Source organism: Neobacillus bataviensis LMG 21833 (assembly GCF_000307875.1).
Classification (GTDB): Bacteria; Bacillota; Bacilli; order Bacillales; family Cytobacillaceae; genus Neobacillus; species Neobacillus bataviensis.
Genome location: NZ_AJLS01000141.1, coordinates 1 through 57671, shown reverse-complemented (window position 1 = coordinate 57671; position 57671 = coordinate 1). Strand labels below are relative to the sequence as shown.

At 39.9% G+C, this 57671-nt stretch carries 54 protein-coding genes, 2 pseudogenes and 1 riboswitch (1 of these 57 running past the window's edge); of the genes and pseudogenes, 37 read left to right on the top strand and 19 right to left on the bottom strand.

The genetic code is table 11. The annotated features are described in order from the left end of the window. The 5 genes from BABA_RS22480 to BABA_RS22460 all read left to right on the top strand — a co-directional run. A protein-coding gene (locus BABA_RS22480) for an alkaline phosphatase PhoX (RefSeq protein WP_007087555.1) crosses the window boundary here: on the top strand, positions 1–1309 show its 3' portion. 845 nt of this gene lie to the left of the window's left edge; the window shows 1309 of its 2154 coding nt (coding positions 846–2154); its start codon lies beyond the left edge, outside the window; the stop codon is at positions 1307–1309. A gap of 350 nt (positions 1310–1659) precedes the next feature. Continuing rightward, positions 1660–2292, top strand: coding sequence for an AmiS/UreI family transporter (locus BABA_RS22475; RefSeq protein ID WP_007087554.1), 633 nt, complete (start codon positions 1660–1662; stop codon positions 2290–2292). A 622-nt stretch (positions 2293–2914) separates the two neighbouring features. Next, positions 2915–3020: riboswitch (SAM riboswitch) on the top strand. Positions 3021–3113: 93 nt separating this feature from the next. Further along, entirely contained in the window at positions 3114–4127 is a 1014-nt protein-coding gene (locus BABA_RS22470; RefSeq protein WP_007087553.1) for a methionine ABC transporter ATP-binding protein, read from the top strand. Beyond that, positions 4117–4791 carry a methionine ABC transporter permease gene (locus tag BABA_RS22465; RefSeq protein WP_007087552.1) on the top strand — a complete coding sequence of 225 codons (675 nt, stop codon included), beginning with the start codon at positions 4117–4119 and terminating at the stop codon, positions 4789–4791. Before BABA_RS22470 ends, BABA_RS22465 begins: the two co-directional genes overlap by 11 nt. Before the next feature lie 17 nt (positions 4792–4808). Next, positions 4809–5639 (top strand): MetQ/NlpA family ABC transporter substrate-binding protein, encoded by an 831-nt coding sequence (locus BABA_RS22460; RefSeq protein WP_007087551.1) that lies wholly within the window; start codon positions 4809–4811, stop codon positions 5637–5639. 82 nt (positions 5640–5721) lie between these two features. On the opposite strand, the gene BABA_RS22455 is transcribed toward BABA_RS22460, so the two are convergent. The 4 genes from BABA_RS22455 to BABA_RS27420 all read right to left on the bottom strand — a co-directional run bounded on the left by BABA_RS22455 (position 5722) and on the right by BABA_RS27420 (position 7890). Next, entirely contained in the window at positions 5722–6354 is a 633-nt protein-coding gene (locus BABA_RS22455) for a GGDEF domain-containing protein (RefSeq protein ID WP_007087550.1), read from the bottom strand. 51 nt (positions 6355–6405) lie between these two features. Next, positions 6406–6690 carry an HD-GYP domain-containing protein gene (locus BABA_RS28210; protein WP_007087549.1) on the bottom strand — a complete coding sequence of 95 codons (285 nt, stop codon included), beginning with the start codon at positions 6688–6690 and terminating at the stop codon, positions 6406–6408. 302 nt (positions 6691–6992) lie between these two features. Further along, entirely contained in the window at positions 6993–7727 is a 735-nt protein-coding gene (locus BABA_RS22445) for a hypothetical protein (protein ID WP_007087548.1), read from the bottom strand. 1 nt (position 7728) lies between these two features. Next, complete coding sequence (locus BABA_RS27420; protein ID WP_157273247.1) at positions 7729–7890, bottom strand: hypothetical protein; 162 nt, start codon at positions 7888–7890, stop codon at positions 7729–7731. Between the two features lie 128 nt (positions 7891–8018). On the opposite strand from BABA_RS27420, the pseudogene BABA_RS28550 reads away from it, so the two are divergent. Both BABA_RS28550 and BABA_RS22440 read left to right on the top strand, forming a co-directional pair. Continuing rightward, positions 8019–8271 (top strand): annotated as a pseudogene (locus tag BABA_RS28550) (kynureninase/PvdN C-terminal domain-containing protein); the annotation flags it as partial. After that, complete coding sequence (locus BABA_RS22440) at positions 8249–8839, top strand: hypothetical protein (RefSeq protein WP_007087545.1); 591 nt, start codon at positions 8249–8251, stop codon at positions 8837–8839. The pseudogene BABA_RS28550 and the gene BABA_RS22440, both read left to right, overlap by 23 nt. Positions 8840–9004: 165 nt before the next feature. Here the strand turns inward: BABA_RS22440 and BABA_RS22435 are convergent, their stop codons facing one another. Beyond that, the gene (locus BABA_RS22435; protein WP_007087544.1) at positions 9005–9856 is read right to left on the bottom strand and encodes a TetR/AcrR family transcriptional regulator; all 852 of its coding nucleotides are present in this window, start codon (positions 9854–9856) and stop codon (positions 9005–9007) included. 100 nt (positions 9857–9956) lie between these two features. Between BABA_RS22435 and BABA_RS22430 the strand changes: the two genes are divergently transcribed. Beyond that, positions 9957–13043, top strand: coding sequence for an efflux RND transporter permease subunit (locus tag BABA_RS22430; protein WP_007087543.1), 3087 nt, complete (start codon positions 9957–9959; stop codon positions 13041–13043). Positions 13044–13394: 351 nt separating this feature from the next. Here BABA_RS22430 and BABA_RS22425 read toward each other — a convergent pair whose 3' ends face one another. Next, the gene (locus tag BABA_RS22425; RefSeq protein WP_007087542.1) at positions 13395–14585 is read right to left on the bottom strand and encodes a YibE/F family protein; all 1191 of its coding nucleotides are present in this window, start codon (positions 14583–14585) and stop codon (positions 13395–13397) included. Positions 14586–14844: 259 nt separating this feature from the next. Here BABA_RS22425 and BABA_RS22420 point away from each other — a divergent pair, with 259 nt between their 5' ends. The 3 genes from BABA_RS22420 to BABA_RS28545 all read left to right on the top strand — a co-directional run bounded on the left by BABA_RS22420 (position 14845) and on the right by BABA_RS28545 (position 18185). After that, positions 14845–16698, top strand: coding sequence for a purple acid phosphatase family protein (locus BABA_RS22420; protein WP_007087541.1), 1854 nt, complete (start codon positions 14845–14847; stop codon positions 16696–16698). 115 nt (positions 16699–16813) lie between these two features. Beyond that, positions 16814–17890, top strand: a complete 1077-nt coding sequence (locus tag BABA_RS22415; RefSeq protein WP_007087540.1) for a HupE/UreJ family protein — start codon at positions 16814–16816, stop codon at positions 17888–17890. A 124-nt stretch (positions 17891–18014) separates the two neighbouring features. Further along, complete coding sequence (locus tag BABA_RS28545) at positions 18015–18185, top strand: 4a-hydroxytetrahydrobiopterin dehydratase (protein WP_083865490.1); 171 nt, start codon at positions 18015–18017, stop codon at positions 18183–18185. 176 nt (positions 18186–18361) lie between these two features. Here the strand turns inward: BABA_RS28545 and BABA_RS22410 are convergent, their stop codons facing one another. From BABA_RS22410 to BABA_RS22400, 3 genes are read right to left on the bottom strand one after another with little or no spacing between them, the layout of a single operon-like run. Then, the gene (locus BABA_RS22410; protein ID WP_007087539.1) at positions 18362–19528 is read right to left on the bottom strand and encodes a Ger(x)C family spore germination protein; all 1167 of its coding nucleotides are present in this window, start codon (positions 19526–19528) and stop codon (positions 18362–18364) included. Then, positions 19528–21042, bottom strand: a complete 1515-nt coding sequence (locus BABA_RS22405) for a spore germination protein (RefSeq protein ID WP_007087538.1) — start codon at positions 21040–21042, stop codon at positions 19528–19530. The genes BABA_RS22410 and BABA_RS22405 overlap by 1 nt, the downstream gene beginning before the upstream one ends. Next, positions 21032–22108, bottom strand: coding sequence for a GerAB/ArcD/ProY family transporter (locus BABA_RS22400; protein ID WP_268870173.1), 1077 nt, complete (start codon positions 22106–22108; stop codon positions 21032–21034). The genes BABA_RS22405 and BABA_RS22400 overlap by 11 nt, the downstream gene beginning before the upstream one ends. A 408-nt stretch (positions 22109–22516) precedes the next feature. Between BABA_RS22400 and BABA_RS22395 the strand changes: the two genes are divergently transcribed. From BABA_RS22395 to BABA_RS22375, 6 genes are all read left to right on the top strand, one after another. Further along, entirely contained in the window at positions 22517–23458 is a 942-nt protein-coding gene (locus BABA_RS22395; RefSeq protein ID WP_007087536.1) for a patatin-like phospholipase family protein, read from the top strand. A 264-nt stretch (positions 23459–23722) separates the two neighbouring features. Next, positions 23723–27346 carry a bifunctional 2',3'-cyclic-nucleotide 2'-phosphodiesterase/3'-nucleotidase gene (locus BABA_RS22390; RefSeq protein ID WP_007087535.1) on the top strand — a complete coding sequence of 1208 codons (3624 nt, stop codon included), beginning with the start codon at positions 23723–23725 and terminating at the stop codon, positions 27344–27346. Between the two features lie 245 nt (positions 27347–27591). Further along, a complete protein-coding gene (locus BABA_RS22385) occupies positions 27592–28002 on the top strand; it encodes a hypothetical protein (protein WP_007087534.1) in 411 nt (136 codons plus the stop codon). Between the two features lie 82 nt (positions 28003–28084). After that, positions 28085–29092 carry a TIR domain-containing protein gene (locus BABA_RS22380; RefSeq protein ID WP_007087533.1) on the top strand — a complete coding sequence of 336 codons (1008 nt, stop codon included), beginning with the start codon at positions 28085–28087 and terminating at the stop codon, positions 29090–29092. Next, positions 29089–29259 (top strand): hypothetical protein, encoded by a 171-nt coding sequence (locus BABA_RS27415; protein WP_157273245.1) that lies wholly within the window; start codon positions 29089–29091, stop codon positions 29257–29259. The genes BABA_RS22380 and BABA_RS27415 overlap by 4 nt, the downstream gene beginning before the upstream one ends. 369 nt (positions 29260–29628) lie before the next feature. Next, complete coding sequence (locus BABA_RS22375; RefSeq protein WP_007087532.1) at positions 29629–30417, top strand: prohibitin family protein; 789 nt, start codon at positions 29629–29631, stop codon at positions 30415–30417. 47 nt (positions 30418–30464) lie between these two features. On the opposite strand, the gene BABA_RS22370 is transcribed toward BABA_RS22375, so the two are convergent. From BABA_RS22370 to BABA_RS22360, 3 genes are all read right to left on the bottom strand, one after another. Then, positions 30465–30920: a hypothetical protein gene (locus BABA_RS22370; protein ID WP_007087531.1), complete on the bottom strand. Its 456-nt coding sequence runs from the start codon at positions 30918–30920 to the stop codon at positions 30465–30467. 65 nt (positions 30921–30985) lie between these two features. Continuing rightward, the gene (locus BABA_RS22365) at positions 30986–31759 is read right to left on the bottom strand and encodes a hypothetical protein (RefSeq protein WP_007087530.1); all 774 of its coding nucleotides are present in this window, start codon (positions 31757–31759) and stop codon (positions 30986–30988) included. 63 nt (positions 31760–31822) lie between these two features. Continuing rightward, on the bottom strand, positions 31823–32266 hold the full coding sequence (locus BABA_RS22360) for a hypothetical protein (protein ID WP_007087529.1): 444 nt from the start codon (positions 32264–32266) through the stop codon (positions 31823–31825). A 396-nt stretch (positions 32267–32662) separates the two neighbouring features. Between BABA_RS22360 and BABA_RS22355 the strand changes: the two genes are divergently transcribed. The 4 genes from BABA_RS22355 to BABA_RS22340 all read left to right on the top strand — a co-directional run bounded on the left by BABA_RS22355 (position 32663) and on the right by BABA_RS22340 (position 35617). Continuing rightward, a complete protein-coding gene (locus tag BABA_RS22355) occupies positions 32663–33391 on the top strand; it encodes an amino acid ABC transporter ATP-binding protein (protein ID WP_007087528.1) in 729 nt (242 codons plus the stop codon). 18 nt (positions 33392–33409) lie between these two features. After that, positions 33410–34231: a transporter substrate-binding domain-containing protein gene (locus BABA_RS22350; protein ID WP_007087527.1), complete on the top strand. Its 822-nt coding sequence runs from the start codon at positions 33410–33412 to the stop codon at positions 34229–34231. Positions 34232–34300: 69 nt separating this feature from the next. Then, positions 34301–34954, top strand: a complete 654-nt coding sequence (locus BABA_RS22345; RefSeq protein WP_007087526.1) for an amino acid ABC transporter permease — start codon at positions 34301–34303, stop codon at positions 34952–34954. A gap of 12 nt (positions 34955–34966) precedes the next feature. Beyond that, entirely contained in the window at positions 34967–35617 is a 651-nt protein-coding gene (locus BABA_RS22340) for an amino acid ABC transporter permease (RefSeq protein ID WP_007087525.1), read from the top strand. A gap of 54 nt (positions 35618–35671) precedes the next feature. On the opposite strand, the gene BABA_RS22335 is transcribed toward BABA_RS22340, so the two are convergent. Further along, entirely contained in the window at positions 35672–36580 is a 909-nt protein-coding gene (locus tag BABA_RS22335) for a DMT family transporter (protein ID WP_007087524.1), read from the bottom strand. Between the two features lie 198 nt (positions 36581–36778). Between BABA_RS22335 and BABA_RS22330 the strand changes: the two genes are divergently transcribed. After that, on the top strand, positions 36779–37750 hold the full coding sequence (locus tag BABA_RS22330) for a 2-hydroxyacid dehydrogenase (RefSeq protein WP_007087523.1): 972 nt from the start codon (positions 36779–36781) through the stop codon (positions 37748–37750). Positions 37751–37793: 43 nt separating this feature from the next. Here the strand turns inward: BABA_RS22330 and BABA_RS22325 are convergent, their stop codons facing one another. The 4 genes from BABA_RS22325 to motA form a co-directional block, all read right to left on the bottom strand. Then, positions 37794–38291, bottom strand: coding sequence for a hypothetical protein (locus BABA_RS22325; protein WP_007087522.1), 498 nt, complete (start codon positions 38289–38291; stop codon positions 37794–37796). Next, complete coding sequence (locus BABA_RS22320) at positions 38291–38761, bottom strand: hypothetical protein (protein ID WP_007087521.1); 471 nt, start codon at positions 38759–38761, stop codon at positions 38291–38293. The genes BABA_RS22325 and BABA_RS22320 overlap by 1 nt, the downstream gene beginning before the upstream one ends. A gap of 129 nt (positions 38762–38890) precedes the next feature. Then, complete coding sequence (locus BABA_RS22315; RefSeq protein WP_007087520.1) at positions 38891–39610, bottom strand: OmpA family protein; 720 nt, start codon at positions 39608–39610, stop codon at positions 38891–38893. Further along, positions 39588–40379: a flagellar motor stator protein MotA gene (gene motA, locus BABA_RS22310; protein ID WP_007087519.1), complete on the bottom strand. Its 792-nt coding sequence runs from the start codon at positions 40377–40379 to the stop codon at positions 39588–39590. Before motA ends, BABA_RS22315 begins: the two co-directional genes overlap by 23 nt. A gap of 102 nt (positions 40380–40481) precedes the next feature. Between motA and BABA_RS22305 the strand changes: the two genes are divergently transcribed. The 4 genes from BABA_RS22305 to BABA_RS22290 are packed head-to-tail and all read left to right on the top strand — an operon-like array spanning position 40482 to position 43013. Beyond that, complete coding sequence (locus BABA_RS22305) at positions 40482–40925, top strand: YaaR family protein (RefSeq protein WP_007087518.1); 444 nt, start codon at positions 40482–40484, stop codon at positions 40923–40925. Between the two features lie 31 nt (positions 40926–40956). Further along, positions 40957–41370: a flagellar basal body-associated FliL family protein gene (locus tag BABA_RS22300; RefSeq protein ID WP_007087517.1), complete on the top strand. Its 414-nt coding sequence runs from the start codon at positions 40957–40959 to the stop codon at positions 41368–41370. 13 nt (positions 41371–41383) lie between these two features. After that, positions 41384–42229 (top strand): flagellar hook-basal body protein, encoded by an 846-nt coding sequence (locus BABA_RS22295; protein WP_007087516.1) that lies wholly within the window; start codon positions 41384–41386, stop codon positions 42227–42229. 13 nt (positions 42230–42242) lie between these two features. Then, on the top strand, positions 42243–43013 hold the full coding sequence (locus BABA_RS22290; protein WP_007087515.1) for a flagellar hook-basal body protein: 771 nt from the start codon (positions 42243–42245) through the stop codon (positions 43011–43013). Positions 43014–43042: 29 nt separating this feature from the next. Here the strand turns inward: BABA_RS22290 and BABA_RS22285 are convergent, their stop codons facing one another. Further along, entirely contained in the window at positions 43043–43483 is a 441-nt protein-coding gene (locus tag BABA_RS22285; RefSeq protein WP_007087514.1) for a PilZ domain-containing protein, read from the bottom strand. Between the two features lie 156 nt (positions 43484–43639). Between BABA_RS22285 and flgM the strand changes: the two genes are divergently transcribed. The 6 genes from flgM (at position 43640) to BABA_RS22255 (ending at position 52935) form a co-directional block, all read left to right on the top strand. Beyond that, the gene (flgM, locus tag BABA_RS22280) at positions 43640–43903 is read left to right on the top strand and encodes a flagellar biosynthesis anti-sigma factor FlgM (RefSeq protein WP_007087513.1); all 264 of its coding nucleotides are present in this window, start codon (positions 43640–43642) and stop codon (positions 43901–43903) included. Further along, entirely contained in the window at positions 43900–44376 is a 477-nt protein-coding gene (locus BABA_RS22275) for a flagellar protein FlgN (protein WP_007087512.1), read from the top strand. Before flgM ends, BABA_RS22275 begins: the two co-directional genes overlap by 4 nt. A gap of 34 nt (positions 44377–44410) precedes the next feature. Beyond that, a complete protein-coding gene (flgK, locus tag BABA_RS22270) occupies positions 44411–45859 on the top strand; it encodes a flagellar hook-associated protein FlgK (RefSeq protein WP_007087511.1) in 1449 nt (482 codons plus the stop codon). A 12-nt stretch (positions 45860–45871) separates the two neighbouring features. Next, positions 45872–46750, top strand: coding sequence for a flagellar hook-associated protein FlgL (flgL, locus tag BABA_RS22265; RefSeq protein WP_007087510.1), 879 nt, complete (start codon positions 45872–45874; stop codon positions 46748–46750). 426 nt (positions 46751–47176) lie between these two features. Beyond that, positions 47177–48784: a flagellin N-terminal helical domain-containing protein gene (locus tag BABA_RS28395; RefSeq protein WP_007087509.1), complete on the top strand. Its 1608-nt coding sequence runs from the start codon at positions 47177–47179 to the stop codon at positions 48782–48784. Positions 48785–48873: 89 nt separating this feature from the next. Beyond that, positions 48874–52935, top strand: a complete 4062-nt coding sequence (locus BABA_RS22255; RefSeq protein ID WP_007087508.1) for an OmpL47-type beta-barrel domain-containing protein — start codon at positions 48874–48876, stop codon at positions 52933–52935. Positions 52936–53010: 75 nt separating this feature from the next. Here the strand turns inward: BABA_RS22255 and BABA_RS22250 are convergent, their stop codons facing one another. Then, a complete protein-coding gene (locus BABA_RS22250; protein ID WP_007087507.1) occupies positions 53011–53682 on the bottom strand; it encodes a glucosaminidase domain-containing protein in 672 nt (223 codons plus the stop codon). A 106-nt stretch (positions 53683–53788) separates the two neighbouring features. On the opposite strand from BABA_RS22250, the gene BABA_RS22245 reads away from it, so the two are divergent. From BABA_RS22245 to fliN, 5 genes and pseudogenes are all read left to right on the top strand, one after another. Continuing rightward, a complete protein-coding gene (locus BABA_RS22245) occupies positions 53789–54844 on the top strand; it encodes a flagellar hook-length control protein FliK (protein WP_007087506.1) in 1056 nt (351 codons plus the stop codon). Positions 54845–54860: 16 nt separating this feature from the next. Next, positions 54861–55289 (top strand): flagellar hook capping FlgD N-terminal domain-containing protein, encoded by a 429-nt coding sequence (locus tag BABA_RS22240; protein WP_007087505.1) that lies wholly within the window; start codon positions 54861–54863, stop codon positions 55287–55289. A gap of 19 nt (positions 55290–55308) precedes the next feature. Next, positions 55309–56169 carry a flagellar hook-basal body complex protein gene (locus tag BABA_RS22235; RefSeq protein WP_007087504.1) on the top strand — a complete coding sequence of 287 codons (861 nt, stop codon included), beginning with the start codon at positions 55309–55311 and terminating at the stop codon, positions 56167–56169. Positions 56170–56265: 96 nt separating this feature from the next. Next, positions 56266–57189, top strand: a complete 924-nt coding sequence (fliM, locus tag BABA_RS22230) for a flagellar motor switch protein FliM (protein ID WP_007087503.1) — start codon at positions 56266–56268, stop codon at positions 57187–57189. A 106-nt stretch (positions 57190–57295) separates the two neighbouring features. Continuing rightward, a pseudogene (gene fliN, locus BABA_RS28195) lies at positions 57296–57550 on the top strand (flagellar motor switch protein FliN); the annotation flags it as partial. Positions 57551–57671: the final 121 nt, after the last annotated feature.

Here is a 57671-nt window from a genome sequence, read left to right as displayed (position 1 = left end):
AATGAAAATGATGCCGGACAACCGTACAGCCTACTTTGGTGACGACGGTGGAAACACAGGTTTGTTTATGTATGTAGCCGATAAAGCGGAAGATTTATCAGCTGGTACATTATACGCGGCTAAATTCTCACAAACCGGAACTGCAAATGGCGGTTCAGGAAATTTAGAATGGATTAAACTAGGGCATGCCAATGATAAGGAAATTAAAGCGATCATTGACAAGAAAATTAAATTCAGTGACATCTTTGAAACATCTGATGTGCCGCAAGAAGGCTTTAAAGCAATAAAACAATATTCTTATGGCAAAACAGAATATGTAAAACTTAAGCCAGGAATGGAAAAAGCGGCTGCATTCCTTGAATCCCGCCGCTATGCAGCGTACCTTGGTGCGACTACTGAATTCAACAAAATGGAAGGTGTCACCTATAACGCAAAAGATAACAAGGTGTACATCGCCATTTCCGACCAAAGTGGCGCTATGGAAAAAGATAGCACAGGTAAAGATCCTTCAGATGATATCCAATTACCAAAAATTAAGTCTGGTGTCACCTATGAATTAGATTTACGCGATGGTCAAAAAGATAATAGTGGCCGTGGCATTCAAAGTAAATATATAGCAACATCCATGTCAGGTTTACTTGCAGGTGAAGATCTTCCCGTTGCTGATGCTTATGGTAACACGGCAAATGTGGACAAGGTAGCTAATCCAGACAACTTAAGCTACTCTGAAGAAATGAGAACCCTATTTATTGGTGAAGATAGCAGCAAGCATACGAACAACTTTGTTTGGGCTTATAATGTCGATACGAAAGAGTTAACACGTGTTTTATCAAACCCTGCAGGAGCAGAATCTACTGGATTGTTTGCAGCAGATGATCGGAATGGTTTCTCTTATATTATGAGTAATTTCCAACATCCTGGCGATGAATTAGATGCTAAAACCATTACAGCCATTAATAAGGAAGAGTTAAAGAATGCAATGGAGCGAGAAATCGGTATTAATAAGACAGGCGGTGTTGGCTATATCTCTGGTCTGCCATCATTTACAAATATGCCTGATTTCACTGCACCGGCAGCTCCATCTGTTAAGAAAGTAAGCTCTAAGTCTTCTACGCTTACTGGAAAAGCTGAAGCCGGCTCGACTGTCTATATGTATAATGGAGAAGCATTTGGAGGCAAAACGGTTGCAGATGCAAAAGGAAAGTTCAATATGGAAATCAGCACGCAGAAAAAAGGCTCCACATTAACGATTTATGCAGTGGACCAAGCGGGAAATAAGGGACTAGCAGTTTCCGTTAAAGTGGATTAGGAACTACTATTTTACAAACCTGTACAGTTCACAGCTGATTTAAACAGGAAATCATCGTTCGTGAATAAAGCCTTCATTCCCTTCAGAAAGTGGAATGAAGGCTTTATTAATTATGACAATTTAAATCTTATAGGACGATTTTGGTGAAAATGGAAATAATTTAATTTTACATTTTTTCAAATGTGACTTAACATATGTTCATGGCGTGTGCTATAGTTACTTTGAAAAATAAAACTTAGATGAAACAAGTGCGTTGATCATCGATATTATAAAATTTTGTTTGAAAGGGCAATTTCTTTTCTTCATCGAGAAGAGAAACTGCCTTTTCCTTTTTAAAGGAGTGGACTGTTGTGAGCTTTGTGGGTTTATTTCTTTCAGGTGCCGTCTTATTTTTAAACAGTCTTATGTTGTTAGGGAAGGCAGATGGGAAGAGCGTTGGGGTTTTTAATATTTTCGTAGGAAGCATTCAAATTATTATTCCATTTTATTTACTCATTGTTTCGGATCAAACCAATTGGGAACTTTATAATGATGCGGCCATTTTCTTATTTGGCTTAACTTTTTTATATTTTGGGATTACTGTATTGAAGGGATTTGAGGGCAACGGTCTCGGTTGGTACAGCCTGTGGGTTTCCATTATTGCAGTTGTTTATACCATTACATCTATTGTCCAATTTCATGATGTAGTGAATGCATTAACATGGGGAATGTGGTCGTTTTTGTGGTTTCTGTTCTTTTTATCCAATGCGCTTAAAAAGAAAATTGATCATTACCTTGGATTCGTTGCCTTCGTCCAATCATGGGTAACTCTAACAATCCCATCGCTGCTTTACTTTTTAGGTATCTGGAATACGCCACCTGTAGCACAAATTTGGACTTACGTTTTAATTCTATCTATCTTCTCTTTTGTTGCTGCCAGCATTTTTAAATTGAAAATCGCCTTCAAAAAGGGTGATGAAGCGAAAGAGATGCCAGCCGTTTAGGATGGCTATGGTGTCAGGCACCATCCAGAAAAATGGGTGGTACCTGGCACTTTTTTTCGTTTTGGGCTAGTATGGTTTATCCAGAGGGCTTTTTAATAAATACATTTTTCAAAGAAATGGAGAAGTAGACTTTATGAGAGGTTTATGAGGAAGACGGGGTGATTTTTTGGCAAAAAAAAACGCCCCAGCTCATTATTTCTTAGAGACAGGACGAATTGGTTCAACAAGATGAAACGGAATGTATTCATGGTTTTGTTCGATTTTTTCGATGATCGTTGCTACTAACTTTTTCATTTAAAATACCCCCTATTGATTTGATACTCTTATTATCAAGGAAAACGGGCGTATACACAATCTGGGTGAAAACGGCAACAATCCCATTGAAAACGACAACATTGGCAATGTAAGCGATAATCCCCCCCATTTTCTTACTAATTCACTGTTTTTCTCTGTTTTGGAGCAGGAGGTGAGGCGGGGGACGGTTCAAAAAAAGTTTAAAACCACTTTATTGATTGATACGATAGGAATGGAAGCGTTTTATCATGTCAGAATACTATTTTCAGATGATTGACAAAATAGAAATAGATTAGTAATATCTAAACTATCTTAATAAACTCAATTTAACTTATCGAGAGCGACCGAGGGACTAGGCCCTATGACGTCCGGCAACCCCCTGTATGGGAAGGTGCCAATTCCTGCAGAATGACTTTCATTCTGAAAGATAAGTCGAAATATTCTTTTTGTATTTCGATGCCCCTTTCAGTTGAAAGGGGCATTTTATTATTTTTCCAAAATAATGAAAATAAAAAAGAGGTCATCATATGATTGGAATTCAGAATCTTACAAAGACTTACAAAACGAAACATGGCACGGTAAAAGGTGTCGATGAAGTATCGTTAACGATTAAAAGAGGCGAAATTTACGGGATTGTCGGCTATTCCGGTGCTGGAAAAAGTTCGCTCTTGCGCTGTATCAATTTGTTAGAACGGCCTACTTCAGGCACTATTACCGTCGATGGTACTGACCTTACCTCATTAAAAGGCGAGGAACTGCGCCTAGCACGGTTAAAAATTGGCATGATCTTTCAACACTTTTATTTAATCAGTCAAAAAACAGTATTTGAGAATATTGCCTTTTCTTTGAAAGCTGCCAACTATCCGAAGGGCCAAATCAAAGAACGGGTCGAGGAGCTGCTTGCAACCGTTGGACTTGCAGAAAAAAGGGATGTGTATCCCGCGCAATTGAGCGGCGGGCAAAAACAACGGGTGGGAATCGCGCGGGCCTTAGCCAATAATCCGAAGGTGCTACTATGCGATGAGGCCACTTCCGCCCTGGATCCAACGACAACTAAGTCAATCTTGAATCTATTGAAAAAAATCAATAAAGAACTCAATATTACGATTGTCTTAATCACGCATGAAATGAATGTGGTTAAGGAAATTTGCCACCGGATGGCAATTATGCAAGAGGGACGGGTCATAGAAGAAGGCTCGGTTTACGACCTATTTGCCAGTCCTCGAGCCGAATTGACAAAGGAGTTTATTGAGAGTGTCGTTTCCTTTGACGTTCCGGAGGCGATTTTAAAAAATTGTGAGGGTCCAATCATTAAAGTGACGTTCAAGGGAAAAGTCGCAGGTGAAGGAGTCATTTCAGACATGCTCCAGCAATGTAACGTAAAAGGGAACTTCCTTCATGGTTCGATTGAATACATTCAAGAATTGCCGCTGGGAATCTTTATTATGGAACTGAAAGGACAGAAGGACGAGGTTAAACGAGCGCTTCAGTATATCGAAGACAGGGCAGCGCAAGTGGAGGTGTTACGTGATGGGCGTTGATTTCAATCATCTAATCGAGCTGATTCCCGATATCAATACCGCTTTTTTACAGACGATTTATATGATTGCTATTTCATTGGTGATTGCGATTGTCATCGGTTTGCCAGTGGGAATTCTCTTATACGTCACGGACAAAGGCTTGTTTTTACAAAATCGCTCTGTTCAAGTTATCATGGGATTTCTCGTCAATTTAATCCGCTCGATTCCGTTTATTATCCTGCTGGTTGCGTTAATACCGTTAACGAACCTTATCGTCGGAACAACGATTGGGCCATCGGCAGCGAGTGTTTCGCTATCTGTGGCCGCCATTCCATTCTTTGCCCGGATTGTCGAAACGGCGTTACGGGAGATTGATAAAGGCGTCATCGAAGCGGCGATTGCTGCAGGTGCAACACCATGGATGATCATTAAAGATGTCCTGCTCCTTGAAGCAAGGTCGGGGATTATTTCCGGGATTACCTTAACACTCATTAGTTTAATTGGCTTTTCAGCGATGGCCGGTACAGTTGGCGGCGGCGGAATTGGAGACTTAGCGATTCGCTTTGGTTACTATCGCTATGACAATACCATCATGATTGCCACTGTTGTTATATTAATTGTTTTAGTTCAGTTTGTTCAGCTTCTTGGGGATTTCGTCGCCAAAGCTGTTGATAAAAGAAAATAGGAAAGAAGGAAATGATGATGAAAAAATGGTTTTTAGCAATGGTTTTAGTTTTAGTCGTTGGGGCGTTAGCAGCTTGCGGCAGCAGTTCAGAAAGCAAAGACAAAGCAAGTGCCAAATCAAAGGATATTAAATTTGGGGCTACTGCGGGTCCTTATAGTGATATGTTGAAAAAAGCGATTGTACCTGGATTAGAGAAAAAGGGCTACAAAGTGGAAGTGGTCGAATTTAGTGACTATATTCAACCAGACAAAGCGCTAGATAATGGAGATATTCAAGCCAACCTCTTCCAAAACTCGATTTACCTTGAAAGTTTTGCGAAACAAAATAACTTGGATTTATCTGCTTTAATTTCGGTTCCAACAGCGCCAATGGGGATTTTTTCAAAAAAATATAAATCAATTGATGAAGTAAAGGATGGGGCAACGGTTACTCTTCCGAATGATCCGACGAATGCGGCCCGTGCGTTGAATACTCTCCGCGATGAAGGGTTGATTAAAATCAACGAAAAGGCCGATCCGATTACAGTATCAGAGAAGGATATTACGGAAAACAAGAAAAACTTGAAGTTCCAGCCGATTGAAGCTGGTCAGCTTCCTCGTTCTGTTGATAGTGCCGACTTAGCAGCAGTTCCTGGTAACTTCGCCTTGGCTGCAAAAATGGACTTACTTGACGCCATTGCACTTGAAAACATGCTCGATCCATACCGCAATATCGTTGCCATCAAAACAGAAAATAAAGATTCCCAACTGGCAAAAGATATTAAGGCCGTTGTCGAATCTTCTGACTTCGAAAAAGTCATCGACGACCAATTCAAAGGCTTCGGAAAACCAAGCTGGATGACAAAATAAAGCAGGGGACGGTTCTCTTGCTTCACACCAGGGGTCAGTCCTCCGCTGCGATAAAGCAGCAGGGGGGCTGACTCTTAAATTATTAAGCTTTTAGTCGAATTTTCATATTATACATTTTTTTATCCGCTACCGGTAATAAGGCATCAAGTGTTTTCCCTTCGGCAGGGTAAATAGCTGTGCCGACTGAAACGCTAATGTCTGAGTAGGAGGACGAAATTACTTTTAAATTAAGGTTAATACTTCCCAACAATTCGGTTGGATTCGCCTTTCCCGGAGAGAGGATAATGAATTCATCGCCGCCCCAGCGGGCAACAATATCAGTATTCAAGACAGCTTTTTCTAACTGACGGGCAATAATCATTAACAGTTGATCGCCTTCTTTGTGGCCAAATTGATCGTTAATTGTTTTAAAGTTATTAACGTCGATGAAGAGAATGCCAATCTCTTGACCCTTCCGATCCGCCCTTGCTTTTATTTTTAAAAAAATGTATTCTACAAATCTACGATTATAAATCCCGGTTAGCGCATCCTTTTCAGAAAAAAACTTTGCACGATCATACTGACGCCCGAACCACCATGCCAGCGCTAATAAAATGGGCAATCCTATATATTCCATCCTACTAATAAACCCATCTCGAAAGAAATAATAGGCAATATAAATAGAATTAATCCCCAATACCAAAAGGAATGTCACAATCCTGCCTTTGTATTTCATTTTTTTCATCCCTTTCAGTAGTTAAGATAATTTTCGCCTGAAGTCCCGAGTTTACGTCCTCGATAGCGAAGGCGGCCTTTTCCATTTCATTTTCGAAGAGGCTAAGGAAAACATCAGTAATTTCGGGATCAAATTGTGTGCCTTTATTTTTTTTATCTCTTCTAGTGTATGTTTCAAGTTAATAGCATTTCGATACACTCGATTTGATGTCATCGCATCGAACGTATCTGCAATCGCCATGATGCGTGCTGCTAATGGGATCTCGTTTCCCTTTAATCCCTTAGGATAACCCTTGCCATCATATCTTTCATGATGATATAAAACAAGATCCAGCACACCATTTTCGTTAAAGCTGGAAACGTGTTTTATGATTTAGTATCCAATGGTTGGATGCTTCTTTATGATGGAAAATTAAGACATAGCACAAAAGAATTTTACTATAAACAAAGGGGGAATCTACCAATAATAAATAAAAGTCGAAAAATTGACAAAAGTCGACTAATAAAAAATGAAGCAGGTGACGGTTCTGCTTCACTTTTTCTAACAATCCCTTCTCTATTCGAGAAGGGATTGTTTTATTTTGAGTGCTTACGGCTAGTTCGCCGAACGTATCTCTATGAAATATTTGGTGTGATCCGCTATCTTTTTTTTGTCATCGGCTTTTTCAAAAAGGAATCGAAACGGAATTTACAATAGGCGATGAGAAAAAACTCCGGCCAGGCCATGGCAATCAGGTATTGCAATAGGGCAAATGCTCCCAGCAATACGTATAATTCCAACAAACTATCGCCGTTGCTTGAAATCGATTTGATGATGGAGCCTCCAAAGATCGTGGCACCCGTCACAAACGACAGGCTAATATGCCCTTTTGATGTTTGAAAATCGTATAGTAATTTCCCTCCTTTTTGGAAGGCTCCTTGTTTCACTCTTCTCAGGGCTCTCAAGGTCGAAAGTACCAAATAAACCAGACCGCCGCCAATGAGGATAAAGCCAGTCGTCCACATATAGTCTGGTGCAAGGCGGTCTTCACATGCAAGAAAATAGACCTTATAAAAATCGAGTGAAAATTTTAAACCGAAAACAGGTAATAAAATGGCTTGGAACTTTTGAAACTTGTACCTATTTTTAGTAAATGTGAAAAAAATGGCTATCAAGAGGTTTACTAGTAATGCATAGATATCTATTCTAATAAATTGATTCCATGCATCGTTGATAAACATCATCGAATCGGCTCCCACAGCCACAACCAATGTGGAAACCGCGCTGATAAAAAAGGTGACCCAAAAAAAGGCAGAGATACCGTCAGGGCTTAAACGTCCAAAGGCAATGTTCTTCAGTTCATAGAAATCGGCTTCGTTACAATTTTTTAACATACTATTCTCCTGGATTCGCCGCTTTCGCTTTTTCAGCGGCCACCACCTTGGCTTTTGCTTTTTTTGCTTCTATTACACTATTTTTACTGCTGCGGATATCCGCTGCGAGATCATTTACCTTCCTCCCCTGAACGAGGGCCTTACTTAAATTAAATTCCACCATTTTTATCACCTCATCCCATTGTATTATTTCTAGCTGAATTTTTTGGGGGAATAACAAAAAATGAATCCTTTTACCTATAAGCAAAAGAAAAATGTCCTAAATGGTGTCAGGCACCATATACTATTTTCATTGGAAACCCGAGAGCGGATTCATGCCGCGGCGGACATGTGAGCCTCGAGCATAGTGAAGCAGCCAGAATTTGTAAATCCTTGAAGGCGAACGGCATTATTCCGGATTTTCGGGCACCTAACATCATTCGTCTTGCGCCAGTTGCTCTTTATACGTCCTACGTGGAATATGGGAGGTTGTTCAAATTCTGAAGAGGATTATCACTGAAAAACAATATGAGAATTATAAAATGAACGGGAGATTATCGCTTAAGACAAATGGTAACCCCCATATTGATGGGTTTTTAAATGGGAACTATGATACTGTTACGGTAGAAAGAGGTTCATCTATCGATAGATTTGGTAATAATGGAGGAGAGCAGTGGGTTTACCTATTTATTGATTATGAAAGAAATAGTGATGGACGGGAAATGGTTTTAGAAACGTTTCAAGAAGAAGTAGAGGCCGTTTCTTATTATTACCTCGTGACTTTGCAGTCTTACTACTTTAATGAATATGTTCTTCCTTATAAAAATTCGCTGTCTCAAATCGACCGACCTGGCTTTACAATCGATCAATTACAGCTTGCTTTAAGCTCTTTACAAGTCAATCACACAACGTATCATTTTTATGACGAGGAAGTTGTTCCGCATAGTATTCATTTAAAAAGAGTGAGCCCAACTGAGTGCAAGGTTCAATACATTGGGGAAAATAAACAAGTGGTATTCGAGACAATGAAGCTTGAAGACTGGGACGCATTTTCCACGATGTTTGATTATGTTTATTTTTTCTCTATTAGACCAAAAATGCAAACAGTTAGTAGCAAATCATCAGTTAGATAATGCCTTTTCCGATGAGGGATATGAGATGTTTTTATCGGAATAGTAAACAGGGGTTAAAGAGACAGTCAAACCAGGTGCGGGATTCCAAAGTAAAGCAGGGGACAGTTCTCCTGCTTTACTTTGGCTACTTGTTAATAGTCGAAATTTGTCAAAAGCAACCAACAATTACATTGGCTGTTCTTTATCTATCCAAGTATAAAAATATTGCCGAAGCAAGTAAGAGATCCATTTACAATGCGGGTGATTGCGAATGTTTTCGAGTAAGCCTTTCACGACCGCAGGCGGCTGCGAAGGCTCTAGCAACTCTTGCCGCAGCAATAGTAACGATTCCTTTTCAATGGACTCTTCCATTTCATCTATTTTTTGCTCGATTATTTTACCGAGCTGTTCCTTCGTTCCTTCTTCCTTCATCGGCTGTGTAAACATTTGGCTAAGCTCTTCTGTTACAAATGGAACCGTCATATGCCGCGCCAGCAAGGTTGTTTTTTCTACAAGCGACTCAGACAATACCTGTAAATCCAATGGCACATTATAGAAAACAAATAACTGCGAATACATATTCATGAAGCCTTTAATGCAATACATTAAATCATATTTTGTCGCTTTGACTTCATCGCCGTATAACCGTTCAATCATCAACAAAATGTTGTTTTCGAGTAATTTGTCGTAGTATTGCATTTTTAATATCAGGTCTTTATTAAATGTTTGCGACTGCTCTTTCATCAGAACTTTGGCAAAATCAGAATGCTTTTGAAAAGAATGATAGATAGCATAATAAAAGTCGTATAAAAGTTGACTGTCCTTTGCATTTTTGACTAGGTAGTCAATGTCCGCGATAATTTGCATCATAAATTGGTCAATTAAGGCGATAATCAATTCGTCCTTTGACTTGAAGGATAAGTAAAAAGCGCCTTTAGAAATCCCGCAATAATCGGTGATTTGTTGGACGGAAGTCGCTTCAAAACCCTGCTTTGCAAATAGCTCCAAAGCCTTTTCCATGATTAATTGTTTTTTCATTTTATTGAATCGCTCCTATAGTCTTTCAATTGACAAATGACTGATTGGTCATTATTATAAGGAATTGAGTGAACTAAGTCAATTTAGGGTAGGTGTAATAGTGAAAGGGTTAGTCAATTTTGTTTTGAAAAATAAATTAGCCGTCTGGCTGCTTACAATTATTATTACGGTATCTGGTATTTATTCAGGTACACGAATGAATATGGAGACGATTCCGAATATCTCGATTCCATACTTAATGGTCATGGATGTGTATCCAGGGGCCACTCCTGAAAAGGTAATGGAAGATGTATCCATGCCGATTGAAAAAGCGGTAGAAGGCCTTGATCACGTAAAAGCCGTCTATTCAAACTCCTATTCTAACATGTCGAGTATTCAAGTGGAATACGAGTACGGCATCGATATGGATGAGGCGAAACGGGAATTAAAATCGGCGCTAGATTCCTTGAAACTGCCGGAAGGAGCGCAAAAGCCGACAACAACGGCGATCAGCATGAACATGATGCCGGTTGTTGCCTTAAGTGTCAGCAGTTCAAAAGACGATATTGTCGAATTAACGTCAACAGTCGAGGAAAGCTTGCTTCCAAAAATCGAAAAAATCGAGGGTGTTGCGTCGGCAACGATTACCGGCCAGCATATTGAAGAAGTGGACCTTACGTATAACAAAGCGAAACTGGCTGAATTTGGTTTAACAGAAGATAAAGTGAAGCAAATGATTCAAGCAAGCAATATGGCTGTATCATTAGGACTTTACGAGTTTAAAGCAGGGGAACAGGCTGTCGCAATTGACGGCAAGTTCATGACCGCTGATGAATTAAAGAATATGCTGATTCCTATCACCCCATCAGCTGCCAATCCATCACCATTTGTAAAGCTTAGCGACATCGCTACCATTGATACAGTTGGTAAAGTACAATCCATCTCCCGCACAAACGGGAAAGATGCGATTGCCATTCAAATTGTCAAAGGCCAGCAGGCAAACACGGTCGATGTGGTAAATAAGGTGAAAAAGGTAGTCAAAGAAGAAAAAGCAAAAATCAGTGGTCTTGTCATAGATGTTACGCTTGACCAAGGAAAACCGATTGAAGAATCAGTGGCAACGATGATTGAAAAAGCAGTATTCGGTGGGTTAATTGCCGTCTTAATCATCCTGCTTTTCCTACGTGATTTTAAATCAACGATTATTTCGATCGTATCGATTCCAGTTTCAATTTTCATGGCATTACTGTTGCTAAACTGGATGAATATTACGTTGAATATTATGACGCTCGGGGCGATTACGGTTGCCATTGGCCGGGTCATCGATGATTCGATCGTCGTCGTCGAAAATATCTACCGAAGACTGCATTTAAAAGAAGAGAAATTAAATGGCCGCGCCCTTGTCCGTGAAGCGACGATTGAAATGTTTAAACCAATTATGTCCTCGACATTAGTAACGGTTGCGGTATTTGCGCCAATGATGTTTGTAGGCGGCATGGTCGGTGAACTGTTTGCGCCGTTCGCTCTAACAATGGCGTTTGCGCTTGGAGCGTCGCTACTTGTGGCAATTACAATTGTTCCGGCTCTATCGCACTTCTTATTTAGGAAAAAGTTATATGGTGAGAAAACAGCAAAACGGCATAAAGAGGCCGGAGAATTAGCAAAATGGTACAAATGGTTCCTTGAAAAGACCCTTAATCATAAAGTGATTTCTTCCATCCTTGCGATTATTTTATTAGGTGGAAGTTTGGCATTAACACCATTAATCGGCTTTAGCTTTATGGGCAGTGAAGAAGATAAAGTCATGTACTTAACGTACACTCCTAAAGCAGGTGAGCTTAAGGACGAAACATTGGACAACGTTCATGCTGTCGAAGAGAAGATGCTAAAACGGAAAGATATTCATATCGTTCAAGTATCTGTTACGGAAGCTGGCGATCAGATGTCAGCGATGATGGGCGGAGGCGGAGGCGGTGCCTTAATGTACCTCATCTTTGACCCAGACATGAAGGACTTCCCGAAAGAGAAAGAAAAGATTGAAAAGTATGTAACGAGCCTTGATCAATCAGGCAAATGGAAGAGCCAGAGCTTCGGTGCGATGTCGGGTTCGACCAATGAAGTCAGCTACACCCTTTACAGTGAAAATATAGACAAGCTAAATCAATCTGTGAAAAAAGTTGAGTCTGTGCTGAAGAAACATAAAGATTTAAAAGATGTGACTTCTAGTGCAGAGGATGCCTACGTGGAATATACTTTCCGTGTGGATCAAGCTAACTTGCTACAGTACGGGTTAACAACGGGCCAGCTTGTGATGATGTTAAGTCCGCAAAAAACGCAGGATGTATTAACGACGGTTGAAAAAGATGGCAGCTCTTTAGATGTCATCGTGCAGCAGGAACAAGCCGCACAGCCGGAATCGATTGATGACCTGTTAGCCAAACAAGTACCGACAGCACTTGGTACGACCATGCCGCTTTCAGAGCTTGTTACCGTGAAAAAGGGAACAACGTTAAATACGCTTGCACGTAGTAAAGGTGAATACTTCGCAACAGTGTCCGGAAAAATTAAGGGCGCTGATATTTCGAAAGTAACGTCTAAAGTTGGAAAAGAAGTAGATAAATTAGATTTACCTAAAGGTGTGACGGTCAGTGTTGCCGGGGTACAGGCAGATATGAATGAAACCTTTACACAGCTTGGTATTGCCATGGCAGCAGCGATTGCGATCGTGTACTTCATTCTTGTTGTCACATTCCGTGAAGGTGTCGCGCCGTTTGCCATCCTATTCTCGTTACCATTTGCCGTTATTGGATCATTTGTCGGTTTATTAATCGCCGGCGAAACCATTTCGGTATCAGTTATGATGGGGCTATTGATGTTAATCGGTATCGTCGTCACGAACGCCATCGTACTAGTAGACCGGATTATTCATATGGAACGTGACGGATTAAAGATGCGTGATGCGGTGCTAGAAGCAGGTGCAACACGTCTTCGTCCAATTCTAATGACAGCCATTGCTACGATAGGTGCGTTAATTCCGTTAGCACTTGGCGCAGGCGGTGGAGGAGGTTTAATCTCCAAAGGCCTAGCGATTACCGTAATCGGCGGATTAACAAGTTCGACATTATTAACATTAATCGTCGTACCGATTGTTTATGAAATCTTGTCGAAGATGTTTAAGAAGAATCGGAGAGAAATTGAAGAGAATTAATTTTAGAATAGACGATAGGCAGAGGGCAAAATGCTCTCTGCCTTTTTAGTGTTTACGAGTAAATCATGGAAAGTGACAAGTAAATTGCTAAAACAGGCGAGTAAAATAGAAAATTTGACGAGTAAATCTGATATTTTGACGAGTAAAGCTTTCAAAGTGACGAATGAGGGAGAGGATTCCTCCCAAAAGTAGAATCCATTTCCGTCGCAGTTTCCTCCAGAAGCAACGGGAAACATTTATTGCCATTACGTTGAAATTTATTAAGGCCGCTTGAATGGGAACAAGCGGCCTCTACAGCAAATTAATCAAATATTGGTTTAGAAATTTATTAGATAGAATTCCCGTTTTCGGCTAGAGGGAAGCAAGAGAACCGTCCCCTGTTTCATCCCTTGTTTCATCTTTTTTAAACTTTGGCATAATTCTTGAAGAAATATAGGCGACGATTGGTACGGTCAAGATCACCCCAATACTTCCGGATACCCCCTGAATTACCTCGATGGCTACGAAATCCATATTGATCAATTGATTAAAAGGTACATTATAGGCATAAATCAAGATGAGCGAAGTTAGGGAAGCACCTGTGAAGGCAAGAATTAAGGTATTGACCATCGTTCCCATCATGTCGCGGCCTACATTGATTCCAGAGATAAATAGCTCCCTCTTGCTTAGAGTAGGATTTGCTTCATACACTTCGTGAACAGAAGAGGCGATGGAAATCCCCACATCCATAATGGCTCCAAGAGAAGCGATAAGAATTCCGGCAAACAACAGACCTCTCACTTGCATGCCCGTTTCATTCGCGATGACAATTAAGGATTCAGATTCATTTGTATTGAAGCCAGTGACGTGAGCGAGCAAGCCGGCAGTACTAGAGATGATACCAGCAATGACGACCCCGAGCATTGTCCCTAGAATCGCTGACAATGATTTTGAACTCCAGCCATCAAGTAAAAACATGGTCACACAGGTTGTGAGCATAACAATCACGATAGAAGCAACGATCGGTGAATAACCTCTATAAAGCATGGGAATAAACAAATAGATCAGGCAGGCAAAAGTAAACACAAGTCCAACGGCGGACTTCAGCCCCTTTTTTCCGCCAATCGCACACAAGGCAGCAAGTAAAATGAAAATCATGGCTCCTAAAAGTGGCGCACGATAATAGCTGTAAACCGAAACCTGGTATGTATTTGGGCCTGCCGTATCAACGGTTGCGATAATTTTTAGCCCTGCTTTTCCGTGAACATTGTAAAGTGTGCTTAAATAGTTTTTCACCTTGTGAACCTCACCCTTATGTTCTCCAGAAAGAAGTTTAACCTCCAGATCTTGGGTGCCTCGGTATAACCCGCTAACCGTCGCATCCTTTTCTAAAGATTCACTGAGTACCCTAACAATCTCTGCCTTTTCATATTTTACATAAGATGTGCCGCCTTGCTCATTGAACGTAACCTCAGGGCTCCTATTAAAAAGAACCAAAATGGCCGAGAAAAGCAGGCCCACGACCACGATGAGGATCGCGCGGATTTTCATAGATTTTAGCATACGTTCCCTCCTAAAAAATTTCCGGATGAATTAGTTTGATTATAAGGAAATAGTGTTAAGGGAATGTAATTTATTAGTAAATTAATATTAAATTTATCAAAAGAGGATGAATATGCATAATTTACAGATAATTTACATAGATGGAATCTTTATTTACATGGAATTTATTTCTTCTTTACAAACATCACTTATGATAAAAGTGAGCCTTCCTATGAAACCGCGCGGGTGAGGGTAAAAAATTGAGGGAGTGTTTTTTTTGATGAGAAGAGGTTTTAATAAAAAAAGTGGGGATCGATTGCTATCAATAGCAATGGCTTCAGCGATTGTATTCTCTGGATGGACAAGTGTTAGAGCAGGAGCTGCAGAACCCATCACCCCTGTAATTAATACACTCAGTAATTATGCTGTCACTGACCTAGGACTCACTCCCGGAAAAAATGAATCTGAATTGAATCTAACTTGGTATACACCAAGAAACCCTGGAACCGCTGTCGTTCAGATTGCTGAGAAGTCTAATATGAATGGAAGTGAATTTCCGGCAGACAAAGCCATGACATTCAATGGTAAAGCGAACGACGCAGTTCCTGATTTTTCTACCAATAAAGTAACCGTAACGAACCTGAAAGGCTCAACTGAATATGTGTACCGTGTTGGTGACGGCACAGATGAACACTGGAGCACTGTCTATGAATATACCACCCGAAATGCAGAGGATTACCGAATCATGTTAGTGGGCGATCCGCAAATCGGTGCGAGCGGAAATGCGACGACAGATACGGCTGGTTGGGAGGACACGCTTACGAAAGCGGTTGAAAAATTCCCGGATTACAGCTTCATTATGTCTGCGGGTGATCAGGTGAATACGTCCACAAGTGAAAAGGAATATACCGGATTTTTCAAGCCGGACGCACTTAGAAACTTGCCGCTGGCACCGGTAGTAGGAAATCACGATAACAGTGTGAACTACAAATATCACTTTAATCAGCCGAATGAGTCAGCAGAGTTCGGAGTAACCAATGCCGGTGGGGACTATTATTACACCTATGGCGATACTTTGTTTATGGTACTGAATTCCAATAATATGAGCGGAGCTTCTCATGCCGCATTTATGAAAGAGGCGGCTGCGAAAAACCCAAATGCACGTTGGAAAATTGTTACTTTCCATCATTCCATCTATAGTGCCGCCAGCCACTCTACCGAAACGGCAATCGTCAATTTAAGAGCCGCGCTTTTCCCGACGATTGATGAATTAGGAATCGATATTGTTCTCATGGGTCATGACCACTCTTATGTCAGAACCTATAATATGAAAGCTGACCAACCGCAAAAGGATCAAATCGTAGATGAAAAGGGAAGAGTTGTGAATCCGAAAGGTACTGCGTATATCACTGCAAACTCTGCAAGTGGCAGTAAGTATTATGCGTTAAAGACCACCCCGGAAATCTATTCTGAGGTGAGAAGCCAGCTTAAGGTGCCAACTTTCTCAAACATACATGTAACTCCGAGCAGCATCGAGGTTTCAACCTATAGAACAGATACAATGGAAGAAGTGGATACGTATACGTTAGTAAAGGACAAAACAGCTCCGACCTATACATTAGAAGCAAATGGATCTGCTTTCGCTGATGGAACGGTGTATCAAGATAACGAAACCGTTACATTCAAACTGGACGTAAAAGACGAAACTACCGGCGTGGTCAGCCAATCCCTGACACTTGATGGAAAGCCATATCAACAGGGTTCGGAAGTGGATCTAGCAGGTAAACTGGGCGTTCATACACTAAGAATTGTTGCGGTCGACACGGCGGGAAATACATTAGATACGACCTTACGCTTTAAAGTCGAGACAAGTATCCCAGCAATGCAAAGTTTGCTTGACCGCTATACGGCCGTCGGAGATGTGAACGGCCCGCTCATTCCTCAACTGAAGAATAGCTTGGACCAGGCAGACCATCAAATGAACAAGGGCTCCAAGGAAAAAGCAGCGAAACACATGCAGGATTTCCTAAAGCATATCAATAACAAACCAATGCAAGGTCATATAAGTAAGTCTGTGAAAGACGTACTGACTTCCGATGCCGAAGCACTTATCAACCTCTGGTCGAAAAAATAAACGAAGCTGAGGTGCCATTAGCCGTTTTACTTTATCCCACTGGGTTTCAAGTTCAGTGGGATTTTTTTTCAGGTTGTGGTTCATTTTTTAGAAAAGCATAGTGGGGGGATTCAGGATGGTTAAAAAATGGCTTAGTTTAATTGTATTCTTGCTTGCATTTTCTGGGTTAAATGTACCTGTTTCATTTGCGCATACTGGTGACAGCCAAGCCTATTCAGATATTTCGGAAAGGGATGACGTGCTCCAATATATTTTACGAGTGGATATGGCTGAATTAAGAATAGCGGTAACCCCGAATGACCCAGAAATAGGGACAAATACACCGGAAGTCATCAATCAATTTGTAAAAAACTCTAAACCGGAGGTGGAAACCTATCTATTATCCAACATCAAATTGCACGGAGATGGTATTCCACTTGAAGGAAAGTTAACCCGTCTTCAAGCAATCGAAGTGAATAACCGGCCCTTTGCAGAGGTAATACTTGAGTATTCACAAAACCATAAACCAGAATATTTGGCACTTACATACGACATGATTTTTGATGATGTAGATCAATGGCATACCAATTTTGTTACGATCAATCATAATGGAAAGAATCAAAATTCCGTTATTACTTATGAATCGCGTGAAATCCAGCTTGGGCAGGTAAGTTTCATTCGTGCCATCAAGCAGTTTTTTTTGCTCGGAGTGGAACATTTGATTACCGGTTATGACCACATTCTATTTCTTTTAGGATTATTAATAGGAGCCCGGTCTATTAAGCAAATTTTAAAAGTCGTGACCGCTTTTACGGCAGCGCATACCGTTACTTTGATTTTGGCCAGTATGCACATCATCATGCTGCCCGAGAGGTTTGTCGAGTCTCTCATTGCTTTGAGCATTATATATGTCGCGATTAATAATGTGTTTAATAGGAATATGAAACATAATATATGGTTAGCCTTTGGATTTGGCCTAATTCATGGGTTCGGTTTTGCTGGATCATTATCTGAAATGAGGATGGACGGCGGACATTTCATGTCTTCACTGTTAACTTTTAATCTCGGTATTGAAATGGGACAAATATTGTTTGTATTAGCAATATATCCCGTGATTCACTATATTCGCAGAGTGAAATGGTCGATTCCTGCCATCTCGGCGTCGATATCTCTTTTCGGTGCGGTATGGTTTATTCAAAGGGCGTTTTTTTAATGTTTAGAGAAAAAATTCTAAGAACATTAGAACTACTATTAAAAAAATGAACCGATGATTCGGATCATTTGAAATTTATATTTATTATGTTTGATAAACATTCACTTTTTAATCCAAAGCTTTTATTGCTGAAGAAAACCAACATCATCCATTTATCAACGTCCAATATAAAGCCGTTATTGTTTTGCTCAGCTCCTGGGCTGCAAAAGGTGTAACAGCTATAAATATTGATCTAGCAGTCGAATTCGAAAAAGCGTATGAACATGTAAATCATACTATTTCATCCATAAGGTGATTAGTATATCGAAAAAATGATTTTATGTACAGATGAAACACAGGTTTAACTCCTAAGCAGTTTAGAAATGATCATTCTTCTAAAAATTAATCGACATGATTGAAGAAAACCACTCCTGTACGAGGAGTGGTTCACTCTTAAAGGAATGTGCAAATGAATCAAAACTATTGGCAGAGTTATTCTAAGGTAGGCTCTTCACGTTGTTTAGCTCCATTATCCAATTTCACATTTATATCTAGCTTAATCGAATCTTTCGTTAACGGAATTTTTCCATTATGTTCTGCTTGTTTCCAGGCTTTTACGTTTTTCCTATAAAGAACCTCTGATAGTCGATATACATCGGCGTCGAAGCTAAGTCCTTTTAAATACGTTTCTATAATTTGTTTTTTTATTTCCTTTTCTGATTCTGATGCTAAACTAGCAAGATTGACTTTATTCACTAGGACAAGCATTGCAGCTTTTGCTTTGATCTGCACATTAAAATGAATCTCCGAATTTTTTACGACTGGCTGTATCTTTAACTTTACCTTATCAAATATTAGATCAACCATTGGCCCTTCTTTACTTCTTACCTGTAGCCCGTCTCGAACAAAATCTTTATTCATCCATCTATAACCTAAGGCGTGGTTGTTCGTTATTTTTCCCTTAAGAGCATCCTTTGTAGTAATAGCAATCCCATCTGTTTTAATTGCATTATGTCCTCCTTTATCTGTTACCCAGGTTTTTTCGGAAATGCTTATGAAAGGGATACTAGCCTCGTATCCAGGCTCGTTTAGCGCGATAATCAGTTCTCTCATATCGATCGGACGAATATACGAACTTTGATGGAATGTGGCTTCAGGATCACTTAGCCTTGATAGGGCGGTAGACATATCAAGAATTGGAGTTGTAACGAATACTTTTGAAAGTGGTTCCTTTGTCCCGTATATCCAAATGCGATAACGCGTCTCCCGATAGCGATCCAACATATCTATCGTTGCTTTGACACCCACTTGTTTTAAAGCATTTTCTGTGAAAACAAGATAGGAAAGATGGCCCCAGAAAATGCGTCTTTGGGTACTTTTATAGAGGTTGAAAACTGCTTTATCAAACGATTTTGCCGAGGCATGGCCAACTTCAACATTTACTTGAGGCCCTCCGGTTCCGCTGGACTCAGATTTTGCCATTAAGCTTAAATTTACCACTTGTAAATAAACGGTATAATGACCATCCTTATAATCCACGCCTATCCCTTGAGCATATACCATTCGCTCGGATTCATTTGTATCCCAGCAGCCTGCTATCGGGAAAATAGTCAGCACGGTTAATGTAAGAAACAAGTGTTTTTTCAGTTTTCTCCTCATTAGGATTCCCCTTCTTTTCGGTTAGGGTCGTTAGGGTTTAGAGAGTTTACTCTGTTGCCTTTTTTGGAATCGGGTAATCGAAAAACAGTTTTTAAGATATTCATCATGTCAAGACGGGTGACTAAACCTAAATAAGGAACCCCAAAGATACGAATTTGAGCAATGTAAATTAAAATAATATAGATTGAGATAAAAAAACCAAAAAAACCAAAAAGAGAAACACAAAAGATGACAAAAAACCGTATTATAGAAACTGTTCCGATTAACCACTGGTTCACCAGTGTAAAGGTAGCAATAGTCGAGCCTGAAATGACAACAAGCATGGCAGGATTTGTTAAACCTGCTCTAATTGCCGCATCTCCGATAATAAGTCCGCCTATTACGCTGAGTGTTTGACCTACTGCAGTTGGCAGGCGCAGACCAGCTTCTCTAAATAATTCAAAAATAAGCAGCATTAATAAGGCCTCGAGAGAAGTGGGTAGAGGAACTCCCCTTCTCGATTCTACAATTGTTGCTAAAAGCGTGAGCGGAAGCTGATTCTGATGGAAAGAAGAGAGGGCAACCCAGAAACCCGGAAGGAAAGTGGCCACAAGAATTCCGACAATCCGCATCAATCGCTCAAAGGAGTTAAATGCATAGTTCTGTTCCTTATCCTCGGTGCTCTTTAACAAAAAGAACAGATTTACAGGTGTTATATAAGCATAAGCAATCCCATCGATTAAAATAATGATTCTGCCGTTAAGGAGAGATTGAACGGCAAAGTCGGGCCGTCCCGTATAGGCATGACGCGGAAACAAACCGAATGGGTTTTTATCTAGTAATTCTTCTAATTGTGTACCGCTAAAGAGTCCATCAATATCAATAGCAGACAACTTTTCCAAGACTTTTTGTAAAATTTCCTTATCAGCAATATCATCTATATACAGAACAGAAACTTTCGTTCTTGTTCGCCTGCCAATTTCAAGTGATTTACTTGCAAGCGAGGTTGTTCGTAGTCGTTTTCGAATTAAAGCAGTATTGATTGAAATATCTTCGATAAAATTGTCACGTGGACCTAAGAGACTCACTTCTGTTTTTGTCTCTTCCGGGTTTCGCTGCGGCCGTTCCGAAACGTCAACTAGAAAAATGCTTCCCGGTATATTGAAATCCATCAGCAATTTTCCGGAAAAAATCTCTGAAACTGCTTCATCATCATTTTCTACCAATTTAAGAGAAGGGAGGCGAAGGAGGTCGAGAATCTTTTCCTTGCTAGGTTCCACATGTAATTGCGAAAAAAAAGCTTCCAGACGTTCGGGAATCATTTGATAAAGCATATCGTTATTAACTAATCCCTTACAGTAAATAAACATCACTTTGTGCTGATTGAATTTAAAAGGTTCAAATATAACATCTTCGTTTTTTTTGAATAACTCCCGAAGAGTTTGTTCGTTTAGTGACTTTGATGCTGTTGAATCTTCCTTTTCATCAGGACTTCTAGCTGTAATCTGACTCTTTTTCTTTTTCTTAAATATCATTGTTCGGCCTCCATACTTTTCTTTCAAAAATCGCTGCCAATAGACCGAGGAAAACTGATAAGCCTAAGAAGAACCAAAGTGTAAATGGTAAAATAATCGCAGATAAGATTCGCATGTATTGAAAATCACTGATCGGCAGTAATGCTATAGCAGTAATTGCAGCTAAAATCATTAGTAAAAACCATTTTTGTTTCTGTTTAAATGGAAGATACTCCCTTATTAGTAGCAAAAGTAGTGAAATTCGAATAAATGCACCAGATAACCATTGGTAGATGGATAAAAAGTCGACGTGTTCAATAAAATTTCCTAGAGAGGCCAGTCCCCATTCCTCGTAAGGAGGAAATCGCTGTTTTGATGCTTCAACAGGCCCAAATTCAATCACAGCTCCCATCAGTGGGCCAACTGTTAACAATGTTAAAAGGACTGCAGCTATTATTAAGTGGCGAAACTGAATGGATTTTTCAGTTTTGTGTTGAAGAAACAGAAGAAATATTAATTCCACCATCCCTGAACATTGGTAAACCGTCCCTTTTAAAACAGGAGAAAATCCATGTTCGAGAAAGGGCATAAGAAGTGAATAATTTTTGTATTTGATGTTGGTAATCGCCACAAAAAAGCCGAGAAGAATAATAAAGAATAAAAGAAATATATTAACGATACTCAAAGTACGTAGACTCGTTCCTGCCAGCATCCAACAAACCAAAGTAAAACAAGCCGCCATCAAAAAAACGGGGGTCTTCGGTAGGAAAGTAATATTGACCCAAGTAATTGTCTCTCTTAATGTCACTCCCGCAATAATGGTCAAATAAAAGATAACAATGAAAAAAATAAAATTGCCTAGCCATTTTCCAGTATATTTTTGCATCCATTGATTCAAGTGCTGCTGCTTTGTTTTTTTATGAATAAAAAATAGAAGAGGTATCCAGAGAAGTACAAAAAAAAGTGAAACAATCACACTTAACCAAGAGTCTCTTCCTGCGGTTTGTATCAATGGTGAAATAATAATGACATGATTCTTTAAGCCAATCGCAGTCATAGATAATAGGATTAATTGAAATACAGTAATCGAATCTGACTTCTCTATAGCTATACCTCCCTATAGGTATAATAATGGTAAATATTATTTGTATTTTACTATTATTTATTCTTGTTATATTTTTTTAAGAGGATTCTTGATTGTGTACTTTTTCTTACGTCATTTTGGATTTGTTTAAATCAAGACTTGCTTACTCATTGAAATATCCAAAACTTCATCAAAAGCCATGAGAACCGTTCCTGTGGAGTCTTTGTTTCAAAAATATACAGTTGCAACAAGGGTTTCACGCCTCTTTCATTGAATATGTGTGTAAGGATATTTTTTTAAATCAACAAAAACCCTTGCACTTTAAGGTCTGGGTTATTTATTTGCAATAATTTTTATTGAACGATATTAGCAGTTTAAAAGGTGAAAAATCTTATCGAGAGGTGGAAATTATTGAAGGCAGATGCTGTTTTTGAAGGTGGCGGGGTCAGGGGGATTGCTTTTATTGGAGCGGTTCAAGCCATGGAAGAGGAAAAAGTAGAATGGCAAAGACTGGCTGGAACATCAGCGGGAGCCGTAATAGCTGCTCTTTTGGCAAGTGGCTATAAAAGCCATGAAATTAGAGACCGGATGAGCGATATCAATTTCTCGAAGCTTCGAGGCAGGACGATTCTAAATCGAATTCCCATTTTCGGAATCCTTTTAGAACTTATGATTCATCTTGGAATTTATAAAAACGATTATTTGGAAACATGGATGGATTCACTTCTTTCGGAAAAAGGAATTAAGACATTTGCAGATCTTCCAGATGGAAAGCTGAAGATTATTGCTTCTGATGTTTCGAATGGCCAAATGCTTATTTTTCCAGATGATTTGGAACGCTATGGGATGACTCCTGCTGATTTGAAAGTTTCAACTGCCGTTATGATGAGTGCTTCTTTACCATTTTTCTTCCGTCCGGTTATTTGGAAATCAAAGGATCATAACAAATCCTATATTTTAGATGGCGGATTACTTAGTAATTTTCCAATATGGATATTTGATACAGACAACCCTCGTTTTCCAACCTTTGGCTTCCATTTTGTGAAAGAGGAAGTGAACATAGGTGCGGTTATACCAACGCCAATCCACCTTTTCAAAAATATATTTAAAACGATGCTTCAGGCCCATGATTTACGATATATGAACGAAGAAACGATTGAACGCACGATTCAAATTCCGACTGGCACCATCAACGCAACTGATTTTGTACTATACGGGGATGAAACTGATTTTCTCTATAAATCAGGCTATACTTCTGCAAAAGAATTTTTGTCGAGCTGGGATTTTGGACAATATAAAGAAAAACGAATGCAACGAGTAAAGAATAAGAGGTACAAGAATGAAACAAGATGAGCCGTTACAATGGCCCATCTTGTTTTTAATGTTTAGATAAAGTCCGATTACATGACCTTGAGCCACGTTTTGTCGCCAGGAAGCCTGTTCCATCAATGAGGTTGGAAAACGAAAATGGAGTAGAAGGTTTACAATCTATTTATATACTTTACTCTAAATTTACAAGACCGTTACCTGATTAACACACAGTTTTGGTAGAGTACTAACAGATAGACCTGTCCTATACTAAACAAAAAACTGCTTACTCAGAAAGGTGAATCAGGTATGAGAAAAAGAAACAGCCTAGGACCAAAGCGTATTTTATCCGCTTCACTTGCGTTAACGCTACTGTCAGCGCCACTCTTTTCATCACAAGTAAACGCAGCAGGCAATCAAAAGCAAAATAATAACCATGGAGCCGAAAATGTTCGTTCTGATAAACATGACAAAGCTGCGAAAGATCTCGTAAACTTACGACTTATGGAAACGACCGATATCCATACAAATTTATTACCATATGATTATTATAAGGATGCTCCATATGAAAAGGTTGGGTTAGCAAAAACAGCTACTCTAGTAAAACAAGCTCGAAAAGAAGTAAAGAATAGTGTTTTAGTAGACAACGGGGACTTAATCCAAGGGACTCCGCTTGGCACATATAAGGCGAATATAGACCCATTGAAAAAGGGAGAAGACCATCCTGCCATTAAAGCGATGAACCAAATGGGTTACGATATGGCTACACTCGGGAACCATGAATTCAATTATGGACTAGATTTCTTAGATGAGACCTATAATGATGCAAACTTCCCGGTGATCAATGCGAACGTGTATGTGGATGATCATGATCAGAATCCAAATAATGATAAAAATAAATTCACTCCATATCAAATTGTTAAGAAAGATGTAGTGGATGAGAACGGGAAGAAGCATAAGATAAAAATTGGTTATATTGGATTTGCCCCTCCTCAAATTACCGAGTGGGATCAAGCCCATCTTGAAGGTAAGGTTATCGCCAAAGATATTGTGGAAACGGCAAAGAAGTATATCCCGCAGATGAGACAAAAGGGCGCAGATCTAATCATTGCCATGACTCATTCCGGATTCAGCGGCGATAAGGCCAACACGGAAGATGTCATCTATTCTTTAAGTGAAGTACCTGGAATTGATGCCATCACATTTTCCCATACACATAAGTTGTTCCCTGCTAAATCGGAGGCAGCTCTTGATGGATTATTTTTAGGCGCAGATAAAAAGCCCTTATCAGGAGTGGATAATGCCAAAGGAACTATTAACGGTGTGCCAGCTGTACAAGCAGGCTATGGCGGGGGCTCTTTAGGACTAATCGATTTGCAAATTAAGAAAGAGAAGGGCAAATGGTCAGTGGTGAATTCTCAATCCTCTACCCGTGAGACTTATAAGGATGTTAAAGATCCTGTTACTGGTCAGTCAAAAACAGTAAGCACGGTAGAACCTGATAAAACCATTTCAAAGCTGTTAAAAGCTGATCATGATGCAACCATTAACTATGTGAATACCCCAATCGGGAAAACAACGGACGACATTCACAGCTATTTTTCATTAATTCAAGATGATCCTTCGATTCAAGTCGTAACGAATGCTCAAAAATGGTACGTTGAAAAATACATTGCCCAAAGTAAACCGGAGTTTAAAGATTTACCAATTCTTTCGGTTGGTGCTCCATTCAAGGCTGGCCGCAATGGAGTAGACGAATATACTGAAATTAAAAAAGGCGATTTAACCATCCGCAGTGCGGGCGATTTGTATCTATATGACAACACGTTAAAAGCCATTAAGGTGAAGGGTTCAGTCGTGAAAGAATGGATTGAAATGACGGCAGGCAAGTTCAATCAAATTGATCCGGCGAAAACGGAAGAACAAACCCTGTTAAACACGGCGTTCCCGGTGTATAACTTTGATGTCATTGACGGTGTAAACTATCAAATCGATGTAACAAAACCAGCGAAATACGATACAACAGGAAAACTAATCAATCCAGATTCAAGCCGTGTCATCAATCTCACATACAATGGTCAGCCAGTGGATCTTAATCAGGACTTTATTGTAGTGACAAACAACTATCGTGCCGGCGGCGGTGGTAACTTCCCAGGTGTTAAAGGCAGCGAATTAGTGGTTGACTCCGCTGATGAAAATCGTCAAATATTGATGGATTATATTTCAGAGACAAAAGAGATCGTTCCTACTGCTGATAACAATTGGTCGATTGCCCCAATTGATGGCGATGTAAATGTTACATTCACGACATCTCCAAGAGCAGAAGCCTATATTAAACAAGACAGCAACATCACCTATACAAATCAAACAGATGATCAAGGCTTTGGAATCTTTAAATTAAATTTAAGTCCGATAAAAGTCCAATTACTTGGTTTAAACGATTTACATGGCCAACTTGATACAGATACGAAGGTTGGAACGGAATTGGCCGGTAATATGAAGTACACAGCGGCCGCAATGAAACAGCGGAAAGCAACAAACCCGAACACACTTTTAGTTCATGCAGGTGATATGATCGGCGGAAGCCCGCTTATTTCCGCTCTTTTCCAGGACGAACCAACTGTAGAAGTCATGAATGCCATGAAGTTTGATGTTGGTACACTTGGTAACCATGAATTTGATGAAGGAATGGATGAATTGCAGCGGATGATTCATGGCGGCGACCATCCAAAGGGAAATCCCGGTTATAAGGGAATGAATTTTCCTGTTGTCGCAGCCAATGTGTTTGATAAATCAACAGGCGAATTAATTACGGAACCGTATGCTATTAAAGAAATCGGCGGCAAGAAAATGGGATTCATCGGTGTGGTAACGCAAGAAACGCCAAACATGATCGTGTCCAAAGGGAATGAAAATCTGCAAATAACGGATGAAGCGGAAGCCATCAACAAATACACGGCTGAATTAAAGAAACAAGGCATCAAAGCGATTGTGGTTCTTGCCCATAATCCAACCACACAAACAGGTAACGGTGCTTCATTTGATGCTTCAAAAATTGCAGAGCAAGTGGATGATGAGGTAGACGTTATTTTCGCTGCCCACAACCATGTTGGTGTCAATAAAGTTGTAGATAACAAGCTGATTGTTCAGGCATACTCTTACGGCTCCGCTTTTTCCGATGTTGATTTACAGCTTGACCCAATAACTGGGGACATTGTTGAAAAGCAAGCAGAGATTGTAACGGTATTCCAAAAAGATTACACGCCAGATCCAGAAGTATCAACGATTATGAAGAAGTATGAAGAAAAGATCGCACCGATTAAAGCCGAAGTAGTTGGTGAGTCTAAAACAACATTAAATAGTGCATACCCTAGCGCGACAACAGGTGACTTTGCCCTAGGCAACTTGATTGCAGATGGTATGAAAGCTGAAATGAATGCTGATTTTGCCTTAATGAATGGCGGTGGTGTCCGAGCTAATCTTAATGCAGGTACTGTAACGTTTGGTGACCTTTTCTCCATCCAGCCTTTCGGTAATGTGTTAAATAAAGTAAAGCTTAGCGGGGCAGATTTGGAAACCGTTCTGAATAACCAAATTTCAGAAACTACTGAATCAAATGGAACCAAATCATATCGCCTCGACTTCCATGTGGCTGGTTTTAAATACACATGGGATGGAAATACAGGCAAAGTCGTAGATATCTTCTTGCCAAATGGCCAGAGGATTGATAAGAATAAAGAATACACGGTTGTGGTAAACAACTATATGTATGGAAATGCAAAATATGGTATTAATGATCTTGCAACCGATATGGAAGTGGGTCCTGAAGATTTACAAGGTACGGTAAACTTTGTAAAAACACTTCCTAAGCCATTTGAATATAAAGCTGAAGACCGCATTAAACAATTAGCTCCATTAGCTATAGCTCAATAACTTTATACATGAAAAACGGCTTGGTTTAGAAATTCTTAAACCAGGCCGTTTTTTTAAAATGAGGATTTTTGAAAAGTTTTCATTCAAAATTTTTTAAAAAATGAATCTAATATGGCTATTCATCCAAAAATGCAATATAAAAAAATAGGTGGGTTACAAATATTAATTCCACCACCACTTAAAATAAAACAGGAATTCTTTGTTTTCGCTTGAATACTATAATAAATAGCATTTGGGGGTATAGTATGAATGAAAATAAGTTAAAACATCTTGAATTTATTCAGGGAGTCATCAATCGAATGGGGCAAAATTCCTTTTTATTGAAGGGGTGGGCGGTTACTCTTGTTGCTGGACTTTTTGTTTTTGCGAATACTCAAGAGATAGACTATCGATTCATTTCTATTGCATTAATCCCCACTATTTTCTTTTGGTTTTTAGATGGTTATTTTCTTTGGCAGGAAAAATTGTTCAGAAAACTTTATGATCACGTTAGAAAAAAAGGTGCGGAAGAGGTTGTCGAGTTTTCAATGAATGTAAAACCTTTCGAGCCAGAAATTAGCTCTTGGATCCGTATTTGTCTCTCTACTACATTAAGCCTATTCTATTTTCCAATCCTTGTTATTATTATAATTACAATGGCCTTAGTTTTTAAATAATGACTTCTGTGGTTAAATATTCCAAAAAAGGGTGATATAATAAGAGTAAATACATTGCTAAATAACACCTTTTGGAGGAGAAATGACCCAAATCAAACCAAGATTATTTATTGGTTCTGCCAGAGAATCCGCTGACTATGTTGATGCCATACATGAAGCACTTACACATGTTGCTGAGGTTACCCCTTGGACAGCAGGTGCATTTCGCCCACTCGAATATAATATGGAAAGTCTTGAACGCCAATTAGATGAAAATGATTTTGCTGTATTTGTATTCTCACCGGACGATGTTGTAAATATACGAGGTACCATTACATTTACAACAAGAGACAATACTTTGTTTGAAATGGGGCTTTTCTGGGGAAGGTTAAGAAGAGGACGAGTATTTTACATCATTCCTAGTGTTACACCTGAAAGTGAGGAAGTAAAAGGTTTTCGTTTACCATCCGATTTGGATGGACTTACTGTATTAAGGTACGAAATACGTGGTGATCATAATCACGATGCTGCTGTTAATGTAGCCTGCAGGGCGATAAAAAGAAAAATAAGAGAGATGGGCATTTTTCAGGATCCAGCAAAGCGTTTAGCCGAAGCTCAAGCAAACATGGATAAGGACTATGCCCTCATTCGCATACTCCGAACTTTATCAAAACGACTCTTGGCAGACCCAGCTAAAAAGTTTGAATATCTACAAGAAGCCGTTAGGAACGCTTATCAAGCACCCTATTCTTATTACGTTGAAGGAATCGGTGTTTGGCAAGCAGAGGGCATCGATGGTCTGAAACAAGTAGCTGGAAATGATGGCCAAGGTAAATTTTATCCTTTTGATGTGAATGAAAATAGGCGAAAAACAGATAGAATTATCGTCATAGATTGTTTTTTACAGAGCAACGAGCTGGTTTTCCAAAAAAGTAGTACAGCCTTTGATAATACGTATGTTTTATGTTATCCTATAGGGAACCAATTGGTTTTGACAGTTGCCATTTCGGGAAGAAAGTCATTAAGTCAAAATGAGATTGACGAGATCTTTCTCGATAATTACAACCTTTTAAATACGATCAATAATATCTTTGGAGGTGCATCTTCATGAATAGAGCAGTGGTATCAAAAGTAGACAAAAAGTCGTATAAACTTGGAGAAACTGTTACGGGTGTAAGAGCGGTTATTACCTCCATTCACGGAAAAGAAGAATCAGGAAAAGTTATCTATAAACGAAAAGCAGATTATCGAGAAGACCCGTATAAGAAACGGGCTTAGGCTGTGATAGGGTTGGTTAACCCCAATTAGCAAAAGATTAAAGCTGCAGAGTTCATACATAAAAAACGGCTTGATTTAGGATTTCTAAATCAAGCCGTTTTTTATTTTTTTGATAAATTTTACTGTTTTTCCATCTCACCAATTAACACATGTGATGTTTCTGAGCGCTTACGACATTATTTCGGACACTTACTACCTATTTTTCAAAACTTACGACATTTGCTGGATATTAATTGACAATTCTTCGAACTTGAGTCGATTTATTACGCGGTTCCCCCATAAACGAATGTATAAAATGAAAACTATTTTCATAAGGTTATCTGAACGGTTATTTTTCGATGGAAAGTATGCGTGAAAAGGGGGATCCGAATGAGATATATGAAATCTACTATCGGCGGACTGATTGCGATTGTTATTTTAGTAGTTGGCTATTTTTCAACGACAACCGTAGCATCCGGTAATAGAGGTGTTCTTTTGCAATTAGGGGCCGTTAAACCGACCATTTTTACAGAAGGGTTTCATTTTAAGATTCCATTTATCCAAACGGTTCAATTGATTGAGGTTCGGGTGCAAAAAGAAGAAAGTACCCAGACGGCAGCATCGAAGGATCTGCAAATGGTCACGGCCAAGGTGGCGGTGAACTATTCCGTTGATCCAGAAGCCGTGAATAAGCTTTATCAAGAAATCGGCCTAGATTATCGTTCCCGGATTGTTGACCCAGCGATAGCGGAGTCACTTAAGGCGATTACCGCTCAGTACACCGCGGAAGAGTTAATCTCCAAACGTCCAGAGGTATCAGCACAAGTGAAGGATATGCTTGGAAGCAAGTTAACAAAATATTATATGATCCTGGAAGATATCAATATTAAGGAATTTGCCTTTAGTGAAGAATTCAATAAAGCAATTGAATCCAAACAAACCGCTGAACAAAATGCCTTACGGGCACAAAGAGACCTCGAACGAATAAAAATTGAAGCAGAGCAGAAAATCGCTCAAGCAGGAGCAGAGGCCCAAGCATTACGATTGAAAAAACAAGAAGTAACAGCCGAATTAATCCAATTAAAACAAATTGAAGTCCAAGAAAAAGCCTTGGAAAAATGGGATGGCCACCTGCCAACCGTAACAGGAGGGGCAACACCTTTTATAGATTTAAAATAAAGCAGGGGACGGTTCCCTCGCTTTGATATTTCTTAAAAATAAAAGTGTTATTTACCTTTTGGTTTAATCTTTTCCAATTCTTTTATAGCCTTTTGAATTTCTTTGTCCATGTCAGCAGTAATCCTTTGTTTTTCTGCTTGGTTGTTTTCTAGTTTCATATCTTCAATGAGTTTGTCAGCGTATTGTTGCAAGTCAAGAATTCGCTTTTGCTTTTCCTTTTCGGTATAATGCGCAAGCAGTTGGGCGGAGTTCGTTAATTCCGATTGCAGTTCTTCTTTTAAACGTGTCTTTTGCCGCTCTTTTTCGGCTATTATGGCATTTTCGATTGAGCTGATTGATTCTTGTCCCTTTTTGTCAAACCAATTGGATAACAGAGAGTTAATATCTTGGTCCGCGTAGGCGATCCCGATATTGCCAACAACCGCGCCGCTTAAAAGCAGAACTCCTATAAGAAGCTTAAGACTAAAACGATTCTTTTTTTTATACGTATCTTTCCTAGTCATTGTTAACGCCCTCCGTGTTTTAAAAATAGGGCCTCATAGGAAGGAGGCCCTATTGATGGTTTTGATTATTGGTTGATAGTATCAAAAACAGTAGCATCTAGGTCTGCTTTTGCCTTGGTTACCCGATCTTGCGCCTCTTTAGAAATAAACTCCTGTTGGGCAGTTAATAGTTCATTTTTCTTTGCAGTAATCAGCGTTCGCAGTTCCGCAATTTTTGCATCAATCGCCTCTTTAATTTCCGTTGTCGTGGCGGAAGTTTCAGCATTTAATTGATCCTGTAAATCTTTTTTTGCAAAATAAATCGCATCTTCCAAGTCTCTAATTGCATCAAATTCTGCTGAGGCAAGTTGTGAATTCATATCTACATATGCATCCCATCCCTTGCTCTCTGTATGCTTTTGTAAATCGTCGTATGCATCTGTCAATGTTTTGTCACCTGCACTCTTAATGCCGTTTTGAGCAGCTACTGAAATGGCGTCAAATTGATCATCCATATAACCTGAAATCTCAGCCTTTTTTGCCTTCAATACGTCAAGATGTCCTTTTTTGGCACCATTGATTTCGCCTTTTGCTTTGTTCGTTTCACTTGTTTTGGTTCCGTTAATGCTGTTAGTGGCATCTGTTTTTAAATTATTGTACTCACCTGACCAAGCTGTTTGTTGATCCGTTCCGTACTTAGCTGTCTCTGATTCAAGTGATGAAGTTGATTTTCCAAATTGACCATCATACCACCCCTGTAAAATTTCCCCTGCATCTGTTTTAGCAAACGCAGCTCCAACACCTGATAATAAACCTACTGCTACGACACCTGTTACGATTTTTGTTTTCATTGATTTCATGATTTTTTCCATCCTTTCAAATTTTGGTTTTGTTGTATTAAAGAACACGATTGGATCCGGTAATCAATTTTGTTCTTCTAATAGCTCCGCTAGAATTGCTTCGGCATCCTTGGTTATTTGTGCTGCTTCTCTAGCTTTTGCTTGTTCTGTGTAAAGCTGGATTGCATGTTCATTTTGTTTTTTGAGATTTTCCTTGGTCGCCTGAAGCTGCTGGATATAATGTTCATTATGTTCATCAACCGTTTTTTCAGAATCGGCCGTCATTTTCAATTGAAACTCCATTAATTGCTCCCCTGCCATTTGTGCAGCGTTTTGAATGTCTATTGATAGCCTTGTAAATGAAGCAATCATGTCGTTCGTTGCCGCATTCTCTATTTCGCTGCTTCGTTCTATAAAGGAATGTTGGAACCAAGTGGAAATGGCCGTACCAGCATCTGAAAAAGCATATGTAGTTCCTACCCCTAACATCATAAGTGCAAATAGAACGCTCGCTGTGAGTCTCTTCATTTTCACCACCCTCACTGTTCATTATATTGAACTAATAAGTTCATTATAATATACAAAAAAATAGAAATAAAACCTCATATATCCCTAAATATGGAGGTAATGTCAATAAAATGGTACTTTTTCGTATGATTTCTTCTTTTTTCTTATTATTTCGTTCAGTATAACGAACAAAGATTCAGGAGACGCCTTTTTTAAAAAATATCCTCAAAAAAATGGTAAAAAATATGCAGAAATATTTGAAAGTTTCCGAATTGATATTTACTAAATACGAAATAAACTGTAGTATGTCTATATACCTGTAGTTATTTGTCAATTCTAAAGAGTAACAATTTATCGACAAATGTCCATTCAACAGGCCGCATACATAGGAAAAGAACAACAGGGAGGAGGATTGGCGTGATTCAGTTTGATTCGGTAAACAAATATTATGGGGACTTTCATGTTCTCAAAGATATTAATCTAGAAATTAATAAAGGAGAAGTGGTCGTTGTCATCGGGCCTTCAGGGTCAGGGAAAAGTACGCTGCTTCGCTGTATTAATCAGCTAGAAACGATCTCTGGCGGAGAATTAACCGTTAATGGTTTTAAGGTAAATGACAAAAAGGCAAATATCAATCAATTAAGACGAAATATCGGGATGGTATTTCAGCATTTTTACTTATATCCACATAAAACCGTTCTTGAAAACATTACGATTGCACCCTTGATGGTATTAAAACAATCGAAAGCGGAAGCTGAGAAAATAGCCAGGTATTATCTTGAAAAAGTAGGTATACCAGAAAAGGCAAACGCTTATCCATCGCAGTTATCAGGTGGCCAGCAGCAAAGGGTGGCGATTGCAAGAGGACTTGCCATGAAGCCTGAAATTATGCTGTTTGATGAGCCTACGTCTGCTCTCGATCCGGAAATGATTGGCGAAGTGCTGGATGTTATGAAAGCGCTAGCAAAAGAAGGGATGACGATGGTCGTCGTTACCCATGAAATGGGATTTGCGAAAGAAGTAGCCGATCGCATCATATTCATGGACCATGGGCAGATTCTTGAACAGGGAAAACCGGCTGATTTTTACGCGAATCCAAAAGAAGAGAGAGCGCGTCTATTTTTAAGCCGTATATTAAATCATTAGAAACTAAGGGGGATTACTATGTTTAAGAGTAAAACAAGTAAGATTGCGGGAGTTCTTTTATTATCGGCTTCCATGCTGCTTTCAGCATGCGGTAAAGAGGAGAAAAAAGAAACCGCGGGTACAGCAACAGCAAAAAATGCTTTAGAACAAATCAAGGCAGATGGAAAAATTGTGATCGGTGTAAAATATGATACACGATTATTTGGACTTAAGAACCCGTCTTCCGGCGAAGTAGAAGGTTTTGATATTGATATTTCAAAACAGTTGGCGAAAGACATTCTTGGCGATGAGAAGAAAGTTGAGTTTAAAGAGGTTACCTCTAAAACTCGTATCCCAATGCTAAACAATGGCGATATTGATGCAATTGTTGCAACGATGACGATTTCTGAGGAACGTAAAAAAGAAGTTGATTTCTCTGATGTGTACTTTGATGCGGGACAATCATTACTTGTCAAAAAAGGAAGCTCAATCAAAGGACTTGAGGATTTGAAAAAGGGTACGAAGGTTCTTGCGGTTAAAGGCTCAACATCTGCCATCAATATTCGTGAAAAAGCTCCAGAGACGACTGTTTTAGAATTTGAAAACTATACAGAAGCCTTTACAGCATTGAAATCCGGTCAGGGAGATGCCTTAACAACGGATGATTCCATTCTTTATGGAATGGTTGACCAAGATGCAAACTATCAGCTAGTCGGTGGGACTTTTACGGAAGAGCCTTACGGAATTGCGGTTAAAAAAGGAAATAAAGAGTTAGTTGACGCAATTAATAGCGCTCTAAAGAAGATGAAAGATAACGGAAAGTACGATGAAATTCACAAAAAATGGATCAAATCCAACTAACAGCCACTGATATCGGGATGAGCAGCTTATGCTCATCCCCCACTTCTTAAGAAAAGGAGGGAGATCTATTTGCTTGATTTTTCTATACTGATAGATAACTTGGATACATATTTAGAAGGATTTAAGAATACCGTGATGTCTAGCATCATTGCCTTGATCGGAAGCTTTATTATTGGCGTGATTGTAGCCGTTATGAGAATTGCACCCATTAAACCCTTAAATTGGATTGGCAGCGTATATGTAGAGTTTATCAGGAATATTCCTCTTCTAATCATAGCCTTCTTCTTTTATATCGGGCTGCCTTCTATCGGAGTTACGCTATCCGGATTTGTGGCAGGTACGATTGCCCTTGCCATTTATACGGCATCATTCATTGCCGAAGCGATTCGAGCTGGAATACAATCTGTACCGAAAGGCCAAATGGAGGCAGCGAGATCATCAGGTCTTACCTATTTGCAGGCGATGAGGGTCATTATTTTACCGCAGGCGATTAAAATAGTCATTCCTCCCATTGGCAACCAGTTTATTAATCTGGTGAAAAACTCCGCGATTTTGGGGATGATTGCTGGGTTAGATTTAATGTATTTCGGTGATCTTGTATCCTCCCATACATTCGTTACATTTGATGTCTATATTTTTGTGGCCATCTTTTATCTTGTGTTAACAATACCATTAAGTCTGGGCGTAGGTTATCTGGAAAAACGCTTGGCTAGAAGCCATTAAGGAGGGGGATTTATGGATATTGCAGGAGCTCTCTCAGTCGATCATTTAAAATTCCTCGCCGATGGTTTTAAGGTGACGCTTTACATTGCCTTTGTTTCGATTGTATTAAGCTTTATTATCGGAATCGTGTTAGGAACCTTACGCTATGCAAAAATTAAGTTCCTTTCGAAGGTCGTGGCGGTGATTGTCGAAACGATTCGAAATATGCCGCTGTTACTGATCATTTTCTTTACCTTTTTTGCCCTGCCAGAAGTGGGATTGAAGCTTAGCCCCACGGCTGCGGCGATCTCGGCATTGACTCTGTTTGAATCAGCGATGCTGGCTGAAATTGTAAGAAGCGGCTTGAATTCCATTCATAAAGGACAAATTGAAGCTGCTCGTTCATCGGGGTTAACGTATATTCAAACATTATGGCACATTGTCATGCCACAAGCCTTACGGCGCATGGTGCCACCTATTGTCAGTCAATTTATCTCGTTATTAAAGGACACATCACTGTGCGTGATTATTGCCCTACCAGAATTTATGCACAATGCCCAAATCATCTATGCACAAAATGTTAATTACGTAATTCCTGTCTTTGTAGTCGTTGCGCTCATGTACTTTATTGTAAATTATTGCTTATCATTAATTGCACGCAGGCTTGAAAGCCGACAGGCGTAAGAAGCAGGGCATTTATACCTAAAAAAGAAGCAGGGAACAGTCCCCTGCTTCTTTTTATTGAGTAATTGTCCCTTCTTTTACCGCTTGTGGAATCGGCCTATTTTGCCTTGTTAAAAAGAAAAAGACGCCGAGGAGGACAAGCAGGCCGCCGGCAATTTGCCAACTGACGAGATGTTCATTTAATAAAAGCATGGCTAAGATTGTCGATCCGACAGGTTCGCCTAAAATACTCATGGAGATCGTTGTCGCATTGACATAGTTTAACAGCCAGTTATTGATGACGTGGCTGACGGTTGGAACGGTGGCAAGTAAAAGGAAGATCCCCCATTCTTTGCCGGGATAACCTACAAGGTCAACACCAGTTCCCACGTTATAAATGGTAAGAATGATGGCTGCAAAGAAAAATACACAAAAGCTGTAAAGCCAGTGCGATACTTTTTTCACGATGGTTTGCCCAATAAATAAGTAGCCAACCACAGCGATGACGCTGAAGAACGAGAGCAGATCGCCCATAATGGCATCCCGGCTTAAACCGAAATCCCCCCAGCCGATCATCATCGCGCCGACAATGGCAATCCCCATCGTCATTAATGCTGACAGTGTCGTTCGTTCTTTAAATAGGAAAAAGCCCCCGACTAGCGAAACAATCGGCTGCAAGGCAAGAATGATCGTTGAACTTGCTACCGTTGTTAGCTTTAATGAGCCGAACCAAAGGACAAAGTGCAGCGCCAAAAAGAAGCCGGAAAAAAATAAAAAGAACCAATCCTTTTTGACGATTTTTTTGAATTCGTGGCGATTTTTCCATACGATCGGAATCATCAAAATACTTGCAAACCACATGCGGTACATACTCAAAATGGAGGCTGGTGCATCTGACCATTTTACAAAAATAGCCGAAAACGAGATGGCGATAATCGATATGGTCAGCGGCAGCCCAATAGATTTTGAACCTTCCTGTTTCATGTTTTCCCCCAATCATGATGCCTGGTAACAGGTCTTTATACTTTTGCCCTACTAGTGATTATTAACCTATTATACTTCCATTTTCCATCGCCCTCAACCTATGCCCATATTTTTCATATTCAGTAAGAACTATGGTAGGATAAAAAGAGAATTGACGGGTCAAAAAACGTGGGTAAAGCCTAAAAGGTGGGGAATCAATTGAACGGTACAGTTTACATAACTAGAAAGCTTCCTGAGGAGATTGTTGAAAAAATCACCAACCATTTTCACATCAAAATGTGGGAGGAGGAAACGATTCCTGTTCCACGGGAGGTTTTACTAAAAGAAATCGTAGAAGTCGATGGCCTATTATGTTTGTTAACGGATCTGATTGATGAAGAGGTCCTCGCTAATGCACAGCATCTAAGGGTGATTTGTAATCTGGCGGTCGGCTATAACAATATCGATATCGAAGCCGCTGCAAGAAAAAACATTATTGTAACCAACACACCAGGAGTCTTAACCGAAACGACAGCAGATTTAACCTTTGCCTTGTTAATGGCAGCCGCACGGAGGGTTGTGGAGTCTTCTGACATGCTGCGGAATGGCGAGTGGGGGGCATGGTCTTTGATGCAGCTAACCGGACAAGATGTATATGGAGCCACACTTGGAATTATTGGTCTGGGCAGAATTGGAGAGGCACTCGTCAAGCGGGCTAAGGGCTTTGATATGAATGTCCTGTACTATAACCGGACTCGAAAACAGGAAAAGGAGCAGGAACTGGGAATCCACTTTCGAGAGGTAAAGGAATTGCTGCAGCAAGCTGATTTTGTCTGCCTTCTGCTCCCATACAGTCCTGCAGTTCACCACCTGATTGGAAAAGAAGAGTTGGCTTTGATGAAACGGACGGGTATCTTGATTAACACAGCAAGAGGCGGGATTGTTGACGAGGATGCCTTGTATCATGCCCTTAAAGAAAGACAAATTTGGGCTGCCGGGCTTGATGTGTTTGAACAAGAGCCGGTCCCGGTGGATCACGCGTTACTGTCTTTACCCAATGTAGTTACCTTGCCGCATATCGGCAGTGCAAGTATCCAGACGAGAATGAGCATGGCGAATTTGGCGGCGGACAATCTGGTAAGCGTATTAACTAGCGGTCAAGCGATAACACCAGTTGATATAAAAAAATGAAGTTTGTATGAAAAAGGGTCGGATTCTTCGTGAAACTGGTCCTTTATTGTTTTAATTTTTCAAAAGTGCTTTTTATATATAGGAAGAAAAGTAGATAAATACTCAAGGTGATGAGATAAACGGGGAAGGAATAGGGTAGTTTCCACCCGGTGTAGGTAAAGATGTTAAACTTCAAGCTAAGAGCCTCTTCCCCCACTGCAATAAATGCCCAGAGTAAAATATACCAAAATACACCAACGCTGCGAACGGACCATCTATCAAAAAAGTAGACGAGAATGTAGCCAAATGGCGGATAGAGGAACCACGTAATGAGGTCGAGCCATTCGTATTTCTCCACGTCATTGATGTCATATAAATCAAAACTTAATCCAGCTAAAATATGGTCAAGAACTTGGACATATGTCATGCTAAAAAGGAGCATGATCAAACTAATAGTATGCGGAAACCTCTTTGGAAGAATAAAAATAATAGCATACGTGACAAGTAAGGAAATGATAATAAACCATTCATTGCTATCGAACCTTTCCGGAAATGGGAGCATTATTGCTTCAACTCTTTCAGGACTAATTTTTGGAACAACTTATGGATAAAATAAGTAGCCAGCCAAATCGTAAGCCATTGAGCAAGATCCAACCACCAGTTCCAGTTGACGTATGTTACAACTTTTACATATTTGCTTAAGCTTTCAAACCCGGTAATGGTCAAAATGGTGAGGAGCACGAAAATAAATTTACCTAATTTATGTCGGATGGAACTTATATGATCAATATTCCAGGCAATCATCAGCGGATATAGTAGGATAAAGGTGCAATAAAAGGCAAACTGGCCTGCGAGATTTTCCGATAAATGAATCCGCTTCAGGTTTAACATGACAATATCCATCACATTGCTGTCCAGATAAATCACAAGGATCACGATCATCACTAGTTCAAGTGGTGTAAGACTCTTTGGCTTAACCGCAAAATAAATAACGGCAATTAAACTTACAGTTGAAAAAATCACTAAAGACATCGCGTAACTCCTCATTATATCCGTCCATAACTGGCGTTTATTTTGACTTGTCTGATAGTATGTCCAATAATGCCGGAAATGTAAGCAAAAAACGCCAATTTGTTAATTGGGCGTTCATTTTATCATTTATTATTCTGTTTTTAAAATAGTGATATCTACGCGGCGATTCGCCTGTCTATGTTCAAGCGTATCATTTGGAAAAATTGGTTTTTGTTCCCCAAATCCGGAAAATTGCAGCTTGTTAGACGGGATCCCTTTCTCCTCGAAAAAATAAAGAACCGTTAACGCGCGTGCGGATGATAATTCCCAATTCGATTTGAACCTGCCGCCTGTAATCGGGACATTGTCCGTATGACCTTCGATGCTGATGGGATTTTCCACTTGCTTAATTAAATCCAAAAGATCGGTTAGAATCGAGAGAGAATCTCCTTTTAATTCAGCACTGCCTGATTCATACAAAATCACATCTTTTAACGAAAGTTTAATCCCTTTCGGTTCATCCTGAATCGTGATGACCTTGTTTAATCCCCGTTCATTAATATAATTTTCAATTTGCCCCATTAAACTCTGTAGTTTCTCTGTTTCCGCTTGTTTATTTGTCTGCGGTTTACTTTTTTCAAGTTCCTTCGTTATTCCGCTATTTTCTTTAAGGATCATGCTGCTCCCTTGTCCTTTTAAAGCGCTATTCATCGAGATCATAATTTGCTGAAGCTTATCGTTGTTGATACTGCCTGAAGCAAAAAGGACGATAAACAGCGCCAGCAGCAATGTTAAAAGATCTGAATATGGGATTAACCAGCTTTCGTCAATATGCTCTTCGTCATGGTTAGAATATCTCCGCCGCTTCACTTATCATTTCCTCCTGCTTTATGCGTGCTTTTGAAGGTAAATAGACAGACAGTTTCCGTTCGATTAATTTAGGGGTTAACCCATCTTGAATGGCTAGCAAGCCATCAATCATCATCACCTTAATGTCCTGTTCTTTTTTTGAAATGCGCTTTAATTTATTGGAAATCGGATGCCAAAGGACATATCCGGAGAAAATACCTAAAAGTGTTGCAATAAATGCTGCTGCGATGGAGTAGCCTAACTTATCCATATCCTTTAAGTTTCCCAAAGCGGCAATTAATCCGACAACCGCTCCCAACACTCCCAAAGTCGGGGCGTACATGCCAGCTTGGCTGAAGATCAGGGCGCCGACCTTATGTCGTTCCGCTACCGACTCTAATTCATCGTATAAAATCTCTTCCATCTGCTTACGGTCACTGCCATCAATAATCATTTCTAAGCCATTTTTTAAAAATGGATCGTCCACCGTTTCGGCAATTTCCTCCAAGGCTAGAACACCTTCCGTCCTTGCAACAATCGACCATTCCACCATCGTGTCAATAATCTCTGTTTGTGTCGGGAGCTTCGGTTCCAAAAAGGCAATTCTCAATAATTGCGGCAGTTTCTTAATCTCACTCATGGGAAAGGCGACAAGCAGAGCAGCAATGGTTCCGCCAAAAATAATTAAAAAAGCGGCGGGGTTCGCAAGGGACTGAACGGATACCCCTTTCAATACCATCCCTACGCCAATAAAAATAATTGCTAATAGTAAACCAATAATGGTTGTCATAATATTCTCCTTTCCTTTTTATTCTGAAAAAATTATAATCGCATTGTATGAAAAGTTTAACGGAATTCGACAATAACATTTTCAGCATGGTGGTGTTTGCATTTGAAAGTTGGTCAAGGATTAACGATACATAAAGATATTTCGTTTTCGCAAAAAGAGACAAAATCAACTGAATTCGCTTCATTTCAGCATATTTTGACCGAAAAACAAACCGGCGTTGCCAAAGAGCATTTAGGCACCCTTATCGAGGGAATTACAAAACAAGGGGAGCGGCTGGCCCGGTCACGATCCTTAAAAGATCTTCATGAATATAAACGGTTAATCAAATCCTTTTTGCAAGAGGTAGTTAAAAATGGCCTCTCCTTAGAAGAAACGACATCTTTTTCTTATTCGTCTAGTAGGGAGCGTAAGTTAAAGGTGATAAAAGAGATTGACACAAAATTGCTGGAGCTTTCACAAGAAATGGTTAAACAAGAAGACCAAAATATCCGTTTATTAGATAAGATGGGAGAAATAAAAGGCATGTTAATTGATCTATATTTATGAATGCACTGATGGTGACGTGTAGGAGGGCAGTATGAAAAAGTGGAAAAAGGTGTTAACCCTGTGTGTGGTGCTTGCTGCATTGAGTGCTGGTGGGTTATTTTACTATCAAAAAACACTAGCACATGACGGCAAAGCGAAAGCAGCGACATTGGATGAACTGGCCGACCAAACCATCCAAACGAACCAAATCAGCACCAATCTAAATTCGGAAAACCTAATCCAAGTGAAATTTTCAATTGAACTTGATTCAAAATCAACCAAGAAGCAAGCGGAAAAAATAATCCCGATTATCGAAAGCGATTTGATCAAAATTCTTTCGCAATCAAATAAAGATGATTTTAAGCAGATTGAAGCCTTCGAGGAAAAAGTAAAAAATCGCTTAAATGAGCGATTCACCGAAGGGAAAATTGTCCACGTGTATACAACGGAGTTACTGATTCAATAGAGGGAGGGAAACCATGCTTAGAGGGATTGATACAGCAGCGTCAGGCATGATTGCTTTACAAAGGCGCCAAGAATCTTTAACGAATAACCTGGCTAATGTCGAAACGCCCGGTTACAAAAAGGTAGATACTGCCTTACGCGCCTTTCCAGAAGTGTTCCTAGAGAGAATCAACGATGCTAAAACGAGTCTTGCGGGGAACGCACCGGGATTTTCATGGATTGGCTCAATGCAGCAGGGGGTCTACGCACAAGAAAATATCTCGAGCTTTCTTCAGGGCGATCTGGTCACAACCAATAACTTCTTCGATGTCGCGATCGATGACCGAAATCTTCCTGTTGAAAATGGGCAAAAGCCTGGGGCATTTTTCGCTGTTGTGAATGCAGCCGGTGAAATTCGCTACACACGAAACGGGCGTTTTACAGTGGATGAAGTGGGTCAACTGACAACGTTAGAAGGGTACAAGGTGCTAAATAATCAAGGGAATCCAATTCAGATAGACCCTAACCTTGCATCGAGTACGGTTTCCATCAACGGAAATGGCGAAATAATCATGAATCCAGACGACCCCGCTACTAGAAAAATGGCAGATACTATCGGGTTAGCCCTCATTCAAAATCCAAACGATTTGGTGAAGGAAGGCAATGGAGTATTCAGACTAAACGGACAAAACCCGCCCATTCTGACCGAATTACCTGCAGGTGTTCAGCTGAATCAAAAAATGATTGAACGCTCAACGGTAGATCCCACCATGACCATGACCAATATGATGGAGAATGTAAGGCTTTATGAAGCGAATCAAAAGGTGCTGCAGGCATATGATCGTTCACTCGAACTGTTAAATTCAATCGGAAGAGTCTAAAGGAGAATGATTGATGAATACCTCGCTGTATATTGCCACAAGCGGCTTAAATACGTATCAAAAAAAGTTAGATACGATTTCGAATAATATTGCCAATGCCGAAACTGCTGGTTTCAAACGAAGAGAGGCCTCCTTCGAAGAAAATTTAGCAATTTCCATTACAAATCAACAAGCGGAGAATCGAGAAATCGGCAGACAGACACCTAACGGAATTCGTACCGGTTTTGGTGTTCATCTCAACGGAACGCAAATGATCCTTGACCAAGGAACGCCGAAAGCGACAGACAATCCACTCGACATCATGATCAATGGAAAAGGATTTTTTCAAGTAGGGAAAGGAAACGACATTCTTTATACGAGAAATGGCTCGTTTCAAAAAAGTCCAACAAACGATGGAACGTACCGCTTAGTAAATGCAGAAGGCTACTTTTTATTGGATAAAAACAACCAACCGGTGGAAATGGCAAATGGCAGTGACTTTTCTGTCAATGAGGCAGGAGTGATTGCGGCGACGAACCAACAAATTGGGATTGTCGATTTTGTCAATCCGCAAAAATTACTGGGCCAAGGCGGAAATGTCTTCCGTTTTACGGGGGCTGACGGAGAAATTCTAGTGAATATCCCCTCCGCCATTCAGCAAGGATTTATTGAATCCTCCAACGTTGATTTGAGTAAAGAAGTGACAGATATGATTACGACACAGCGCGGATTCCAATTTAATTCACGGTCAATTTCGTTTGCTGATCAAATGATGGGCATTGCGAATGGAATTATAAGAAGTTAAAAAAGAGCCGCTTTGGCTCTTTTTTAACTTTATAAAACCACTTTCTCTCGGCTTTTATCCCAAAGAATTTTAAATAGCTTTTGTTCCGTTTTTTCGTCTAATGCTATAAAATGGACACCAAAATCGTACAAACCGTTTTCAAGTCTTCTCCGTCTTTCAATTTTTCCAGGTAAGGAGAAGTGTTCCCCTAAATCAAAGTTCACAAAGATGTCATCCACACCGGTTAAATCTTCATACGAAATGAGTCTTAACCCAGAAATACTTATATCGCGAATCGACCCATAGAGAATAGAATCTGGTGAGGAAGAAACTGTAAACGTACACTCATGCTCCCATAAACTCAGTCGAAAGGCGTTCCGTCGATTATTTCTTGTTGGCATGGCGGGCTTTTTTTTCTTAGTTGTCAATCTTACTAGAATGATCAATACAATCAAGGCACATGCGGCGGCGGCTAAATAGGCAGTATCCAATTGAAACGCTCCTAATCATTTGATAATATAGTAAATTTACCACTATAATCCAGTTATGAAAAGACTTTTTGAATTAAACACTTCTTGGTAAAATGTCGATATTATCTAATAGATGGACATTGATTCGGAATACGGATGTAGAAGGGGGAAGTAATGATGAAAATCAACGACATAAATCGATTACAAGGCCTGCAATCCTATAAAAATACGATCCATAAAGCATCACATCTGGAGGCTAATAAAAAAGTCCAGGTGGATAAAGTCGAGTTTTCTCAGGCGGCACAAGAAAAAATATCGGTAGAAAAAGAAAAAAGAATTCAGGCACTAAAGCAACAAATTGAAAATGGCACCTACAAAGTCGATAGTGAAAAAATAGCGGAAAAATTGCTTTCCACGTGGCGTAAAGGGGATGTAGAATGACGCCCTATGAACCGCTAAATGCTATTTTACAACAGATGATCGTCGTGTATGAAAGACTTTTGCAGGTAGGGAAAGAAAAACAAGCCGCGATCATCAAAGGGGATCCGGAACTTTTGCTCACAATCTTTCCTAAAGAGTCTGCATTATTGAAAGAAATTGGTTTGCTGGAAGACAAAAGGCAGGCAGAAACGCTTTCCTATCAATCTCTTTCTATGAGTCAGATTATTGAAAGCAGTACATCTGCCAAGGAAAAGGAAGAGCTGTTATTGCATCAAAGTAACTTAAAAGCAAAACTACAAGAATTAGTGGCACAGCAGGAGCTAAACCAGCAGCTGATCGAAAACTCCTTAGCCTATATTAATAGCATGCTAGCATTATTCACGCAAAAACAAGAGCCGTCGCTTACATATTCTGCGAGGAATTTTTCGAAAGAACAAACCTATTCGAGGAGTTTTTTTGATGCAAAAGTGTAAAAAGCTTTAAAAAAGCAGCAGGGAGGAAACATAAATGAGTTCTACCTTTCACGGGATTGAAATAGGAAAACGAGCGATTTTTGCCCAGCAAACGGCATTGAGTGTAACGGGGCATAATATCGCCAATGCCAATACGGAAGGGTATACCCGTCAAAATGCCATCACACAAGCTTCCAATCCGCTTTCTTACCCGGGGATGAATGTCGGAAATGGTCCCTTGCAGTTCGGAACAGGTGTTGAAACGAAAGAAATCAATCGGATCCGAGACTCTTTTTTAGATGGCCAGTTTCGCAGTCAAAATGAACAGCTAGGGTATTGGGATGTCAAGCATGACACGCTTTCGAAAATTGAGGGGACGTTAAACGAGCCAACTGACAATGGCTTACAAGCAAGCTTCGATCGCTTCTGGCAATCGTGGGAAGATGTATCAAAAGAGCCTGATAGTTTAGCAGCTCGTGCCGCCCTGCTTTCCAATGCGAATGCCTTGGCAGGCCGTTTTAATCAAATTTCAAATTCCATGGATCAGTTAAGCACAGATTTGCAAAATCAACTTTCTACCAACACGCAGGAGATGAATAATTTAACAAAGCAAGTGAGTGCGCTGAATGTGCAAATTGCGAAAATTACGGCGAGCGGTCAGCAGCCCAATGATTTATTGGATCAACGGGATTTGCTAATTGATAAAATGTCAAAAATGGCTGACATCACGGTAAGGCCTGCCGGCAATGGCATGGTAGATGTTTTGGTGGGACAAGAGTACCTGGTGAAGGGGGATCAGAATTACCCGATCTCCTTTGATGCGACCACTAATCAAACAAAATTGAATGGGAAAAACATTTCCTTTACATCAGGGGAAATGGCAGGAATGGTTGAGTCGTTAACCAAAGATATCCCTTCCTTTATGGCAAAAATCAATGAGCTTGTGACGGTGTTTAGCAGGGAAGTGAATCAAATTCATCGCGACCCCGCTGCCATGAATTTGGATGATATTCAAAGTCTTAAAAATGACCCGAATGCGGTGACCGATCAGATCCCATTTTTTGTGGCAAAGGGTGGGACGGGCGATCCGACAACAGCCGGCGAAATAACGATTAATCCGCTTATCCTATCGTCATTGAATAAAATCGCGGCAGCGCGCACGGCGAATGTAAGTGATGCGGGAAATGCTAATTTACTGAACAACCTAAAGTTCAAAAATGTTTCTTTTTCAAATCAATCAACAACGATGAATAATTTCTATCGTACGATTGTGGGCGATGTGGGCATCAAGACAAAAGAAGCAATGCAAATGGGAAATAATTCGGATATCTTGGTGCAGCAGGCGGAGAGCCGAAGACAATCGGTTTCAGGTGTTTCCATTGATGAGGAAATGACAAATATGGTTCGCTTTCAGCAATCGTACAATGCGGCATCCAGATACATCTCGGTGATGGATGAGGTGCTAGATAAATTAATTAATGGAACTGGAAGAGTAGGGATCTAGGGGGTGAGTGGAGTGCGTGTCACGCAAAATATGTTAAGTACGCAGGTAATCAGAAATATTCAAACCAATTACCGGGCGATGAGTAAGTATCAAGAGCAGGTTTCTTCTGGTAAAGCGATTAACCGCGTTTCCGACGATCCTGTGAAATCAGTGCAAATTATGTCCCATCGGTCAGCTTTAATGGAAACCGAGCAATTCAAACGCAATGCAGAAGATGGGCTGACTTGGCTCGAAACTACAGATCGCTCCCTCGATGATTTAACACAAGTCATGCAAAAAGTGCGGGAACTTACTGTTCAAGGCAGCAATGGCGTCAATAACAAGGATTCCTTAGAAACGATTGCGATGGAATTAAAAGCGTTAAAGGGAAACATCGGCGATATCGCCAATGCCAGGCTCGGTGACCGCTATTTGTTCGCCGGAACAGCTACCGATACCGCACCGTTTGAAAATGGAGAGTTCGTAAGCAAAAATGGTGACTCCCTATCATGGAATGTCGGTCAGGGTATTTATATGAAGGTCAATGTCAATGGATCAGACATTTTCAACTTTCAATCGGGTGGATTAAACCTTCTGGAAACTGTCGGGAAAATTGCAGGCGAACTGGAGTCCGGTAATGATCCTCAGCAGTATTTAGACCATTTGGATAAGCAAATGAGCAATCTTCTCGCCCAGCGTTCCATCGTCGGATCCAATGTCAATCAATTAGAAATGATGGTCAATCGCTTGGATCAAACCATGCTTTCCACAAAAAGCATGCTTTCCAAGACAGAGGATGCTGATTTGGCAGAGATCATCACGAATTTTACAACGCAACAGACGATTCTGAACGCCGCATTATCATCAGGTGCCAAGGCAATTCAGCCAACGTTGGTAGATTTTTTACGGTAAAAATAAGAGCACTCCGAAATCTTAGGTTTCGGGGTGTTTTTTTTAGGCGAACTTAAGTAGAGCGGGGCTAAAAAATGGATTCGCCGATAGAATACGATAATTCGCCGATAGAACAACAAAATTCGCTGATAGAATGCGATAATTCGCCGATAGAACAACAAAATTCGCTGATAGAATACCATCTTTCGTAAAAGAGAGCCTCTTTGGATTGGTTGGCGTCAGTATTGGAGCCCAAAACTACCAAAAATAAAGGAAAACGGTCGCCAATAATCTAGTTTTCAAACAGTTTGTTAAAATAGCTGTTTATTTAACAAATATTTATAAAATACCCCAATTTCCTCTCTCCATTCTAGTAAAACGGTCGTTAATTAATAGTAGTAAGACAAAAAATAAATTGATACATAACGACTAGGAGGAATAGTAGAAATGAGAATCAATCACAACATTTCCGCATTAAATGCCTATCATCAACTAAGTGCAAACTCATCTGCAGCATCAAAGAACTTAGAAAAATTGTCATCAGGTTTACGGATAAACCGTGCAGCCGATGATGCAACTGGTCTAGCCATCTCTGAAAAAATGAGAGCGCAAATCCGCGGCTTGGATCAAGCATCTCGCAATGCGCAAGACGGAATTTCCTTAATCCAAACAGCTGAAGGCGCGATGAACGAAACACACAGCATTCTTCAACGTGTCCGTGAATTGGCTAACCAAGCAGCGAACGGAACTTCAACCAAGCAAGATAAAGAAAATATCCAAACAGAAGTCAATCAATTAATTGATGAAATTGATCGTGTTGCTAACGATACAGAATTCAATAGCTTTAAAATCCTTAACGGCGATATCTCAAAAACAGCCAAATTTGCTCAATCAACTGGAGGGGCAGTTGATAATGTAGTCGCTTCTGCTACGGCTGCAGCTGGAACTACAACCGTAATAACTTCTGATCAATTAGGGACAGCCACAGCTGCTATTTGGGAAACAGGAAAATTAATGGATCACAATACGGGAACACCTGCCGCTACAACTGGCGGAACTAAACTGACAAACCTTGGTGATGGGACGAATAACTATGGCCTTCAAGTAGGCGATGAGATATCTCTTTCCGCAATCGTGGGCGGCGAAGTGAAGAATTCAGTGTATGTTGTTACGGCTGAAAGCACATTAGATGACTTCATGGCTTCAGTAAAGAATACTTTAGGTGCTGCTGACGTTTCGGTGGATACAGCTGGTGGTAAAATTACTGCTGACACAGATGCTATGGGAGTGGATGTGGTAGCTGCTTCTAAGGCAAACTCGCTAGTGATTACTGGTCAATCAGGGGCTGCCAACGATATTGGTTCCCTAACTATTACGGCTTCCTCTTCGGAAGGGATTGCCCGTACTACCTTTAATGGTGAAATGAATGGCGGAATCAACGGTGGATTGGAACAAATTCAGGTTGCAGGAAACAAAGGTGACTACATTGCGCGAGTTGACATTAATGGAGACGGTAATAAGGGTGTTGGTGATGGAAGAATTGCTGTTCGTTCCAACTCTGTAGTTAAAGTCTCTAATCTTCAATTATCTTTTAAGGATACAATTAATGTTGGTGATAAATCTACGATTACAGTAGGTTCCTCCAATAATACAGTTTCCATCCACGTAGGGGCAAACTCTGGACAAACATTGGAAATCGGTATTAACGCAATGGATTCCGTGGCGTTAGGGCTTAAAAAGGACGGCGTGAATATTTCATTAATGAGTGAAGTTGGAGCTGAGAATGCTTTAAAGGTATTAGATAAAGCTGTCAGCACGGTTTCTTCTGAACGTTCTAAACTAGGGGCGATTCAAAACCGTTTAGAGCATACGATCAATAGCTTAGGCACATCTTCTGAAAACTTAACGGCAGCAGAATCACGTTTAAGAGATGTTGACATGGCGAATGAAATGATGCAATTTACGAAAAATAATATTCTTTCTCAAGCAGCACAATCGATGCTTGCGCAAGCAAATCAACAGCCTCAAGGAGTATTACAGCTTCTTCGTGGTTAATAACTAGTTTTTCCAATTAAAAAGAAGTCTCTTGTAAGAAGGGGACTTCTTTTTAAGCTATCTTTTAATAACATAAAGGAGGAAAAGGCATGTCCAAAATAAAGAAGAAACTTTCTTTCTTCGTCTTAGCTGTACTATTATTGCAATTATTTTCGCCTATTGCGTCCGCTTTTGCTGCAAGTAATTTAACTGCACCAACTAATATCCGTTTCTCTTTGGATGGCATAGACAATGTTGTTTTGAGATGGGATGCAGTTAGCGGGGCAACAACATATCGAGTTTACGAAATTAAAGGTGAAGAAAAGGTACAATTGAGTCAAACATCAAACCTAAATCGCTATTTTCCAACTGTTTCAGCAGGGACTCATACTTATGCAGTAACGGCGGTAAATAGTGGAGGTGAGTCTCCATTTTCAACCTCCATTGATGTGGAGATTAAATATCCTGAAATGCAGGCTCCTAATGGCTTTACTTCAACAATCTTAAATGGAAATGATGTTTCATTAAAATGGAGTGCAACGGAATTTGCCAATAGTTATAAAATTTACGAAGTGAAGAATGGTGAGAGAGTGCTTCTTGCTTCAACCACCACATTAAATAAAACATTTTTAAATGTTGTAGCGGGTCAACATAAATATGAATTAACTTCTTACAATGATAAATATGGAGAATCGAAGGCTAGTTTTCTAGATGTAAATATTGTATATCCGGAGATGGCTGCACCTGGGAACTTGTCATTTACTATTTATGATATCAATAATGCCACATTAAGTTGGAAGGAAGTTCCTTTTGCAGATTCATATAATGTCTATCAAATAGTGAGTGGAGAAAGAAAGTTCATTACCACCACAACAAATATCAGACAATATATCGCAAACATCCCAGAAGGAGAAAATGTTTACGAAGTAACGGCTAATAGTTCTAAATTTGGCGAATCAAAGGTAGGAAGTAAAATCACAGTTAAAATAGCATATCCCGAAATCCTACCACCGGACCAAATCAATTCATATTTCTATAATGGAAATGACCTATTGCTGATGTGGTCTTCTGTACAATATGCAAATACTTATAATGTTTATCAAGTGAAAGATGGTAAAAAGGAATTAATTGTAACTACTCCAAACCGCTCACAGTATATCAATAACCTTCCTGAAGGTGATTACACATATGAAATTGCTGCAGTGAGTGACCGTTTTGGCAATTCTACATCAAAGGCATACAATGTGACGGTTGCTTTTCCTGAAATGCAAGCACCAAAGGCAATTTTGACTAAGGATACAGCAAATAGTGCCATTATTAGCTGGGGTTCTGTACCATATGCAACCGAATACGAGGTGTATAAATTAGTAGGCGGTCAGCCAACATTAATTGGTACTACTTCTAAAACAGGTTACCCTGTTAAGGATCTTGAGCAAGGCAAACACGAATACACAGTCATTGCAAAATCCGATCGCTTCGGAAACTCTACTTTTTCAAATGTAGTCGTGGCTGAAGTAAAACCCGTCCTACCAGCACCACAACCAAACAAACCCGAAGTAAAAGGCGACTCTGTCACTATTACCTGGGAACCGGTTAAAGAGGCAGACAAATACAACGTGTACGAAGAAGTAGACGGGGAACGTGTATTGGTAGGAACGACTACTGATCCAACCATTACCGTGGATACTCCAGAAAAAGAAGGAACACATGAATATATTATCGTTCCGGTCACAAAGGATGGAACAGAGTCAATTGACTATGCAACTGTTGAAGTGGAAATCGATAAACCTTCCGATGTCACTGCACCTGTTACAGTAGCTGATACCAACGAAAAATGGTCGAAAGAGGATGTTTCTGTTACTCTTACCGCGACTGATGATATTAGCGGTGTTAAGAGCACCTATTATTCTATTGATCATGGAGAATTTGTCGAAGGAACAGACCTAACAATCAGTAAAGAAGGCATCCACACCGTTTCCTTCTATAGTGTAGATAACGCTGGCAACGTTGAAAAAGTGAAAACTGTAGATGTCAAAATCGACAAACAAGCACCGGAAACAGTAATCAATACTAGCGCTTATTGGTATAACAACGGTGTTAATGTGGAATTAACAGCAAAAGATAATCTATCGGGTGTAAAAGCCACCTATTATTCTGTTAATGATTCAGAGTCCGTTGAAGGAACAAGCTTTACATTAGAAAAAGAAGGTATTCACAAAGTTTCTTTCTATAGCGTTGACAATGTTGGCAACGTGGAGGACGTAAGAACGGTTGAAGTGAAAATTGATAAGGAAGCTCCTGTAACGACTGCAAAAATAAATGAGAATACGATGGTAGATTTATCCGCTACGGATAACCTTTCCGGAGTTCATTCAACGTACTACTCTGTAAATGGTTCTGATTTCAAAGAAGGAACAAGCTTTGAGGTTGATCAAGCTGGAGTTAATAAGATTACCTTCTACAGTGTCGACAACGCTGGAAACATGGAACCGAAACAGACGATAGAGGTAAAAGTAGATACAACCGCACCAGTCACAGTAAGCAATGTCGATGAAAAATGGTACACTGCAGCCGTAAATGTCGAGCTAACAGCAACCGATGACCTAAGCAAAGTAAAAGCAACTTACTATTCTATCGATGGCGCTGAGTTCACAGAAGGAACAAGCTTCACAATTGAACAAGAAGGCGTCCACACTCTAACCTTCTACAGTGTTGACAATGCCGGAAATATCGAAGACAAAAATACTGTAGAAGTAAAAGTAGATAAAACCGCACCAGTCACTGTAAGCAATGTCGATGAAAAATGGAACACAGCGGGCGTGAACGTTGAGTTGACCGCAGCCGATGACCTAAGCGGAGTAAAAGCCACCTATTATTCTATCGATGGCGCTGAGTTAAACGAAGGCACAAGCTTTACAATTGAAAAAGAAGGCATCCACACTCTAACCTTCTACAGCGTTGACAATGCAGGAAATATCGAAGACAAAAATACTGTAGAAGTAAAAGTAGATAAAACCGCACCAGTCACTGTAAGCAATATCCAGGAAAAATGGAACACCGCAGCGGCAAATGTCGAGCTAACAGCAACGGATGACCAAAGTGGAGTAAAAGCAACCTACTATTCTATCGATGGTGCTGAGTTCATAGAAGGAACAAGTTTTACAATCGAAAAAGAAGGCATCCACACTTTAACTTTCTACAGCGTCGACAATGCCGGAAATATTGAAGACAAAAATACTGTAGAAGTAAAAGTAGATAAAACTGCGCCAAATACTGTAAGCAATATCAAGAATAAATGGAACATAGCTGAGGTAAACGTCGAGCTAACAGCAACAGATGATCTAAGCGGAGTAAAAGCGACCTACTATTCTATTGATGGCGCTGCATTTAAAGAAGGCACAAGCTTTACAATCGAAAAAGAAGGCATCCACACCGTTACCTTCTACAGCAAAGATAACGCTGGAAATATCGAGGAAAAGCACACGGCAGAAGTAAAGATAGATAAAACTGCCCCAACCATCAAGGCGAATTTTCCAACGGAATTTGCCCTTGGAACAAGCGTAAGCCTGAATTATGAAGCAGCTGACACTCTTTCAGGCATCAAAGAAAGCTTCATCGAAGTCAATGGTGTCGTAAGCACAAATGGAAAAATTACTTTTAACAAACCTGGCATTAACAAGATTAAAATAACCGCCATCGACAATGCAGGACTACAGACAATTGTCGAAAAAACAGTTGCTGTTTATATCCAAGCTACCATTGAAGTGACGCCAAAAGTAATCAATTGTAACAATGGGGAGTTCACAGTTAGAGCGACTTTACCTAAAGGATATAGCTTCGCAAAAGTTGACCTATCCACTGTTACAATCAATAATGTCCATGCGCTTAATAATAGCAAAGGGCTGGAAAACCAAGCGAAAAATGGCCAATTTAAATTTGAGCGAGACGACTTTGTTTGGGATGAGAAAGAAGAGCATTTAGTATTCCGCGCAATTGTTGATGGGGTTCCTGTCGTTGGAAGCACCACTGTCGAAGTAATTAATAATCAAAAAAATAAGAAAAAAGACGATTGCAAAGATAAGAAAAACGAGCAGCAACAAGCTACGAAAAAAGATTGTGACAATGATGTCCTATCCTGGTTAGAACAGCTGCTAAAATTGCTGAAACATTAAAAAAAGAGGATGTACCAAAAGATTATCTTTTGGAAACATCCTCTTTTTGTGTTTAATAATGCCTAAGCTTTTGTTCTATACAAGCGTACCGAAGAAATTATTTACGCCTTTGACCCAATGATTATTTAAGCCGGTGGGATCGTTAGTAGCACCGACTGGGGCATATTTGGCACCGATTTTGGCAATGGTATCCAGCCCTTTATCCAAATAATTTCTCCGTAAGTTCCTTGCCATGTCAAAAACACTTTCTTCCACCGAATCATAGTGCTTTAAACCATTTTTGCCCATCATACCGGCAATATTATTTTTTTCATTAGCCGCTCGGGACGTACCATTTCCTGTCTCATGCATGGCGATAGAGGCTAGCAGCTTCGGATTAATATTGTATTTTCGTCCAGCTTCAATGAACGCTGTTCCAACATTGCTTAATTTACCTTTTAAATTCGAATTTAAATTCTCTAAAGGTGCCTCTGAAAAATCCAAGGTCCTGGCTGTTTCTAATACATGCGAATAATCCTTTATGTTGGCAAGGATAGGAGAGATGCCAGCAAGCAAACTTCCATTAGAAAGTTGGGGTTGTGGCAGATTGGCTGATTTTTGTTCGAGTAATACAGATTGTAAAATCGACTGGAAAAAATCACCATCAGGAAATTGCTGATTTATACTATTCAACTTCGGAAGATTAGCCGATATAGTAAGTAAAGCTATATTTTTAAACCAATCCGAAGATACGGGACCTATGCTCATAGTTGAATGCTCCTGTTAGTAAGACTTCTTTTCTACTATTTTACACTTTTTCAAAAATAGGGTAAATAAAATTGACTGAAATATTTTTTTAAAAGGAGAATAATCTGTGATTCCATCAGCTTCCTTGAATCCTGTACACCAAAAACTGTCTGATAAAGGCAGCCCCGCTAAACCAGAGGAACAGACAGCCGGGAAATTTATGGATTTATTGAACGTGTTCAAGCAAGAGACGGGGCAGGATTCGACCACTAATCTTGTTGCAATGGTAAACTCATTGCTCCAACCTACAAATGAGCAACCCGCCGAAACAACTAAACAAGTAAATCTAGAAGATGCCAAAGACAATGAGCTCACAACAAGAAATGATCTGATTGCTCTGGTAAGTTCTTTGGCTGAAACCACCATAGATCCGAAAGAAAAAGTGAAACATCTACCAAATGCAATGAAGCAAGAAGAAAGCGTCCCGCTTGAAAAGTTAACCAATCTCCCTGCGGAAGTTGCTTCACAAGCTAAAGAAACATTCCATCTTAAGCAAAAAACAGTCGAAGGGGCAATTCAATCCTCCTTTTCCTTACAAAATACAGATTCAGCAGCCCCTGATTTTGACTTTCAGCGGGGGGTTGAAGGCAAAGAAGTTATTTTTCAATCAGTCCAACCATACAACAACACCACAGCCGATTCTAAGAATAGTCGGGTCCAGTCACAGAAGGTATCGGTTGATCAGCTTTTTACAGAAGTAATGGATTTAGTAAAGAATCAAGCGAGTATTAAAAAGGCGGCTGAATTCATTGAAGCGAAATTCTCCCTTACACCTGAAAAGCTTGGAGACATTGATGTGAAATTGTCGATTCATAAAGGGCAAGTATTGGCCCATTTTACGGCAGATACATTGCTCGGCAAAGAGGCATTAGAATCACAAATTTCCCAGTTGCGTTCGTCCCTGCAGCATCAAGGGCTTCAAGTCGATAAAATAGAAATTTCCTTAAGCGGACAAGGGTTGCACCACTCTTTTTCGCAACAGGAGGGAAAATCACGACAAGATCAATCACAGCAACGATTTGCGAAAAAGAAAATCTCTGTCGATGAGTTTTATCAAAGCCATACGGTGACGGAAGAATACAAACAAAGAGGAACAGAAAACACCATCAATATTCTTGCTTAAAACGGAGGGAATCCATATGCCAACCATTAATTCCGTGAAAATGTCAACGGGTACAATCCAACAAACCCAGAATCAGAATCAAATGGATAAAGATCTTTTCCTGAAAATTTTAACTACCCAATTGCGAAATCAAGATCCAACCCAGCCCATGGAGGATCGCGAGATGATTGCCCAAATGGCGCAATTTAGTCAGCTGGAGCAAATTACCAACCTAAATCAAGTATTTACTCAATTTATGAGTAGTCAACAAGTCGATCTTAGCCGTTATTCTACTATGATGAACAAAGAAGTTTCCTGGATCGATGAGGTAAACGGCCAGATCGAAAGTGGAGTTGTTACAGGTATTATAAAAAAAGACAATCAATTCTTTTATCAAGTGAACGAAGAAGAGATTCCGGTAGGGAATATTATTTCCGCTAAAAATATGCCATTACAAAACGAATAAAAATTGGGAGGTACCAACCATGCTCCGTTCTTTAAATTCAAGTGTATCTGGGATGAAAGGGTTCCAAAATAAGTTAGATGTCATCGGAAACAATATCGCTAACGTCAATACAGTCGGTTTCAAAAAAAGCCGGATTGTGTTTCAAGATGTACTCAGTCAAACCGTAAGCAGCGGTACTACACCTACTGCAAATTCGGGTGGAACCAATCCTTTGCAAATCGGCTTAGGAGTGAAAACGGCAACCGTTGATTCCATTCAAACCCCAGGCAGTCCCACCACGACAAATCTTTCCTCCGATTTATATATTGATGGAAATGGCTTTTTCGCCGTTAAAAGCGATAGCGGTTCGACATATCTAACAAGAGCAGGAAACTTTAACCGCGATGCTAATGGGGATCTTGTAACACCGCAGGGGAATAAGGTTTTGGGTTTTAAGATTGATCCAGCTGATGATTCTTATGCCACTGATCCTGAACCGATCAATATTGATTCTACTAGGTTCGTATCCTACAATATTGATTTAAATGGGGTTGTTACTGGAGTAATGGCGGATGGCACACCAGAAAAAATTGCTGCTCTAGGTACTGTGGTGGTGTCGAATCCAGCAGGGTTGAAAAAAGTAGGCGGTTCGATGTATGAATTGACGGGGAGTGCGCAAATAAATGCTGATTTTACCATACCCAAGGTTGAAACCCTCATTACAACAAGAGATAAAAATAATGCCGGTCAAATCGTATCCGGTCAGCTTGAAATGTCCAATGTAGACCTCTCGGAAGAAATTACCGAAATGATTATTGCACAGCGTGGATTTCAAGCCAATGCCAAAGTCATTAACGTATCTGATTCCATTTTAGAAGAACTAATCAATTTAAAACGATAAAGGTGCTAGACCGTAATCAAATGTAAATGATAGTATTTAAAGGGGAAGGGATCTGCCTTCCCTTTAAATGATTTTTACGGCGGTGAGGAAATCTAGATGAAACTGTATGAAAACAGCAATGATGTAAACGTATATGATTTTAAAAAGGCACTGCGGTTATCGATGGAACAAGTTCGTGTGTTAACGCGGATCCACGATAATTTTGCCTATCAATTAGCTTCCTCCATTTCTACGCAATTACGGACAATTGTTCAAGTGGAGGTGTTGTCTGTTAATCAAATGATCTATGAAGAATTTATCAAACAGCTGCCACCCTTTACGATTATAAATATCTTTGAAACCCCGGAAAAAGGCCAGATGATTATGGAATTAAAGTCGCAGATGGCTTTTGCTATAATTGATCGGTTACTAGGCGGCCGCGATCTGCCTGCCTTCCCAGAGGAAAAAACAACATTAACACAAATCGAAAAAAAGATTCTCCAAAAACTTTTCGAAGGGTTCGTGGACAATCTCCAAAAATCCTGGAAAGATTTAATGAATGTACAGTTGAAGGTTGTTGAAATCGAAACCAATCCACAATTTTTACAGGTGGCGATTCCAAATGAAACCGTCATTGTGATTGCCTTTAACATCAAAATCGGTGATCTAACGGAATTGATGCACATTTGCATTCCCTATATTATTCTGGAGCCATTCCTGCCTAAATTATCATCTTATCAATTATTCTCGACGCGCAATAAAACGAATAGTCCCGAAGAGTCAAATTTGTTAAAATCAAAATTACAGGAGCTTGAAATTCCAATAAAAGTAGAGTTGGGACGCTCAAACATCACGATTGAAGAATTTTTAGCGTTGAATGTGGGCGATGTCGTCCAGCTTGACCAGCTTTATGAGGAGCCATTAAAGACAATGGTGGGGAAAGATGTTAAATTTTTAGTGAAACCCGGTGTGAAAAAGTCGCGAATGGCGGCAGAAATCGAAACTGTTTTTGAAAAAGAGGGTCATAAACATGAGTCATGATGGGAAAGTTTCAAAAGAAGAAATAGAAGCGTTATTGGGAGAAACGGGAGAACCAACCAAACCGTTTTTGTTTCAGGATTTAGAAGAAAAGCCTCTTAACGATGAGGATGAAAAATCGGTTAATTTAGACCTATTGATGGATATTAATCTAGAAGTTGTCGTTGAATTAGGGCGAACTAAGAAGAAAATAAACGAGATCTTAGAGCTTTCACAAGGATCCATTATCGAATTGGATCGCGTGTCAGGAGAACCCGTGGATCTATTAATCAACGGAAAAGTAGTGGCCAAAGGGGAAGTCGTCGTCATTGACGAATACTTCGGGATCAGAATTACAGAAATTATCAATAAGACAATCAATTAAACCTAAAAAAGGGCTGATTCCATGTGAATCAGCCCTTTTTTGAGAGGTAAGAAAGTATAAATTTCGACTTTGAGAATTGTCCAGCTCCAGCGCCCTAGCGGCTAGTGTCCTTCGCTCTCCG

Excerpts from the sequence above, each read along its gene's own strand:
- BABA_RS22470 (WP_007087553.1), top strand. The coding sequence starts at position 3,114 with ATGATTGGAATTCAGAATCTTACAAAGACTTACAAAACGAAACATGGC.
- BABA_RS22465 (WP_007087552.1), top strand. The coding sequence starts at position 4,117 with ATGGGCGTTGATTTCAATCATCTAATCGAGCTGATTCCCGATATCAAT.
- BABA_RS22460 (WP_007087551.1), top strand. The coding sequence starts at position 4,809 with ATGAAAAAATGGTTTTTAGCAATGGTTTTAGTTTTAGTCGTTGGGGCG.
- BABA_RS22455 (WP_007087550.1), bottom strand. The coding sequence starts at position 6,354 with ATGAAATACAAAGGCAGGATTGTGACATTCCTTTTGGTATTGGGGATT.
- BABA_RS22445 (WP_007087548.1), bottom strand. The coding sequence starts at position 7,727 with ATGTTAAAAAATTGTAACGAAGCCGATTTCTATGAACTGAAGAACATT.
- BABA_RS27420 (WP_157273247.1), bottom strand. The coding sequence starts at position 7,890 with ATGGTGGAATTTAATTTAAGTAAGGCCCTCGTTCAGGGGAGGAAGGTA.
- BABA_RS22440 (WP_007087545.1), top strand. The coding sequence starts at position 8,249 with ATGAACGGGAGATTATCGCTTAAGACAAATGGTAACCCCCATATTGAT.
- BABA_RS22435 (WP_007087544.1), bottom strand. The coding sequence starts at position 9,856 with ATGAAAAAACAATTAATCATGGAAAAGGCTTTGGAGCTATTTGCAAAG.
- BABA_RS22425 (WP_007087542.1), bottom strand. The coding sequence starts at position 14,585 with ATGCTAAAATCTATGAAAATCCGCGCGATCCTCATCGTGGTCGTGGGC.
- BABA_RS22420 (WP_007087541.1), top strand. The coding sequence starts at position 14,845 with ATGAGAAGAGGTTTTAATAAAAAAAGTGGGGATCGATTGCTATCAATA.
- BABA_RS22415 (WP_007087540.1), top strand. The coding sequence starts at position 16,814 with ATGGTTAAAAAATGGCTTAGTTTAATTGTATTCTTGCTTGCATTTTCT.
- BABA_RS22410 (WP_007087539.1), bottom strand. The coding sequence starts at position 19,528 with ATGAGGAGAAAACTGAAAAAACACTTGTTTCTTACATTAACCGTGCTG.
- BABA_RS22405 (WP_007087538.1), bottom strand. The coding sequence starts at position 21,042 with ATGATATTTAAGAAAAAGAAAAAGAGTCAGATTACAGCTAGAAGTCCT.
- BABA_RS22390 (WP_007087535.1), top strand. The coding sequence starts at position 23,723 with ATGAGAAAAAGAAACAGCCTAGGACCAAAGCGTATTTTATCCGCTTCA.
- BABA_RS22385 (WP_007087534.1), top strand. The coding sequence starts at position 27,592 with ATGAATGAAAATAAGTTAAAACATCTTGAATTTATTCAGGGAGTCATC.
- BABA_RS22380 (WP_007087533.1), top strand. The coding sequence starts at position 28,085 with ATGACCCAAATCAAACCAAGATTATTTATTGGTTCTGCCAGAGAATCC.
- BABA_RS27415 (WP_157273245.1), top strand. The coding sequence starts at position 29,089 with ATGAATAGAGCAGTGGTATCAAAAGTAGACAAAAAGTCGTATAAACTT.
- BABA_RS22375 (WP_007087532.1), top strand. The coding sequence starts at position 29,629 with ATGAGATATATGAAATCTACTATCGGCGGACTGATTGCGATTGTTATT.
- BABA_RS22370 (WP_007087531.1), bottom strand. The coding sequence starts at position 30,920 with ATGACTAGGAAAGATACGTATAAAAAAAAGAATCGTTTTAGTCTTAAG.
- BABA_RS22365 (WP_007087530.1), bottom strand. The coding sequence starts at position 31,759 with ATGAAATCAATGAAAACAAAAATCGTAACAGGTGTCGTAGCAGTAGGT.
- BABA_RS22360 (WP_007087529.1), bottom strand. The coding sequence starts at position 32,266 with ATGAAGAGACTCACAGCGAGCGTTCTATTTGCACTTATGATGTTAGGG.
- BABA_RS22350 (WP_007087527.1), top strand. The coding sequence starts at position 33,410 with ATGTTTAAGAGTAAAACAAGTAAGATTGCGGGAGTTCTTTTATTATCG.
- BABA_RS22340 (WP_007087525.1), top strand. The coding sequence starts at position 34,967 with ATGGATATTGCAGGAGCTCTCTCAGTCGATCATTTAAAATTCCTCGCC.
- BABA_RS22335 (WP_007087524.1), bottom strand. The coding sequence starts at position 36,580 with ATGAAACAGGAAGGTTCAAAATCTATTGGGCTGCCGCTGACCATATCG.
- BABA_RS22325 (WP_007087522.1), bottom strand. The coding sequence starts at position 38,291 with ATGCTCCCATTTCCGGAAAGGTTCGATAGCAATGAATGGTTTATTATC.
- BABA_RS22320 (WP_007087521.1), bottom strand. The coding sequence starts at position 38,761 with ATGTCTTTAGTGATTTTTTCAACTGTAAGTTTAATTGCCGTTATTTAT.
- motA (WP_007087519.1), bottom strand. The coding sequence starts at position 40,379 with ATGACAACCATTATTGGTTTACTATTAGCAATTATTTTTATTGGCGTA.
- BABA_RS22300 (WP_007087517.1), top strand. The coding sequence starts at position 40,957 with ATGAAAAAGTGGAAAAAGGTGTTAACCCTGTGTGTGGTGCTTGCTGCA.
- BABA_RS22295 (WP_007087516.1), top strand. The coding sequence starts at position 41,384 with ATGCTTAGAGGGATTGATACAGCAGCGTCAGGCATGATTGCTTTACAA.
- BABA_RS22290 (WP_007087515.1), top strand. The coding sequence starts at position 42,243 with ATGAATACCTCGCTGTATATTGCCACAAGCGGCTTAAATACGTATCAA.
- flgM (WP_007087513.1), top strand. The coding sequence starts at position 43,640 with ATGAAAATCAACGACATAAATCGATTACAAGGCCTGCAATCCTATAAA.
- BABA_RS22275 (WP_007087512.1), top strand. The coding sequence starts at position 43,900 with ATGACGCCCTATGAACCGCTAAATGCTATTTTACAACAGATGATCGTC.
- flgK (WP_007087511.1), top strand. The coding sequence starts at position 44,411 with ATGAGTTCTACCTTTCACGGGATTGAAATAGGAAAACGAGCGATTTTT.
- BABA_RS28395 (WP_007087509.1), top strand. The coding sequence starts at position 47,177 with ATGAGAATCAATCACAACATTTCCGCATTAAATGCCTATCATCAACTA.
- BABA_RS22255 (WP_007087508.1), top strand. The coding sequence starts at position 48,874 with ATGTCCAAAATAAAGAAGAAACTTTCTTTCTTCGTCTTAGCTGTACTA.
- BABA_RS22250 (WP_007087507.1), bottom strand. The coding sequence starts at position 53,682 with ATGAGCATAGGTCCCGTATCTTCGGATTGGTTTAAAAATATAGCTTTA.
- BABA_RS22240 (WP_007087505.1), top strand. The coding sequence starts at position 54,861 with ATGCCAACCATTAATTCCGTGAAAATGTCAACGGGTACAATCCAACAA.
- BABA_RS22235 (WP_007087504.1), top strand. The coding sequence starts at position 55,309 with ATGCTCCGTTCTTTAAATTCAAGTGTATCTGGGATGAAAGGGTTCCAA.
- fliM (WP_007087503.1), top strand. The coding sequence starts at position 56,266 with ATGAAACTGTATGAAAACAGCAATGATGTAAACGTATATGATTTTAAA.